General features: G+C 67.6%; 53 protein-coding genes and 1 pseudogene (2 of these 54 only partly in view). 39 read left to right on the top strand and 15 right to left on the bottom strand.

Annotated features, from left to right (window positions below):
• From AB663_RS13755 to AB663_RS17795, 4 genes and pseudogenes are all read left to right on the top strand, one after another.
• A protein-coding gene (locus AB663_RS13755; RefSeq protein WP_067200319.1) for a type I restriction-modification system subunit M crosses the window boundary here: on the top strand, window positions 1-1,457 show its 3' portion. The gene continues 112 nt to the left of window position 1, outside the view; only the last 1,457 of its 1,569 coding nucleotides appear in the window; the start codon falls outside the window, past its left edge; it ends in the stop codon at window positions 1,455-1,457.
• Window positions 1,454-2,641 carry a restriction endonuclease subunit S gene (locus tag AB663_RS13750; protein WP_067200316.1) on the top strand — a complete coding sequence of 396 codons (1,188 nt, stop codon included), beginning with the start codon at window positions 1,454-1,456 and terminating at the stop codon, window positions 2,639-2,641. The genes AB663_RS13755 and AB663_RS13750 overlap by 4 nt, the downstream gene beginning before the upstream one ends.
• On the top strand, window positions 2,638-5,694 hold the full coding sequence (locus AB663_RS13745) for a type I restriction endonuclease subunit R (protein ID WP_067200313.1): 3,057 nt from the start codon (window positions 2,638-2,640) through the stop codon (window positions 5,692-5,694). The genes AB663_RS13750 and AB663_RS13745 overlap by 4 nt, the downstream gene beginning before the upstream one ends.
• A pseudogene (locus AB663_RS17795) lies at window positions 5,681-6,121 on the top strand (YobI family P-loop NTPase); the annotation flags it as partial. The gene AB663_RS13745 and the pseudogene AB663_RS17795, both read left to right, overlap by 14 nt.
• 12 nt (window positions 6,122-6,133) lie before the next feature.
• Here the strand turns inward: AB663_RS17795 and AB663_RS13740 are convergent.
• Window positions 6,134-7,726 carry an MFS transporter gene (locus tag AB663_RS13740; RefSeq protein ID WP_067200310.1) on the bottom strand — a complete coding sequence of 531 codons (1,593 nt, stop codon included), beginning with the start codon at window positions 7,724-7,726 and terminating at the stop codon, window positions 6,134-6,136.
• Between the two features lie 99 nt (window positions 7,727-7,825).
• Here AB663_RS13740 and AB663_RS13735 point away from each other — a divergent pair, with 99 nt between their 5' ends.
• Window positions 7,826-8,404, top strand: a complete 579-nt coding sequence (locus AB663_RS13735) for a TetR/AcrR family transcriptional regulator (RefSeq protein ID WP_198147874.1) — start codon at window positions 7,826-7,828, stop codon at window positions 8,402-8,404.
• Between the two features lie 13 nt (window positions 8,405-8,417).
• On the opposite strand, the gene AB663_RS13730 is transcribed toward AB663_RS13735, so the two are convergent.
• Window positions 8,418-8,603, bottom strand: a complete 186-nt coding sequence (locus tag AB663_RS13730) for a hypothetical protein (protein ID WP_157541098.1) — start codon at window positions 8,601-8,603, stop codon at window positions 8,418-8,420.
• A 74-nt stretch (window positions 8,604-8,677) separates the two neighbouring features.
• Window positions 8,678-8,980: a hypothetical protein gene (locus AB663_RS13725; RefSeq protein ID WP_232304552.1), complete on the bottom strand. Its 303-nt coding sequence runs from the start codon at window positions 8,978-8,980 to the stop codon at window positions 8,678-8,680.
• Between the two features lie 85 nt (window positions 8,981-9,065).
• Here AB663_RS13725 and AB663_RS13720 point away from each other — a divergent pair, with 85 nt between their 5' ends.
• From AB663_RS13720 to AB663_RS13695, 6 genes are all read left to right on the top strand, one after another.
• Window positions 9,066-9,932, top strand: coding sequence for a LysR family transcriptional regulator (locus AB663_RS13720; RefSeq protein ID WP_067200299.1), 867 nt, complete (start codon window positions 9,066-9,068; stop codon window positions 9,930-9,932).
• Between the two features lie 102 nt (window positions 9,933-10,034).
• Entirely contained in the window at window positions 10,035-11,099 is a 1,065-nt protein-coding gene (locus AB663_RS13715; RefSeq protein ID WP_067200296.1) for an NAD(P)-binding domain-containing protein, read from the top strand.
• Window positions 11,100-11,123: 24 nt separating this feature from the next.
• The gene (locus AB663_RS13710) at window positions 11,124-11,915 is read left to right on the top strand and encodes a hypothetical protein (RefSeq protein WP_067200293.1); all 792 of its coding nucleotides are present in this window, start codon (window positions 11,124-11,126) and stop codon (window positions 11,913-11,915) included.
• Complete coding sequence (locus AB663_RS13705) at window positions 11,912-12,439, top strand: hypothetical protein (protein ID WP_067200288.1); 528 nt, start codon at window positions 11,912-11,914, stop codon at window positions 12,437-12,439. The genes AB663_RS13710 and AB663_RS13705 overlap by 4 nt, the downstream gene beginning before the upstream one ends.
• A 28-nt stretch (window positions 12,440-12,467) precedes the next feature.
• Window positions 12,468-13,124, top strand: coding sequence for an SDR family oxidoreductase (locus AB663_RS13700; RefSeq protein WP_067200284.1), 657 nt, complete (start codon window positions 12,468-12,470; stop codon window positions 13,122-13,124).
• Complete coding sequence (locus AB663_RS13695; protein WP_067200281.1) at window positions 13,124-14,347, top strand: glycoside hydrolase family 3 N-terminal domain-containing protein; 1,224 nt, start codon at window positions 13,124-13,126, stop codon at window positions 14,345-14,347. Before AB663_RS13700 ends, AB663_RS13695 begins: the two co-directional genes overlap by 1 nt.
• Before the next feature lie 107 nt (window positions 14,348-14,454).
• Here AB663_RS13695 and AB663_RS13690 read toward each other — a convergent pair whose 3' ends face one another.
• From AB663_RS13690 to AB663_RS13680, 3 genes are read right to left on the bottom strand one after another with little or no spacing between them, the layout of a single operon-like run.
• Window positions 14,455-15,294, bottom strand: a complete 840-nt coding sequence (locus AB663_RS13690; protein WP_067200277.1) for a 3-methyladenine DNA glycosylase — start codon at window positions 15,292-15,294, stop codon at window positions 14,455-14,457.
• Between the two features lies 1 nt (window position 15,295).
• Window positions 15,296-16,321: an App1 family protein gene (locus tag AB663_RS13685; protein ID WP_067200274.1), complete on the bottom strand. Its 1,026-nt coding sequence runs from the start codon at window positions 16,319-16,321 to the stop codon at window positions 15,296-15,298.
• 4 nt (window positions 16,322-16,325) lie between these two features.
• Window positions 16,326-16,997, bottom strand: coding sequence for a DedA family protein (locus AB663_RS13680; protein ID WP_067200270.1), 672 nt, complete (start codon window positions 16,995-16,997; stop codon window positions 16,326-16,328).
• Between the two features lie 42 nt (window positions 16,998-17,039).
• Between AB663_RS13680 and AB663_RS13675 the strand changes: the two genes are divergently transcribed.
• From AB663_RS13675 to holA, 5 genes are all read left to right on the top strand, one after another.
• Window positions 17,040-18,356, top strand: coding sequence for an anthranilate synthase component I family protein (locus tag AB663_RS13675; RefSeq protein WP_067200267.1), 1,317 nt, complete (start codon window positions 17,040-17,042; stop codon window positions 18,354-18,356).
• Between the two features lie 26 nt (window positions 18,357-18,382).
• Entirely contained in the window at window positions 18,383-20,965 is a 2,583-nt protein-coding gene (gene leuS, locus AB663_RS13670) for a leucine--tRNA ligase (RefSeq protein ID WP_198147873.1), read from the top strand.
• 93 nt (window positions 20,966-21,058) lie between these two features.
• The gene (locus tag AB663_RS13665) at window positions 21,059-21,658 is read left to right on the top strand and encodes a ComEA family DNA-binding protein (protein ID WP_067200264.1); all 600 of its coding nucleotides are present in this window, start codon (window positions 21,059-21,061) and stop codon (window positions 21,656-21,658) included.
• 14 nt (window positions 21,659-21,672) lie between these two features.
• On the top strand, window positions 21,673-23,985 hold the full coding sequence (locus AB663_RS13660) for a ComEC/Rec2 family competence protein (protein ID WP_067200260.1): 2,313 nt from the start codon (window positions 21,673-21,675) through the stop codon (window positions 23,983-23,985).
• A gap of 9 nt (window positions 23,986-23,994) precedes the next feature.
• The gene (gene holA / locus AB663_RS13655; protein WP_067200258.1) at window positions 23,995-25,032 is read left to right on the top strand and encodes a DNA polymerase III subunit delta; all 1,038 of its coding nucleotides are present in this window, start codon (window positions 23,995-23,997) and stop codon (window positions 25,030-25,032) included.
• A gap of 129 nt (window positions 25,033-25,161) precedes the next feature.
• On the opposite strand, the gene rpsT is transcribed toward holA, so the two are convergent.
• Entirely contained in the window at window positions 25,162-25,422 is a 261-nt protein-coding gene (gene rpsT, locus AB663_RS13650) for a 30S ribosomal protein S20 (protein WP_067200254.1), read from the bottom strand.
• A 372-nt stretch (window positions 25,423-25,794) separates the two neighbouring features.
• On the opposite strand from rpsT, the gene AB663_RS13645 reads away from it, so the two are divergent.
• Window positions 25,795-27,048 carry an MFS transporter gene (locus tag AB663_RS13645; RefSeq protein ID WP_067200251.1) on the top strand — a complete coding sequence of 418 codons (1,254 nt, stop codon included), beginning with the start codon at window positions 25,795-25,797 and terminating at the stop codon, window positions 27,046-27,048.
• Here the strand turns inward: AB663_RS13645 and AB663_RS13640 are convergent.
• The 5 genes from AB663_RS13640 to AB663_RS13620 form a co-directional block, all read right to left on the bottom strand.
• Entirely contained in the window at window positions 26,981-27,721 is a 741-nt protein-coding gene (locus AB663_RS13640; protein ID WP_157541095.1) for an alpha/beta fold hydrolase, read from the bottom strand. The genes AB663_RS13645 and AB663_RS13640 overlap by 68 nt on opposite strands.
• A gap of 72 nt (window positions 27,722-27,793) precedes the next feature.
• A complete protein-coding gene (locus tag AB663_RS13635; protein ID WP_067200245.1) occupies window positions 27,794-29,512 on the bottom strand; it encodes an ABC transporter family substrate-binding protein in 1,719 nt (572 codons plus the stop codon).
• Window positions 29,513-29,641: 129 nt separating this feature from the next.
• The gene (locus AB663_RS13630) at window positions 29,642-31,570 is read right to left on the bottom strand and encodes an ABC transporter ATP-binding protein (RefSeq protein ID WP_067200241.1); all 1,929 of its coding nucleotides are present in this window, start codon (window positions 31,568-31,570) and stop codon (window positions 29,642-29,644) included.
• The gene (locus AB663_RS13625; RefSeq protein ID WP_157541092.1) at window positions 31,567-32,505 is read right to left on the bottom strand and encodes an ABC transporter permease; all 939 of its coding nucleotides are present in this window, start codon (window positions 32,503-32,505) and stop codon (window positions 31,567-31,569) included. The genes AB663_RS13630 and AB663_RS13625 overlap by 4 nt, the downstream gene beginning before the upstream one ends.
• A 1-nt stretch (window position 32,506) precedes the next feature.
• Entirely contained in the window at window positions 32,507-33,490 is a 984-nt protein-coding gene (locus AB663_RS13620; RefSeq protein ID WP_067200238.1) for an ABC transporter permease, read from the bottom strand.
• Window positions 33,491-33,749: 259 nt separating this feature from the next.
• On the opposite strand from AB663_RS13620, the gene lepA reads away from it, so the two are divergent.
• From lepA to leuA, 16 genes are all read left to right on the top strand, one after another.
• Window positions 33,750-35,603 (top strand): translation elongation factor 4, encoded by a 1,854-nt coding sequence (gene lepA / locus AB663_RS13615; protein ID WP_067200235.1) that lies wholly within the window; start codon window positions 33,750-33,752, stop codon window positions 35,601-35,603.
• Window positions 35,604-35,690: 87 nt separating this feature from the next.
• Complete coding sequence (locus AB663_RS13610; RefSeq protein ID WP_067200232.1) at window positions 35,691-36,344, top strand: DUF1990 family protein; 654 nt, start codon at window positions 35,691-35,693, stop codon at window positions 36,342-36,344.
• Window positions 36,345-36,360: 16 nt separating this feature from the next.
• A complete protein-coding gene (gene hemW / locus AB663_RS13605) occupies window positions 36,361-37,578 on the top strand; it encodes a radical SAM family heme chaperone HemW (RefSeq protein ID WP_067200229.1) in 1,218 nt (405 codons plus the stop codon).
• Window positions 37,579-37,652: 74 nt separating this feature from the next.
• A complete protein-coding gene (gene hrcA, locus AB663_RS13600) occupies window positions 37,653-38,684 on the top strand; it encodes a heat-inducible transcriptional repressor HrcA (RefSeq protein ID WP_067202759.1) in 1,032 nt (343 codons plus the stop codon).
• 36 nt (window positions 38,685-38,720) lie between these two features.
• Window positions 38,721-39,836 carry a molecular chaperone DnaJ gene (gene dnaJ, locus AB663_RS13595; RefSeq protein ID WP_067200225.1) on the top strand — a complete coding sequence of 372 codons (1,116 nt, stop codon included), beginning with the start codon at window positions 38,721-38,723 and terminating at the stop codon, window positions 39,834-39,836.
• A 3-nt stretch (window positions 39,837-39,839) separates the two neighbouring features.
• On the top strand, window positions 39,840-40,568 hold the full coding sequence (locus AB663_RS13590) for a 16S rRNA (uracil(1498)-N(3))-methyltransferase (protein ID WP_067200221.1): 729 nt from the start codon (window positions 39,840-39,842) through the stop codon (window positions 40,566-40,568).
• Window positions 40,569-40,631: 63 nt separating this feature from the next.
• A complete protein-coding gene (locus tag AB663_RS13585) occupies window positions 40,632-40,979 on the top strand; it encodes an HIT domain-containing protein (RefSeq protein WP_067200218.1) in 348 nt (115 codons plus the stop codon).
• Window positions 40,980-41,025: 46 nt separating this feature from the next.
• Window positions 41,026-42,051: a PhoH family protein gene (locus AB663_RS13580; RefSeq protein WP_232304693.1), complete on the top strand. Its 1,026-nt coding sequence runs from the start codon at window positions 41,026-41,028 to the stop codon at window positions 42,049-42,051.
• Window positions 42,048-42,506, top strand: coding sequence for an rRNA maturation RNase YbeY (gene ybeY, locus AB663_RS13575; RefSeq protein WP_067200211.1), 459 nt, complete (start codon window positions 42,048-42,050; stop codon window positions 42,504-42,506). Before AB663_RS13580 ends, ybeY begins: the two co-directional genes overlap by 4 nt.
• Window positions 42,503-43,798, top strand: a complete 1,296-nt coding sequence (locus AB663_RS13570; protein WP_067200207.1) for a hemolysin family protein — start codon at window positions 42,503-42,505, stop codon at window positions 43,796-43,798. Before ybeY ends, AB663_RS13570 begins: the two co-directional genes overlap by 4 nt.
• Window positions 43,791-44,687 carry a GTPase Era gene (gene era, locus AB663_RS13565; RefSeq protein ID WP_067202756.1) on the top strand — a complete coding sequence of 299 codons (897 nt, stop codon included), beginning with the start codon at window positions 43,791-43,793 and terminating at the stop codon, window positions 44,685-44,687. Before AB663_RS13570 ends, era begins: the two co-directional genes overlap by 8 nt.
• 45 nt (window positions 44,688-44,732) lie before the next feature.
• Window positions 44,733-45,266: a sigma-70 family RNA polymerase sigma factor gene (locus tag AB663_RS13560; protein WP_067200205.1), complete on the top strand. Its 534-nt coding sequence runs from the start codon at window positions 44,733-44,735 to the stop codon at window positions 45,264-45,266.
• Window positions 45,247-46,233 (top strand): hypothetical protein, encoded by a 987-nt coding sequence (locus AB663_RS13555; protein ID WP_232304551.1) that lies wholly within the window; start codon window positions 45,247-45,249, stop codon window positions 46,231-46,233. Before AB663_RS13560 ends, AB663_RS13555 begins: the two co-directional genes overlap by 20 nt.
• 5 nt (window positions 46,234-46,238) lie before the next feature.
• The gene (locus AB663_RS13550) at window positions 46,239-46,703 is read left to right on the top strand and encodes a hypothetical protein (protein ID WP_157541087.1); all 465 of its coding nucleotides are present in this window, start codon (window positions 46,239-46,241) and stop codon (window positions 46,701-46,703) included.
• A 4-nt stretch (window positions 46,704-46,707) separates the two neighbouring features.
• A complete protein-coding gene (locus AB663_RS13545) occupies window positions 46,708-47,649 on the top strand; it encodes a quinone oxidoreductase family protein (protein WP_067200198.1) in 942 nt (313 codons plus the stop codon).
• Between the two features lie 204 nt (window positions 47,650-47,853).
• Window positions 47,854-49,608 carry a 2-isopropylmalate synthase gene (gene leuA / locus AB663_RS13540; RefSeq protein ID WP_067200194.1) on the top strand — a complete coding sequence of 585 codons (1,755 nt, stop codon included), beginning with the start codon at window positions 47,854-47,856 and terminating at the stop codon, window positions 49,606-49,608.
• Between the two features lie 115 nt (window positions 49,609-49,723).
• On the opposite strand, the gene AB663_RS13535 is transcribed toward leuA, so the two are convergent.
• Entirely contained in the window at window positions 49,724-50,422 is a 699-nt protein-coding gene (locus AB663_RS13535) for a trimeric intracellular cation channel family protein (RefSeq protein WP_067200191.1), read from the bottom strand.
• Window positions 50,423-50,456: 34 nt separating this feature from the next.
• On the opposite strand from AB663_RS13535, the gene recO reads away from it, so the two are divergent.
• Window positions 50,457-51,188, top strand: a complete 732-nt coding sequence (gene recO, locus AB663_RS13530) for a DNA repair protein RecO (protein ID WP_067200189.1) — start codon at window positions 50,457-50,459, stop codon at window positions 51,186-51,188.
• Window positions 51,189-51,195: 7 nt separating this feature from the next.
• Window positions 51,196-51,996 carry an isoprenyl transferase gene (locus tag AB663_RS13525; RefSeq protein ID WP_067200186.1) on the top strand — a complete coding sequence of 267 codons (801 nt, stop codon included), beginning with the start codon at window positions 51,196-51,198 and terminating at the stop codon, window positions 51,994-51,996.
• Here AB663_RS13525 and AB663_RS13520 read toward each other — a convergent pair.
• Entirely contained in the window at window positions 51,987-52,547 is a 561-nt protein-coding gene (locus AB663_RS13520) for an AAA family ATPase (protein ID WP_067200183.1), read from the bottom strand. The two genes, AB663_RS13525 and AB663_RS13520, sit on opposite strands and share 10 nt — an antisense overlap.
• A gap of 53 nt (window positions 52,548-52,600) precedes the next feature.
• Here AB663_RS13520 and AB663_RS13515 point away from each other — a divergent pair, with 53 nt between their 5' ends.
• Complete coding sequence (locus tag AB663_RS13515) at window positions 52,601-53,287, top strand: DsbA family oxidoreductase (protein WP_067200180.1); 687 nt, start codon at window positions 52,601-52,603, stop codon at window positions 53,285-53,287.
• Here the strand turns inward: AB663_RS13515 and AB663_RS13510 are convergent.
• Window positions 53,284-53,793, bottom strand: coding sequence for a glutathione peroxidase (locus AB663_RS13510; RefSeq protein ID WP_067200176.1), 510 nt, complete (start codon window positions 53,791-53,793; stop codon window positions 53,284-53,286). The genes AB663_RS13515 and AB663_RS13510 overlap by 4 nt on opposite strands.
• A 59-nt stretch (window positions 53,794-53,852) precedes the next feature.
• Here AB663_RS13510 and dusB point away from each other — a divergent pair, with 59 nt between their 5' ends.
• The 3 genes in view from dusB to dnaG are tightly spaced (each overlapping or abutting the next) and all read left to right on the top strand, a layout consistent with a single transcriptional unit that may run on beyond the window.
• The gene (gene dusB, locus AB663_RS13505; RefSeq protein WP_067200172.1) at window positions 53,853-55,007 is read left to right on the top strand and encodes a tRNA dihydrouridine synthase DusB; all 1,155 of its coding nucleotides are present in this window, start codon (window positions 53,853-53,855) and stop codon (window positions 55,005-55,007) included.
• On the top strand, window positions 54,997-56,370 hold the full coding sequence (locus AB663_RS13500) for a deoxyguanosinetriphosphate triphosphohydrolase (RefSeq protein WP_067200169.1): 1,374 nt from the start codon (window positions 54,997-54,999) through the stop codon (window positions 56,368-56,370). Before dusB ends, AB663_RS13500 begins: the two co-directional genes overlap by 11 nt.
• Window positions 56,370-57,117, top strand: the 5' portion of a protein-coding gene (gene dnaG / locus AB663_RS13495; RefSeq protein ID WP_067200166.1) for a DNA primase. Its footprint extends 1,112 nt past the window's final position; only the first 748 of its 1,860 coding nucleotides appear in the window; it begins with the start codon at window positions 56,370-56,372; its stop codon lies off the right edge, out of view. Before AB663_RS13500 ends, dnaG begins: the two co-directional genes overlap by 1 nt.

Below are 57,117 nucleotides of genomic sequence, written 5' to 3'. Positions count from 1 at the left end.
TCGGCATGCTGTTCTACCGGTTCATCTCCGAGAACCTCACCGCCTACATCAACAAGAGCGAACGCGAAGCAGGCGACCCGGGCTTCGACTATGCCCAACTCGGCGACGCCCAGGCAGAGTTCGGACGCAAGGAGACGGTCGAGGAGAAGGGTTTCTATATCCTCCCGTCCGAGCTGTTCCAGAACGTCCGAAGGCGTGCTGCCAACGACGCCAACCTCAACGAAACTCTCGCACGGGTCTTCAAGAACATCGAAGGCTCCGCCGTCGGCACCGACGCCGAAGACGACCTCAAAGGCCTGTTCGATGACCTCGATGTCAACAGCTCGAAGCTCGGCGGCACTGTCGCCAAGCGCAACGAGAAGCTGGTGAAGCTGCTGGATGCGATTGGTGCCCTGCCGCTGGGGAACTTCGAGGACAACTCGATCGACCTGTTCGGTGACGCGTACGAGTACCTCATGCAGATGTATGCCTCCAGCGCCGGGAAGTCTGGTGGCGAGTACTACACGCCGCAGGAAGTCTCCGAGCTGCTCGCCCGTATCACCGTGGTCGGCAAGACGCAGGTCAACAAGGTCTACGACCCCGCTGTTGGTTCAGGGTCGCTGCTGCTGAAGTTCGCGAAAGTCCTCGGCAAAGACAACGTGCGACAGGGCTTCTACGGCCAGGAGATCAACCTGACCACCTACAACCTCGCCAGGATCAACATGTTCCTGCACGACGTGAACTACGAGAAGTTCAACATCGCCCACGGTGACACCCTCATCGACCCCGCCCACTGGGACGACGAACCGTTCGAGGCGATCGTCTCCAACCCGCCGTACTCGATCAAGTGGGACGGCGACGCGAACCCGCTGCTGATCAACGACCCGCGCTTCGCACCAGCTGGTGTGCTCGCACCGAAGTCGAAGGCCGACCTCGCGTTCACGATGCACATCCTGTCGTGGCTCGCCGTGAACGGCACCGCGGCGATCGTCGAGTTCCCGGGTGTGCTGTATCGCGGCGGCGCGGAACGCAAGATCCGCAAGTACCTCATCGACAACAACTATGTGGATGCCGTCATCCAGCTGCCGCCGGACTTGTTCTTCGGTACGACGATCGCGACCTGCATCATCGTGCTCAAGAAATCCAAGACCGACAACGCAGTGCTCTTCATCGACGCATCCGCCGAATTCAAACGCGTCGGCAACAAGAACAAGCTCACCGAAGCCAACCAGCAGCACATCCTCGACACCTTCACCACCCGCGAAAGCGTCGACCATGTCGCGACGCTCGTGTCGAACGAAGACATCGCCGCCAACGACTACAACATCGCCGTGTCCAGCTACGTCGAGCAAGAAGACACCCGCGAAGTCATCGACATCACCGAACTGAACGCCGAGATCGCCCGCATCGTCGCCCGCCAGCAAGAACTCCGCACCTCCATCGACGAAATCGTCGCCGACCTGGAGGGCACGAAGTGAGCCGGATCGACGACCTGATCGCGGAACTCTGCCCGGAAGGGGTTGAGTTCGTGGAACTCGGGAAGCTGCTCGCGTATGAGCAGCCGACTAAGTACCTCGTCGACTCAACCGCATACAGCGACTCCTACGCCACGCCAGTTCTCACGGCAGGCCAGACGTTCGTCCTTGGCCGAACCGACGAAACGAACGGCATTTATCCGGCATCGACCGCAACTCCGGTGATTATCTTCGACGATTTCACGACCGCATTCAAATGGGTCGATTTTCCCTTTAAGGCCAAGTCCTCGGCCATGAAGATGCTAACGCCAAAAGAGGCGGGTCGCGCCAGTTTGCGGTACATCTATTACGTAATGCAGACGATTCGCTACGAGCCGCAAGACCACGCGCGGCAATGGATCGGTATCTATTCCGGATTTCAGGTTCCGGTGCCGCCTCTCGAGGTGCAGCGGGAGATCGTGCGAGTATTGGACCAGTTCACTCAGCTGGAAGCGGAGCTGGAAGCGGAGCTGGAAGCGGAGCTGGAAGCCCGACGCCGCCAGTACGAACACTACCGAGCAGAGCTGCTCGCTGACGCAGCAGCGCTTGGTCAGCAAGTAGAGCTAGGCGAGCTTGGTCGAATCGTGACTGGACGAACACCGAAGTCCTCCGACTCTTCCGCGTGGGGTAACCATCTCGATTTCGTCACGCCGTCTGACATCAAGAACGGTATGAAACGGGTTCAAAGCCCCGCCCGTCGACTCTCCAATGCGGGGGCAGAAGCACTTTCGAAAGCTATCGTCCCTGAAAATTCGTTGCTAGTGACCTGTATTGGTGCCGATATGGGTAAGACAGTGCTTAATGCGAATGCGTGCGTAACAAACCAACAGATCAACTCCCTTACTCTCAATCCCGGAGTCGATGCGGATTTTGTGTTCCACGTTCTTACCTCAATGCGCAGCAAGATTCGGGCGCAGGGAGAGCGGGCTGGCGGAACAATGCCGATCATTAACAAGAGCGACTTCTCAAAGATACAAATTACACTTCCATCCATTGAAGAGCAGCAGCGGATTGCCAGAATCCTTAACAAGTTCGATGCTCTTGTGAACGATCTGAGCTTTGGTCTCCCGGCCGAGCTTGCCGCGCGACGTAAGCAGTACGAGTACTACCGCGACACGCTGCTCACCTTCGAGGAGGCTGCCGCATGAGTGATGTGACTCCTCGTAAGTATGATCCGATCGCCGTGTCGTCTGAGAGCACGGTTGTTGCCGAGTACATCCCTGACGCGGTGGGTGCTGGTTCGTATCAGTCGGAGGCGGAGCTTGAGCGTGAGCTGATCCGGCTGCTTGAGTCGCAGGCGTACGAGTATCTGCCGATCACGTCGGAAACGCAGCTGGTGGCGAACCTGCGTGCTCAGCTTGAGGCGTTGAACTCGGTGACGTTCTCCGACGCTGAGTGGGAGCAGTTCTTTTCGGAGCGGATCGCTAGCAGCAACGACACCATCGTCGAGAAGACAGTACGGATCCAGGAGGATCACGTTCAGCTGTTGAAGCGTGACGACGGTTCGGTGAAGAACATCCTGCTGATCGATAAGCAGAACATTCACAACAATCGTCTGCAGGTGATCAACCAGTATGAGATCGGCCAGAGCGAAGGTGGCTCTGCTCGTTCGAACCGGTACGACGTGACGGTGCTGGTGAACGGCCTGCCGATTGTACACATCGAGCTGAAGCGTCGCGGCGTGGATATCCGTGAGGCGTTCAACCAGATCGACCGGTACCAGCGCGACAGCTTCTGGGCAGGCTCCGGGCTCTTCGAGTATGTGCAGTTGTTCGTGATCAGCAACGGCACGCTGACGAAGTACTATTCCAACACCACACGTCGCCAGCACTTGAGTGAGGCAGCCGGTTCGAAGCGGGTGCGGAAGACGTCGAATAGTTTCGAGTTCACGTCGTGGTGGGCGGATGCGCAGAACAAGCCGATCCAGGATCTGTCTGCGTTTGCGAAGACGTTCTTCGCCAAGCACGCGCTGCTGAACATCCTGACGAAGTACTGCGTGCTGACGGCTGATCGGATGCTGTTGGTGATGCGCCCGTACCAGATCGTGGCGACGGAGCGAATTCTGCAGAAGATCGACATCTCCACGAACTACAAGACCCTCGGCACCGTCGCCGCGGGCGGCTACGTGTGGCACACCACCGGCTCCGGTAAGACCCTGACATCGTTCAAGGCTGCGCAGCTCGCGTCGAAGCTGCCGAGCGTCGACAAGGTGCTGTTCGTCGTGGACCGCAAGGACCTCGACTATCAGACGATGCGCGAGTACGACCGTTTCGAGAAGGGGGCGGCGAACTCGAACGCCTCGACCGCGGTGCTGAAGAAACAACTTGAGGATCCGGGTGCGCGGATCATCATCACGACGATCCAGAAGCTCTCGACGTTCATCGCCGCGAACAAGGGGCATGCGATCTACGACGGGCACGTGGTGATCATCTTCGACGAGTGCCACCGGTCGCAGTTCGGTGACATGCATACTGCGATCACCAAGGCCTTCAAGCGGTACAACCTGTTCGGTTTCACAGGCACGCCTATCTTCGCGGCGAACTCTGGCAGTGGCGGGAACCCGCAGCTGAAGACCACCGAGCAGGCGTTCGGCGAGAAGCTGCACACCTACACGATCGTCGATGCGATCACTGACAAGAACGTGCTGCCCTTCCGGATCGACTACGTCAACACCATCAAGGTTGGCAATGTCGTCGACAAGCAGGTCTCGGCGATTGACACCGAGAAGGCGCTGCTGGCACCGGAGCGAATCAGCGAGATCGTGAAGTACACGCTGGAGCACTTCGATCAGAAGACCAAGCGTGCTGAGCACGACACGCTCGGGGAGCGCCGCGTGCGTGGCTTCAACGCGCTGTTCGCAACCGCGTCCATCGACGCCGCCCGAACGTACTACAACCACTTCCAACTACAGCAGGAAAGCCTGCCATCAGACAAGCGACTGAAGATCGGCCTGATCTACTCCTATGGTGCGAACGACGCCGTCGAAGATGGCGCGCTTGACGAAGAGGGCTTCGACACCGGTGCGCTGAGTATGGACGCGCGGTCGTTCCTGGAAGATGCGATCCAGGACTACAACGACATGTTTGGCACGTCGTTTGATACCTCCGCCGACCGGTTCCAGAACTACTACAAGGACCTCTCGCTCAGACTCAAGACCCGCGAGATCGACCTCGTCATCGTTGTGAACATGTTCCTCACCGGCTTCGACGCCACCACCCTGAACACCCTGTTCGTCGACAAGAACTTGCGCGCGCACGGGCTGATCCAGGCGTACTCACGCACGAACCGGATCTTGAACTCCGTCAAGACCTACGGCAACATCGTCAGCTTCCGCGACCTTGAAGAAGAGACGAACGACGCGATCGCGCTGTTCGGCAACAAGGACGCCCGCGGTGTCGTTCTCCTGAAGCCGTATGGCGAGTACTACAACGACTACGCCGAGAAGGTCACCGAACTACTCAGTACCTTCCCGCTCGGGCAGCCGATCATCGGCGAAGCCGCTCAGAAGGAGTTCATTGCGCTGTTCGGAGCGATCCTGCGCCTCCAGAACATCCTGACCTCGTTCGACGAGTTCACCGGCAGCGCCATCCTCACCGACCGGCAGGGTCAGGATTACCGCAGTGTCTACCTCGACCTGTACGCGGAGTTCCGCAAGGACAAGGACGCCGACAAGGAACAGATCAACGACGACGTCGTCTTCGAGATCGAGCTGATCAAGCAGGTCGAGATCAACGTCGACTACATCCTCATGCTCGTACAGAAGTACCGCGACGAACGCGGCGACGGCGACGATAAGGAGATCCGCGCTGAGATCTCCCGCGCCGTTGACGCCAGCCCGACCCTCCGCAACAAAAAAGACCTCATCGAGGACTTCGTTGACTCACTCTCCGTGGACGGTGAAATCGACCAGGAATGGCGCGCGTTCATCGCAGCCAAGCGCGGGGCCGAACTCGAGACGATCATCACCGACGAGAACCTTCGCCCCGACGAGACCCGCGTCTTCGTCGAGACCGCGTTCCGCGACGGACAGATCCGCACCAGCGGCACCGCAATCACAAAGGTGCTGCCACCAGTGTCGCGGTTCTCCGCTGACGGCGGCCACGGCGAGAAGAAGCAACGCGTGATCCAGAAGCTCGGCGCGTTCTTCGAAAGGTTCTTTGGGCTAAGCGCGGGGGGAGAGTCGGCTGATGGCCTCTCGTGATTCTTCAACGGCCGAGACACCCGGCGGGATGGCCCTGTCGCCGCTTCTAGCGCTGACTCCGAAGTACGAGGGAAACAGCCACAAGGTCTACGTGGACGCGATTGACGGTGGGCTCAATGGCCCAGGGTCTGGCGACATAAAGAACATCGCGCTCACCGGTGGCTACGGAGTCGGAAAAAGCAGCGTGCTCCAGAAGGTCGCCGAGAACCACAAGGACAAGGTCGTTCAGGTGTCGCTCTCCACCCTCGGGTTCGAGGGAGCCCCAGGCGAACCCGGCGGCGATTCCAAGACCAACCAGATTCAGAAGGAGATCGTCAAGCAACTCCTCTACCAGGAGGAGCCGGTCAAGATGCCTGGCTCTCGGTTCCGACGCATCGGCCGCTTCAAGAAGTTGCGCGCCATCAGCGCCTCTGCACTATTGGCGGTCGTCCTCGTTCTGTCACGGGCGGAATCGCTCATGTTGCGTCGCAGCCCCGCCGATCTGCGAATCGTCGGCGTGGGGTCGAGGCGGTGGCGTGAGGACGAGTGCGGCCAGGAGAGCGCCGAGGAGAGCGATCGCGGCACCGATGACCGAAGAGGCGTGAAATCCGGCGATGAACGCTTCGTCGGATGCCGCGGCAATCGCTGAGGCCTCGGGCAGCTGCCGGTCGACGCTTTCGAGAATGGCTTGGGTGGCCTGAATGGATGAGGCGGCCACATCGCGCAGCGCCGCAGGCACAGCGTCGAGGTGTCCGGCGATCTGTGCGCGGTAGACGCCGGTGAGCACGGCACCGAGTGCAGCGGTGCCGAGCGCTCCACCGACCTGCCGGAACGCGGTGCTGGTCGCGGATGCCGATCCGGCGCGTTCCTTCGGCACTGATGCCATGATCGCGGCGGAGGCCGAGGGCATGATGAACGCGATTCCGGTGCCGATGAGGAACAACGCGATGCCTGGTATCCACAGCGGAGTGTCGATGCCGAATGAGGCGAACAACAGCAGCGCGGTGGTCAGCAGCAGCATCCCGAGGCCTCCGGTGACGCGCGCGCCGAATCGCCTCGCCACCGCGGGAGTCCACGCCGAGAGCGTGAGCTGTGCCAGAGCCAGCGGCAGCAGGAGCAACCCGGTGTTCAACACACTCAGGCGGCGAAGGCTGAGCAGATAGAACGCGATGGTGAAGGTGACGCCGAGCATCGCGAAGAACGCCAGCGTCATCACCGCGATCGATCCGGTGAACGTACGGGACCGGAACCAGTCCAGTGGCAAGAGGGGTGCGGCCGCGCGACACTCCCAGGCCACGAACACGACGAGAATGAGCACCCCACCCAGCGCGACCAGCCAGACGCGCGGGTTCGCCCAGTCGCCGGTGTCCCCACCCTCGATGATGCCGTTCACCAGCAGCGCCAACCCGAGCAGCGACAGCAGCACGCCCGGAACGTCGAAGCGGCCAGGTCTCGGGTTGCGGGACTCGGGAACGATCACCGCCATGGCCGCGACGGCGACGGCGACCACGGGCACGTTGACGAGGAAGATCGAGCCCCACCACAGATGGTCCAGCAGCAGCCCGCCGACGATCGGCCCGACCGCGACGGCAACACCGACACCGCCGGACCAGATGCCGATGGCTCGCGGACGGTCCTCCTTGCTGAAGACCTGCGTGATGATGGCCAACGTAGTCGGGGTCACCAACGCCGCCGCGAGGCCCAGCACCGCGCGGCCCGCGATCAGCATCGGCCCGCTGGCGGAGAACGCGCACCAGAGTGAGGCGATGCCGAACAGCGCCAACCCGCCCAGCAGGACCCGCTTGCGCCCCAGCCGATCCGCCAACGCCCCCGTCGTGAGCAGCATCCCCGCCATCACCAGCGTGTAGGCATTGATCGCCCACAGCAACTCGCCCTGCGTGAGTCCGAGGCCATCCGGTGCGGGCTGTGAGAGCCGCTGCACGGCCACGCCCAGAATCGTGGTGTCGAGTTGCACCACGAGCAGACTCAGCACCAGCACCCCCAGCACCCACCAGCGTCGCGACGAGTTCTCGATATCACTCTTGCCCTGCATCACAGCCCCTAACGCGTCAGTTGACGCATTAAGAGTAGATGCTCGAAAGTGCTGATGCAACAGTTGGCGTGTTAAGGTGGCGATATGTACACGGATGCCGTGACGGAGCGCATAGGCGGCCGAAGCGCGCGTGTGCGCACGGCAGCTCTCGGCGCACTCTCCGAGCTGCTCGAAGAGCAGTCAGCCGAGTCGATCACGACATCCGAGGTCGCCCGCCGCTCCGGGGTGAACCGCTCCACACTCCATCGTCGATGGGGCGGGATGCCGGGCCTGCTGGCCGACCTCGCGATCGAAGAACTCAACGCCGCCAGTCCGATCCCCGACGAGGCCGATGACCTGCGCACGGAACTCTGCCGCTGGGCGGAGCAGGTCATCGACGTGCTCAACGCGCACCAACCCGGCCACTCACCATTCGTGGCAGCACTGCTGCGTGCCGTCCAGGACGGCCGCGCGCCGGGCGACCTCCTGCAAGGCCGCCTCGCCACGCTCGACGAGATGCTGTCGCGCGCCCGACGGCGCGGTGAACCCACTGTGCTGTCGGCACTCGATCTCGTGGAGATCGTCCTGCTGCCCATCTATGCGGCCAGGCTGCTGTCCTCCACCCCGCTTGAGCACGCGCTGGCTCACCGACTCGTCGACCGGTTCCTGGCGTTGAGTGCGCCGACGTCGCGGCGATGAGTTCCGGGCAGGTCTAGTCTTCCCGCAGCCAGCGCGAGAACAGCCTCGTCATCATCGGCATGATGACGAACGTGAGGAGGCAGACCAGGATCAGAGACAGCATGAGCGTCGTGACGTAGACGGGCACGCGCTCGATGAGCGGTTGGCCTATCCACAGCAGGAGCGTGATCAGCGGGTACGCCGAGATCCAGGTGATCACGGCCATCTTGTACCTCGGCGGCGGTGATTGCCCGGGCTCGGGTGAGATCCGCTTCCGGCCCTCCGCGCAGACTTTCACTCGTGAACCTCGTGATTGACCCACGCCACTTTGTACGGGTGATCGGCTTGCCACCTGTGGATCACCTCGATCGCGCCCGGCGCAGCGAACAGGGTTGCGAGGTCATCGCTCGTCTCCACCGTGAAGCTCATGACTGCGGTGGCGATGAACGCAGGGATCGCATCCTCACCGGGAACGGGTACGTGATGAGCGGACGTGAACCGCCGAACCACGCCCGTGTCCCGCATCGTCGCTTCGATGTCTGTGAGGAACTGGTCGAGGTCGCTGTCGGAGATCGGATCTGCGAAGGAGACAAGCATCGTATGTGTGAACATGCTTCAACTACAGCGGCGACAGGTCGAACCCGTCCAATACCTGAGCGGATGATACTGATAACCTCGGGGAATGGATGACGTGGAGATCCGGGAGTTGCGGTACTTCGTCACGGTGGCAGAAGAGCTGCATTTCGGCCGCGCGGCTGAAAGGTTGCACATCGCTCAGCCGGCGCTGTCCAAGGCCGTTCAGCGCCTCGAGATGCGCCTCGGGATCCGACTGTTCGCGAGAACGAGCCGGACGGTGGCGCTCACCCCCGCAGGCGAGGCTCTGCTCCAGCACGGCAGGCACGCGATCAGCGCGATGCGCATGGCCGTGCAGGCCGCTCGTCAGGCAGGGGGCGCCGAACCTCTCCGGCTGGCGATGAAGCCGGGCGGGGACGCGGGGTTGCTCTCGGACTTGCTGGGTGAGTACGCGACCCATCCTGGCGCCACAGAGGTCGACATCCTGTTCCATTCGGGTGCCCAGCGGGCGGAGCTCGTGCGATCGGGGCAAGCCGACGCGGCGCTGCTGTACACGCCGTTCGAAGCTGCGGAGGGGCTGAGGACCGTGGTTCTGCACGTGGAAGACCGTGTCGCCGTGCTCCGCTCGGACCATCGTCTCGCCACACGCGCCAGTCTCACCACCAGCGACCTCGACGGTGAGGCGTCCCCGCGGTGGGAGGGGGCGGGCGACGGCGCCGAGGGACCCGCGATCGCGACCGTCGCCGAGCTGGTCCCCTTGGTCCGGCTCGGCCGGGTCGTCGCGGTGCTCCCGCGGTCACTCGTCGGGCTGCCACCGGAGGGGATCGCATGTGTGCCGGTCAGCGATGCCGGGCGCAGTTCGATCGTCATCGGGTGCAGGCGAAACGACACGAGGGAGTCCGTCGCAGCCCTCATGCGCGCAGCAGAGGCGATGTCCGCACCCGCGTCATCGCGTCGTGCACGGCGATCTGCTTAGCGGAGGCTGACGCCACGACGGTTCCTGCGGCCCCGCGCCTTCGCGGAGGCCACGGGGCGACGACCGAGGAACAACACGAACGGGAGATGCGTTGACGGTGGGGTGAGCATCCTCGACAGCGTGGTGATCGGCGCCGGACAGGCCGGTCTTTCGTCGTCGTACCACCTGCGCCGTCTCGGCATCGACCATGTCGTGCTCGACGCGGATGACGAACCGGGAGGGGCGTGGCGCCATCGCTGGGACGCCCTCACGATGCGCGACGTGCACGGCGTGGCCGAGCTTCCCGGCGACGCGGCTCCTCCGCGTGATGATCGACGCGCAAACGTCGCGGTGCCCGCCCTGTTCAGCGCGTACGAACGGGCACACCGGCTCCCCGTCATCCGCCCCGTCACGGTCGAACGCGTCGAGGATGATGAGGGCATCCTGGTCGTGAAGGCCGGCGCGCGGGAGTGGCGCACACGGACCCTCGTCAATGCCACCGGCACATGGACGCACCCCTTCCTGCCGCACTACCCGGGCATGGAGATATTCCTCGGAGAACAGCTGCACACCGTGGACTATCCGGGCCCCGCGCACTTCGTGGGCAAGCGCGTGCTGGTGGTCGGCGGGGGTGCGTCGGCCGTGCAGTTCCTCGGCGCTCTCGCGCCGATCACCGACACGATCTGGGTGACGCGGCGAGAGCCCGTGTGGCGCACAGACGAGTTCACGCCGGAGGCGGGTGCCGCGGCCGTCGCCCTGGTCGAGCAGCGAGTCGCGCGGGGCCTGCCTCCCGAGAGCGTGGTCAGCGTGACCGGCCTCATGCTGCGACCTCAGGAGCGGGAGGCGGAGCGGCTGGGCGCGTACGCGGCACGGCGGCCGATGTTCGAGAGGATCGAGCCCGACGGGGTGCGCTGGGCAGACGGCTCCTTCGAGCGCGTCGACGTCATCCTGTGGGCCACGGGATTCCGTCCGGCGATCAGTCACCTCGCTCCGCTGCATCTGCGCAGCGCTGCCGGCGGGATCCAGCTCGACCGCAACGGTCGAGGCACGACGGCTGTGGCGGACCCGCGGATCCAGCTGGTCGGCTACGGGCCCTCCGCCAGCACCATCGGCGCCAACCGTGCCGGTCGGTCTGCCGCGAAGGGCGTACAGCGGATGCTGGTTCCGCAGGTCGCGACGAAGAGCTGAGACCCGTGCCGATAACCTGGGGGCATGCTCCGCATCGCCGTCCTCATCGTCTGGCTGCTGCTGTCGGCGTGGCTCCTCATCTGGACGGGGGAGGGCCTGTTCGGAGTCGACCAGAGGCAGTCGATCCTTCCGTTCTCGGGCGGGGACGGCCTCGGGGCTCCGATCCTCATCGGCGTCGCATGGGGGATGATCCTCACCTTCGGCGGCACGATGACCGGGCTCGGCAGACGCAAGAGGATCCGCGGAGCTGCCGAAACCGGCGTCGGTCGGATCGTCGAGATCTCGCGCACCGGGCTCGCCGTCAACGATGTCCCGCAGTACGACATCTTCATCAGGGTGACGCCGCGCGACGGCGAGGACTTCGTCGCGCAGCTGCGGATGCTCGTCGACGCCTCGGATTTCGCATCCCTGCAACCCGGCCTTCCCGTCCCCGTCCGCTACAGCACGTCGGATCAGGACGTGGTCGAGCTGGCGGACCTCGCCGACCCCGTCGTGCGTGAAGCCATGCTGCAGTGGCGCATCGACCGTGGGCTCATCGACCCACGGCAGGTCCGTGCACGCACGACCGGTGTTCAGGTGCCGGCGTCCGTGCTCGAGGTGCGTCCCACCGGTCGGCGTCTCGAAGGCCAGAGCGAGCTCGCTCTGAAGGTGCTCATGGCACCGGAGGGCGCCGCCACGTGGGAGGCGGAGACGACCGTGTTCGCCTATCCGCAGGCCATCGGTCGATTCCAGGTCGGCGCGCCCATCTGGGCGTTCTACCGCCGCGAGGATCCTCAGACCGTCGCCGTCACGATCGAGAAGGAGGAGGGACGATGACCGTGCTCGACACGCTTATCTGGCTCGTCAACTTCCCCGCGTCGCACGGTTACGCCATGGTCTTCATCGCGGGATTCTCGATTCTCGGGCTGTTCGCCCTGTCCGCAGCGCGCTCGACGCCGGGGGCCGCGCTCCGTCGCATCAGGGAGCGGGAAGGACTCCTTCGCGAGGATGCACCCTCCCGAGGAGCCACCGCAGGCAGAGCGATGCGCATCGTCTTCCGCGTGCTGGCCTACCTCATGCTGGCCAACCTGGTGATCGGCATCCTGAGCCTGACGGGCGTTCCCGTCACCCGCGCGTACATCTACGAGCACGGACAGCCGACGACCGGGACGCTCGACGGCGACTGGGTGACCTTCACAACGTCGACCGGCGTCGAGTACACCCTCGAGAGCAACTTCTTCACCCCGTCGGTGTACCCCGACCGCGACGCGTACCTGCCATCCGATTCGCCGATCGTCGTCCGGTATCTTCCCGACCACCCGCAGGCGTTCGTCATCGACAGCACACAGGGCCGGCCCTGAGGTCGGCGACCGCGCGTAGGGTGGGCGTATGTCCCGTGTCATCGTCTTCGGCGCCCACGGTCGCGTCGCTCTCCAGCTGATCCCGCTCCTCGCCGCCCGGGGCGATTCCGTCACCGGCGTGATCCGGAACCCTGCGCATGCCGCCGATGTCGAAGCGGCCGGCGCGCACGCCGTGGTGGCCGATGTGGAGACGCTCGACGTGACCGGCATCACGGAGCAGATCCGCGGCCACGACGCCGTCGTCTGGTCTGCCGGAGCGGGAGGCGGAGATCCGAGGCGCACGTACGCCGTCGATCGCGATGCAGCGATCCGGTCGATGGACGCGGCCGTCGACGCAGGAGTTCGGCGCTACATCATGGTGTCGTGGCTCGGATCGACGCAAGACCACGGCGTTCCGCACGGCTCCTCCTTCTTCCCATACGCCGACGCCAAGTGGGCCGCCGACGAGCACCTCCGCGGCGTGCCCCTCGACGGCACGGTGCTCGGGCCAGGAACGCTGACCTCGGATGCACCCACCGGGCGCATCCAGCTCGACCCGCCGGGGCGCGGTGAGGTGTCGAGGGGCGACGTCGCCGCCGTGATCGCCGAGGCCCTGGTCGCACCGTCGACGATCGGACGCACGATCCGATTCGGCAACGGCACGCCGGGGGAGTCCGTGCCGATCGTTGAAGCGCTGAACGCCTGATGCTCCGTCGCCCGGCCGCTCTCGCGCTGGCATGGGCCTGCGCCATCACGGCGACGGTGCTCCTCGCCACTGTGCCGTCGGCCGCGGCGGGCGGCACGCTCGGCGCCCCGGGGGCGTCTGCCGCGAAGCACGGCACGGCGCGTCTCGGAGCCGACGCCGCTGACATCGGCCCCGAGGCGGCTGCGGCCAGGCTCGTCGCAGGCATGACCACGGCCGAGCAGGCCGCGAGCGTGGTGATGGGGCATATCCCGAGCACAGACCCGTCGACGCTCCGCGACTACATGGCACAGGGGTGGGGCGGCTTCATCCTCATGGGGGCGAACATCCCGCCGGCGGGCATCGACGTGCGAGCCGTGACCGACGCACTCGTGATCGATGCGTCGTTCCCCCCGCTCATCGCGATCGATGAGGAAGGGGGAGTCGTCGCACGGCTCGCCGCCGACACGTACGCCTCGCCGAAGGCCCTGGCGTCGCAGCCGCCGAGCGCGACCGTCGCGGCGTTCGCGGCGCGGGCGTCTCTCGTCGCGCAGAACGGGATCACCGTGAACTTCGGCACGGTGGCCGACGTCACCGCCGATCCGGGTTCCTTCATCGCCGGTCGAGCGCTGGGGACAGACCCCCAGGGCGCCGCCGATCGCGTGGCGGCTGCGACGCGCGCGCAGGAGCCTTTCGTCGCATCGACGCTCAAGCACTTCCCGGGGCACGGGGCGGCGCCCGGCGATTCGCATCACGCCATCCCCACGACGTCGGAGACCATCGATCAGTGGCGCACCGCCGACGCGGTGCCTTTCGTCGCGGGGATCCGCGAGCATGCGTCCCTCCTGATGTTCGGACATCTCGCGTACACCGCGGTCGACGCGGCGCCGGCATCGCTCTCGGCACGCTGGCATGAGATCGCGCGGGACGAGCTGGGCTTCGAGGGCGTCATGGTCACCGACGACCTCGGCATGCTGCAGTCCTCCGGCATCCCCGCCTACGCGGATCCCGTGGCCAACGCCGTCGCGGCCATCGCGGCGGGGAACGACCTCGTGCTCATGATCGCCGGGTCGACACCCGACACCGTCGGGAGCATCGCCGCGGGCATCACCGCTGCCGTCGAGCAGGGGACACTGCAGGCTGATCGACTCGCCGAGGCGGCGACCCGCGTTGCTGCTCTGCGCCTGCGCTCGTCGGCCGGCCTCGCCCACTGGTCGCTGTGCCCGTCGTGTGAGCCGGCGGACTGACGAACGGGCGCGCGCCGGTCGGCCCGTCGCAGAGCCGTCTGCGTGGAGTCGGCCCCTGTCGAGTCGGCCCGTGTCGAATCCGCCCCTGTCGAGTCGGCGGAGTCCGTTCAGCCGCCCAGCCAGACGTCGAGCAGCGCCGCACGAAGCGCAGCGCCTCGCTCCGCGAACGCCCTCTGCCGTTGCACATACTCGGCTTTTCCTTCGGGCGTCTCGATCGGCACGGGTGCGACATCCCATTCCGAAAGGTCGTACGGCGCTGCCTGCATGTCGAGCAGCCGGATGTCCCGCGCGAGCTCGAACGCGTCGAGAAGCAGTTCGCCCGGCACCAGGGGGCCGAGTTTCATCGCCCACTTGTACAGGTCCATACCGGCGTGCAGGCAGCCTGGCTGCTCGAACAGCGGCTGGCTCTCGCGCGTCAGCGCGGTGCGGTTCCTGGGAACGGCATCCGGGGTGAAGAAGCGGAACGCGTCGAAGTGCGTACACCGGAGATCATGGGTCTCGACCACCCGATCGGTGCCCTCCTGCCCGAGACGCAGAGGCACCGGGTGCCGATGCTCATCCTGGCGGTAGACCATGGCCCACTCGTGCAGGCCGAAGCACCCGAACTGGCCCGGGCGTGAGGCGGTACGGCGGAGCATGCGCTCGACGAGGGCCGCGAGCTCCGGTTTGTCGGCCGCGAACGCCTCCGCGTCAGGGGCGACCGCGGACCCGACAGGGGAGTACCAGCGCCACGCACGCCGCTCCTCGGCATCTGCGAGGGCGACTCCGGCACCGGGGTGCCAGCGCCGCAGCTGCGCCGGCTTGTACGAGTAGTACGTGAAGAGGAAATCCCACACGGGGTGCGCCTCACGCCGCGCGGCGCGTGCGCGATGCCCGGCGGTGAGGGCGTCGGCCCGTTCACGGTGAGCCTCGGCACGGGCCGACCATTCGGAGCGGGTGAGGATCATGTCAGCGCAGGATGCCGGCTTCACTGAGGAGGTCACGGAGCCCAGCGCCGTCCTCGGCGCTGACCCACGGTGCGACGTGCTCCGAGTGCGGTTCCTTGCCCGCTCGCCCTCCGGCGAGGACAGCCTCGGCGGGGAGCAGCCGCCGGATGGCGACCCCGGCGACCGATGAGGGGTGCTCGTCCATGAACTCGGAGTAGATCGCCTCGTCATGCTGGCCGTCGTCGCCGATGAGCAGCCACTTCACATCGGGGAACTCGGTCGCCAGGCGGCGGAGGTTGGTGAGCTTGTGCTCGCGGCCGCTGCGGAACCAGCGGTCATGCGTGGGCCCCCAGTCGGTGAGGAGCATGGATCCCGCCGGGAACAGGTGGCGTCCGAGGAACCGGCGCAGCGTCGGTGCGACGTTCCAGGCGCCGGTGGACAGGTACACCATCGGCGCGCCCGGGTGTTCGCGAAGCAGCTGGTCGAGCAGCACCGCCATGCCGGGAACAGGCAGCCGCGCATGCTCATCGACGACGAACGAGTTCCATGCGGCGATGAAGGGGCGGGGGAGTGCCGTCACCATGACGGTGTCGTCGACGTCGGACACGACGCCGAACCGGGTGCCCTCGGCGACGATGAAGGCCGTCGCCTCGACGGGCTCCTGATCTTCGACGGTGATCGTGAACGTCTGCCAGCCCGGGGGCAGGGTCGCATCGATGACGGTGTCGATGACGCCGCCGCGATCGGCGACGACGTGGTGCACGGAGTCGCCGACGTGCACGATGACCTTCGCGAAGCTGACCGGGATGCCGACGAAGCTGCGCCAGCCGCGCACGCTCGCGAGCTCTCCGCTCTTGGTGCGCCGCTGCGGCGGCACGATGAGCACCCGCCCGACCACGCGCACCCAGCCAGGACCGCCGTACCCCGGGAACGGGACCACCGTGGCGCTGCGCCCCCGACGGCGCGCTCGGCCTTCCCGCCACACGTGGAAGCGGTGCTCGAGGCGGGCGAACCAGTGGATCCTGGGGGCCGGGGGTGCTGAGGCCATTGCCTCAGTCTTTCACGTCGGTGATGTCCCCCGTGTTCGTGGTGTCCAGATGACGCGCTTCCAGGCGGGTGAGCAGCTTCTTGCCGAGGACGATCAGCAGCAGGAAGACCGCGATCACTCCGACGAAGATGTACCCGGCGAAGTGCATGCGATCGACGAGCTCGCGGAAGCTCCCCGCGGCCAGCGAGGTGACGCTGACGTACGCGACGGCCCAGAGCAGGCACGCCGGCGCCGTCCAGGCCAGGAAACGGCGGTAGGAGTAGTGGCTCATCCCCACGGTCAGGGGCACGAGGGAGTGCAGCACGGGGAGGAAGCGCGACAGGAAGATCGCGATGCCTCCGCGGCGGGCGAGATACGTCTCCGCTCGCACCCAGTTGTGCTCGCCGATCCTGCGTCCGAGCCACGAGGAGCGGATGTGCGGACCGAGCCAGCGCCCCAGCCAGAAGCCGATGCTCTCGCCGATGAGGGCGCCGACGACGACGGAGCTCACCATGGCCACGCCCTCGAGCGGACTCGCGACGCCCATCGAGGCGATGATCACGACAGTGTCACCCGGCACGATCAGGCCGATGAGGATGCTCGTCTCCAGCATCACGGCGGCTCCCGCGATGAGCGTGCGCGCGACAGGATCGATCGACTGCACGGTGTCGAGAAGCCACAGCAGGAAGGCATCCACGCCACGAGGATACGGGCTCGGCCGGCATTCTAGGCTGAGAAGGTGCCCGAACGCCTGATCACCCGCCCGCTCACGCAGCCCGTGGATCCCGTCACGATCTTCACGACGCTCGCGGCTCGGGCGCACGAGGTGTTCTGGCTCGACGCCGGTGCGGACGCGGCAGAAGGCTGGAGTTTCATCGGAACCGGCACTCCGTCATCCGCACCGACCGATGTGCGCCTCGACGTCGCGCGAGGGCACGATGACGATGTGCGGATCCCGCCGTTCATCGGCGGCTGGGTCGGCTGGTTCGATTACGAGACGGGTGCCGCCGCCGCGGGTGCTCCTGCGGGGGAGTCCGAAGGCGGTGCGTGGATGCGTGTCACGCACGTCGTCGCCGTCGACCATGCATCCGGTGCGGCGTGGGCGATCGCCCGAGAGGACCAGATCGACGAGTGGTGTGCTTCCGTGGCCGCCGCAGCCGACGCACCGTCGCCTCCGGGCCTGCCCGCCGTCGACGCGGGGCTGCTCGCGGAGGCCCGGCACTCGCCAGAAGAGTATGCGGTGCTCATCGAGCGCTGCCGTGCGCTCATCAAGGCGGGCACCGCGTATCAGCTGTGTCTCACCACGCGCTTCACCGTCCCTGGAACGCACGATGCGATCGCGGCCTACCTCCGGCTCCGCATCGCCACGCCTGCGCACCACGGCGGGTTCGTCCGCATCGGATCGCGGTCTCTCCTGAGCGCGAGTCCCGAGCAGTTCCTGCATGCCGCCGGAGGGACCATCCGCACCCGCCCCATCAAGGGCACACGTCCGCGCTCGACCGATGCGACGACGGATGCCGCGCTCGCCGCAGAGCTTCGAGCCGACCCCAAGGAGCGGGCGGAGAACGTGATGATCGTCGACCTCATGCGCAACGATCTGTCGCGCGTCTGCGAGCCAGGATCGATCCGCGTTGACGGCCTCTGGGAGGTGGAGAGCTACCCCGCGGTGCATCAGCTCGTCAGCACGGTGAGCGGCCGCGCAGCCCCCGGCATCCGCGTGGGCGATCTCATCGTTGCCGCGTTCCCCGCCGGAAGCATGACCGGTGCGCCCAAGCTGTCGGCGATGACGCGGCTCCATGAGCTCGAGGGCGGGCCGCGCGGCATCTATGCCGGCTGCTTCGGCTACGTCGGCGAGAACGGCGTGCTCGACCTCGCCATGGTCATCCGGAGCATCGTCGTCGGACCGGATGCCGCGTACGTCGGAGCCGGGGGCGGCATCACCTGGGGTTCCGTCGCGGCATCCGAGGTCGCGGAGGTGGCAATGAAGGCACGCGCCCCGCTCGCCGCCCTCGGCGCCGGAATGCCCACGCGGTGGGCTTCCGATATCCTGAACTGACCCCGTTTTTCCTTTCGAGATTGGTCGTGCGTTCGTTGTCTGAGAACCTGTCCACCGCTCCCGTCGCCGAGGAGAGCTCGGCGCACGCCATCCAGGCCAAGTGGCAGAAGTACTGGGCGGAGAACGGCACGTTCCTCACGGGCGGCGACGAAGACACCCGCCCTCGTCGATACGTGCTGGCGATGTTCCCGTACCCGTCCGGCGACCTCCACATGGGGCACGCGGAGAACTACCTCTACTCCGACATCGTCGCGCGCTTCTGGCGCCACCGCGGACACAACGTGCTCAACCCCATCGGCTGGGACTCCTTCGGCCTGCCTGCCGAGAACGCGGCGATCCGCCGCGGGGCCGACCCGAAGGAGTGGACTTACCAGAACATCGCGCAGCAGAAGGCCGGGTTCGAGGCGTACGGCGTCTCGTTCGACTGGAGCCGGGTGCTGCACACCTCCGACCCCGAGTACTACCGGTGGAACCAGTGGCTGTTCCTGAAGCTCTACGAGCGGGGGCTGGCGTACCGCAAGAAGAGCCCGGTGAACTGGTGCCCCAACGACCAGACGGTCCTGGCGAACGAGCAGGTCGTCGACGGGCGCTGCGAGCGGTGCGGGGCCGAAGTCGTCAAGAAGAAGCTCACCCAGTGGTACTTCCGCATCACCGATTACGCCGACCGCCTGCTCGACGACCTGAACCAGCTGGAGGGCTTCTGGCCGTCGAAGGTGCTGCAGATGCAGCGCAACTGGATCGGCCGCTCGGTCGGTGCCGACGTCGATTTCCGCATCGAGGGACGCGACGAGCCGGTGACGGTGTTCACGACGCGCCCTGACACGCTGCACGGCGCCACGTTCTTCGTGGTCGCACCCGACGGCGACCTCGCCGCCGAGCTGGCTGCCGAGGCTCCCGCCGACGTGCGCGAGCGCTTCGAGGCGTACCTGAGCGAGGTGCAGAAGAGCTCCGACATCGATCGCCAGTCCACGGACCGCCCGAAGACGGGTGTGTTCCTGGAGCGCTACGCGATCAACCCGGTCAACGGTGAGAAGCTGCCGATCTGGGCGGCGGACTACGTGCTGGCCGACTATGGGCACGGTGCCGTCATGGCTGTGCCCGCGCACGACCAGCGCGACCTCGACTTCGCCCGCGAGTTCGGCCTGCCCATCAAGGTCGTGGTGGACACCACGGCTCCGATCACGGGCGCCATGCCGGTGATCGAGGTCGACGACGAGGGCGTCCCCATCGACACGGGCGCACCCACGCTCGACGAGCAGCACCCGTCGGTCACGGGCGTCGCGCTGTCGGGTGAGGGGCGCATGATCAACTCGGGCGACCTGAACGGTCTGTCCAAGCGCAACGCGATCGCGCGCGCGATCGAGCAGCTCGAGGCCAGCGGAACGGGCCGCGCGGCCAAGAACTACCGCCTGCGCGACTGGCTGATCTCGCGACAGCGCTTCTGGGGGACTCCGATCCCGATGCTGCACGCCGAGGATGGCCGCATCATCCCGGTTCCCGAGGACCAGCTGCCTGTGCGGCTGCCCAGCGTCGAGGGTCTCGACCTGTCGCCGAAGGGGACCTCGCCGCTCGGGGCGGCGGAGAACTGGGTGCGCACGATCGACCCGGAGACCGGCGACCCGGTGCTGCGCGACCCCGACACGATGGACACGTTCGTGGACAGCTCCTGGTACTTCTTGCGCTTCCTGTCACCGCAGAGCGAGACGGTGGCTTTCGACCCCGCGCAGGCCGCACGGTGGGCGCCCGTCGACTCGTACATCGGCGGCGTCGAGCACGCGATCCTGCACCTTCTGTACGCGCGCTTCATCACCAAGGTGCTGTTCGACATGGGGCTCATCGACTTCACCGAGCCGTTCTCGAACCTCATCAACCAGGGCATGGTCATCCTCAACGGCAACAAGATGTCGAAGAGCAAGGGCAACCTGGTGCTCTTCCAGGAGGAGCTCGAGGCGCACGGAGCCGACGCGCTGCGCGTCGGCCTGGCGTTCGCCGGCCCGGTGGAGGACGACAAGGACTGGGCTGACGTCTCGATGACAGGGGCGCAGAAGTTCCTCGCTCGCGCCCTGCGCATCGCGGGCGAGGTGTCGAGCCCCGTCGACGTGCTGTTCGACCGCGGTGACGCCGCACTGCGCCGCGCCACGCATCGGCTGCTGGCCGAGGCCCCTGGTCTGGTCGAGCAGACGAAGTTCAACGTGCTGGTCGCGCGTCTGATGGAACTCGTGAACCAGGTGCGCAAGACCATCGACGGCCCCGCAGGTGCGGGAGACCCCGCCGTACGCGAGGCTGCGGAGACGGTTGCCGTCATGCTGGACCTGGTAGCACCGCACACGGCGGAGGAGATGTGGGAGCTGCTCGGGCACGAGCCTTCCGTCGGCCTGGTCCCGTGGCGTTCGGCTGATCCTGCTCTGCTCGTCGAGGACACCGTGACGGCGGTCGTGCAGATCGGCGGGAAGGTTCGGGCCCAGCTCGAGGTTCCTGCCCGCATCGGCGAAGAGGAGCTGGAGGCCCTCGCCCGGGCGGACGAACGAGTGATCCGCTCGATCGGCGACCGTGAGATCGTCAAGGTCGTCGTCCGCGCGCCGAAGATCGTGAGCATCGTCGTCAAGTGACTGGCCCTGCACCGTCCGGGGACACGCACGAGTTGTCCCCGGACGGTGCGGATCGGACGTCCGGGCACCTCGTGATGCGCCTAACGTGGCGGGATGCCCGACCCGAATCCACCTGACGCCGCAGGCCGGCGCGTGCGGCTGAGCATCGGTGCTGCCGTCGTGCTGGGTCTCGTCGTGCTGTCGCTGGCCGTGGGACTGGGCATCCTGCGCGGACAGAGCGCTCCCCGTGAGGTCGTCGCACGCGCGACGTCGTCGGCCGAGGAGGTCTCGGCGGGCGAACTGTATGTGCATGTGCTGGGGGCGGTATCGAAGCCCGGACTCTATGTGCTCCGATCCCAAGCGCGGCTTGTCGATGCGGTCGCCGCAGCCGGCGGCACGACCGAAGACGCCGATCTGACCGCAGTCAACCTCGCACGTCCGCTGAGCGACGGGGAGCAGATCGTCGTGCCTGCAGTGGGGGACCAGGTCGCGCCCGACGCACCGGCGGCCCCTGGAGGTGATGGTCGTATCGACCTCAACACGGCAGACCAGGCGGCGCTCGAGAGCCTCCCTCGCATCGGACCCGCGCTCGCGGAGCGCATCATCGCATGGCGAGAGGAGAACGGCAGGTTCCGCTCCGTCGACGATCTGCTCGCCGTTCCCGGCATCGGGGAGAAGCTGCTCGACGGACTCCGCGACGGTGTGCGGGTGTGAGGCACGATCTGCGGATGCTCGTCGTGGCCGGGACCGCCTGGTCTGCGGCCTTGCCCTGTGTGCTCGCCCCGGAGGGCGCGTGGTGGGTCGCTGCTGCATGCGTCCTGTGCGCCGTGACGATGACGCTCGGTCTGGTGCGCCGGCAGCACGTGAGCCAGACGCGACCGCGAGGCGCCGTACTCGTCATCGCTCTGGTCGTCGGCGCGGCGGTCGCCACGGCGGTGGCCGTCGCGCAGCCCGGGCGTTCCGCTGCCGCGCGCTGGGACGGGCGTGCGGTCGAGGCGCTCGGCACCGTATCCTCATCGGCCGCTGTCGGGGACGACGGCCGGTTGTGGATGCAGGTGCAGCTCAGCGCCCTGGGGTCGCCCGGGCGGACCGAGCCGGTCGACGCCGCGGCGCGGGTCGGTGTCGAACCAGGCGAAGGGTACGACCTCGGGGCGGTCATCCGCGTGACCGGCGAGGCCGCGGTGACGGATCCGGGCGAACAGGCCGCACTGGTCGTCTTCGCGACGACGAGCGATTCCGTGCGGCCGGCGGAGGGGGTGTTCGCGATCGCCGCGCATGCGAAGTCCGATCTCGTCGCGCGCTCGCTGAGACTCCCCGAGCCGGGCGCGGGTCTTCTCCCCGGCCTCGCCGTCGGGGATACCCGCGCCGTGTCGTCGGAGCTCGACGACGACATGCGGGCGAGCGGACTCAGCCATCTCACGGCAGTATCCGGGGCGAACTGTGCCATCGTCGTCGGAGCGGCATTCGGTGTGACGGCATGGTGCGGGGGAGGGCGCCGCATGCGCATCGTGATGGCGGCGCTGGCACTCGGCGGCTTCGTCATCCTCGTCACCCCGGAACCGAGCGTCGTCAGAGCCGCGGTGATGGCGTCGGCCGCGATGGGCAGCATCCTCCTCGGGCGGCCGAGCGCCGGTGCCGGCCTGCTCGCTCTCAGCGCCGCGGGAATCCTCGTCTTCGACCCGTGGATGGCGACATCGGCGGGATTCGCCCTCTCGGTCGTGGCCTCCGGTGCTCTCATCCTGCTGGCGAGGCCCCTGGCGCGCGGGCTGGAGCGATGGATGCCTCGAACGCTGGCGCTGGCGCTCGGGGTGCCCCTCTCCGCTCAACTCGCATGCGGCCCGGTCATAGCGCTGTTCGCCGAGCAGCAGTCGCTGATCGGCGTCGCGGCGAACATGATCGCCGACCCTGCCGCACCGCTCGCCACCGTGATCGGTCTCCTCGCCTGCCTCGCAGGACCGGCTCCTCCCATCGCTGACGTGCTCACGGCAGCGGCGTGGCTGCCCGCGGCCTGGATCGCGACCACGGCATACGTCGCGGCCGATGTGCCGTGGGGGCAGATCGCCGTGGTGTCGGGTCTGTCCAGCGCACTCGTCGTCGCCCTCGTGAGCGCGGCGGTCGCCGTGGTCCTGCTCCCTGGCATGTCCCGCGATCGCACCGCCTCACACCGTTGGTGGCGGGCGGCGCGGGCCGCGGCGGCGATCCTTCTCGTCTCGATCGGGGCCATCGGTGCGGCGCAGCTGCTGCTCTCCGGCCCGCTCGCCACCGCAGCGACTCCCGAAGGCTGGTCTGTGGCGGCGTGCGACGTGGGGCAGGGCGACGCGCTGGTCGTGCGCTCCTCCGGATACATCGCTCTGATCGACACAGGACCTGATCCCGCAGCTCTGTCGTCGTGCCTCCGATCGCTCGGGGTCGGACGCATCTCGCTTCTCGTCCTCACGCATTTCGACCTGGACCACGCCGGTGGGGTCTCTTCCGTGATCGGCGCGGTCGACCGCGTCCTGCATGGGCCACCGGCCGATGCGGACGACCGCAGGACCATCGACGAGCTGGTGCGCGGGGGAGCGGCGGCAGCGCAGGCGGCGACGGGGATGCAGGGCACGCTCGGCGACGCACGGTGGCGGATCCTGTGGCCTGCACGCTCGTCTGCCGCGTTCCCGTCGGGCAACGACGCGAGCGTGGTGATCGAGTTCGAGGGTGGCGGCGTGCCGCGGTCCCTGTTCCTCGGTGACCTCTCCGCGGCACCGCAGTGCGCCCTCGCGCGTGCCGTCCACCTGAGCGGAGGATACGACGTCGTCAAGGTGGCACATCACGGCAGCGCCGACCAGGACCCGGATCTGTATCGGATGCTGCGCCCTTCGGTGGCCCTGATCAGCGTGGGCGAGGGCAACGATTACGGCCACCCCCGTGCCGACACGCTGGCCCTTCTCGAAGCGGTAGGCGCTCACATCGTGCGCACCGACCTTTCTGGGAGGGTCCTGCTCGGCGTCCGAGACGGCGATGTCGAGGTCTGGTCGGAGGAGAGCGTCGGAGCCCCCGGGTAGGCTGGTGTCATGGCAGCTCCGCGTTCCTCCGCTCGTGGCGGCGCGAAGCCCGCGAAGATCCCGCAGGTATCGTGGCGCGAGCCCCGACCGGCGCCCGTCGTCTTGGTGTCGGGCCCCGAGGAGGTCTGTGCGGAGCGGGCGATCGCCGGGGTTCGCGACTATCTTCGTGCCGAAGACCCTGCACTCGAGGTGAGCGACGTGCGTGCCGACGACTACGCCCCGGGCACTCTGCTCTCGCTGACGTCTCCCTCGCTGTTCGGCGAGCCGCGGCTCGTGCGGGTGTCGGGGGTCGAGAAGTGTTCCGATGCCTTCCTCCAGGAGGCCGTCGCGTACCTCGAGCATCCTCAGGAGGGCGCGACGGTCATCCTCAGGCACACCGGTGCGACCGTGCGCGGCAAGAAGCTCCTCGACGCCATACGCGCCGGTACCGGCGAAGGGATCGAGATCCCCTGTCCCGCCGTGAAGCGCGACAGCGATCGTGCTGACTTCGCTGCGGGGGAGTTCGCGGCCGCGAAGAAGCGCATCGCGCCGTCGGCCCTGCGTGCGCTCGTCTCGGCATTCGCCGACGATCTCACCGAACTCGCCGCGGCGTGCCAGCAGCTCATCGCCGACGTCGAGGGCGACATCACCGACGACGTCGTCACCAAGTACTACGGCGGCCGTGTCGAGGTGTCCGCCTTCGTCGTCGCCGACACCGCGATCGCCGGCCGCTACGGAGAGGCGCTCGTCGCCCTGCGGCACGCGCTCGCCTCGGGGGCGGACCCCGTGCCGATGGTCGCGGCGTTCGCGATGAAGCTGCGCACCATGGCTCGGGTGGCAGGCAACCGCGAACCCAGTCGCCAGCTCGCCCAGCGGCTCGGGATGAAGGACTGGCAGGTGGATCGGGCTCGCCGCGACCTCGCAGGCTGGAACGAGCGCTCCCTCGGAATGGCGATCCAGGCCACGGCCCGAGCGGATGCCGAGGTCAAGGGCGCGGCGCGTGATCCGATCTTCGCGCTCGAGCGCATGGTCACGGTGATCGCGACGCGCGAGCCGTTCGGCGCGTGATCGTCGGTTGAACGTCCGCGCCGCCGAGTCGGCCGGTCTGCGGGACCCACGTCTGTCGACGCGGGGAAGGGCTGTTCAGGGTACGAAAAAGACCCGCCCCGCATGCGGGACGGGCCTTCTCGCGTTGGCTCAGAGAGCGGCGACCTTCTTGGCGATGGCCGACTTGCGGTTCGCCGCCTGGTTCTTGTGCACGACGCCCTTGCTGACGGCCTTGTCGAGCTTGACGGATGCCTTCTTGAGGGCGGCCTCGGCAGCAGCCTTGTCGCCGGCGGCGACGGCCTCGCGGGTCTGGCGGACGAGGGTCTTGAGCTCGCTCTTCACGGCCTTGTTGCGCTCGTGAGCCTTCTCGTTGGTCTTGTTGCGCTTGATCTGCGACTTGATGTTTGCCACGTGTGGACGCTTTCTGTACAGGAGTTACTCGGAGTGCCGGCGGAAGAAGAGGGCTACCGCGCGGCGGTCGTGAGGGAAGAACCCACACGCAAGCCAAGAAAAGAGTCTACCAGCATCCGACGCGTTCACCCTAAACGTCGCCGCACCCGCGATACTCCATCGCGCGGATGGTGAAACCGGGTGCAGAATCGTCCTATCTCGACACCGACGTCAAGGATCCTCCATGAACGCTGCCTTCCTTCGCGGCATCCGCTTCCCGGCCTCGGCATGCGCCATCCTGAGGGGCGGCCTCTGCAGGCTCGGCGCTCCCGCGGATTCGGCCCGGCTTCCGAATGCCGCACGACGAGCCCGAACCGTGGGGGAGACGCCCCGATGAGCACACCGATCAGGGCGGGGGCGCGGTGGCTGACGCCGTTCACGGTCGCTTGGCTCGCGATCTGGACCGTGCAGCTCACCCCTGTGCAGCTTCTGCTTCCGCTGCAGCTCGATGCCGCGGAGGACGACTGGATCGCTGGTGTGGTCTCATCCGGTCTCGTACTCGGCGTCGGCGGGCTGGCGGGCATCATCGCCGGACCCGTTGCAGGTGCGCTGTCCGACCGTGCACCGGCAGGACGCCGCAGGCGCAGGCCGTGGGCATTGGCCGGAGCCTGGTTGACGGCGCTGTGCCTGCTGGCCACCGGTGTCTCGTCCGGGCCCTGGGCCGTGGGAGCGGCCTGGACCGGCGTCTCGGTGGGCGTCGCGGTCGCTTCCGCCGCGTTCACCGCGATGATCGCCGACCAGCTCCCGCCGACGCAGCGAGGAGCGGCGTCAGCGGCCATCGGGTCGAGTCAGGCGGTCGGCGTCGTCGTCGGGGTCGGTCTCGTGGTCCTGCTCGGCCTCGACGTCATACAGGGCTACCTGCTCCTCGCCGGGGCGATCGCCGTGATCGGAACCGGTGCGGCGGTGCTCCTTCCCGACCCGCCGGCCGCCGAACGGCAGCGCCCTGGCGCATCGAGAGACGCCCGAGCGATCTCGCTGCGCGACCGGGACTTCGCGTGGATGCTCGCGGGACGTCTCGTCACCAACATCGGGAACGCGCTGGGTACGGCGCTCTTCCTGTTCTTCCTTCTGCACGGTCTCGGGCAGTCCACGACCGAGGCGCAGGACAACCTGCTGCTGCTCATCGTCGTGTACACGGTGTTCGTCGTCATCGCCTCCGTCGTCACCGGCATCGTCTCCGACCGCACCGGCAACCGTCGCGGCCTGACCGTGCTGGCGGCCGTCGTACAGGCGGCATCCGGCGTGGTGATCGCGATCTCGCCCGCGCTCGAGACCACGTTGATCGCGGCGGCGCTCATGGGTCTCGGCTATGGCGCGTTCTCAACCGTGGGACTGGCGTTCGCGGCCGATCTGCTCCCGCACGAGCAGGACCACGCGCGCGACCTCGGCATCGTGAACGTCACCGCAGCACTCGGCCAGCTCATCGGACCCGTGCTCGGAGCCGGCCTGGTCGCACTCGTCGGCGGATTCTGGCTCGATTTCGCCGCCGCGGCCGTCCTCTCCCTCGCCGGAGCTCTTCTCACGGCGATGGCGCGGGGGAGTCGCCGCTCTCCAGCGTCGCGATCGCCAGCTGCAGCACGGCGTTGAAGACCGTCGGCCGCATGGCGGTGACGAGGTGCGTGGTGCGGGGGACCACGATGAGCTCCGCGTGCGGGGCGAGCCTCCGGAACAACGACTCGTTCACGCGCAGCTGATCGTACTGACCGTTCACGAACCACAAAGGCACGCGGATGCGAGCGACGGCGGTCGCGAGGTCGAGCCCCGAGAGGCTTCCGAGGGCGATGTCCTGCGTGTCGAGCGCGTACCCTCCCGCAGCGAAGTCGCCTCGGTTCTCGAGGGGGATCGTCGCGGCGAGGATGCGCTCTGTGAGCCACTGACCGCGGTCGGGCAGGGAGTCGACTGCGCGGGCCAGCATCCGGTAGGCCCTGAGCGCCGCTCCGCGCGGGAGTGCCGTGCACGAGGCGGCGATGAGGCCGGCGACCGGCGGCGTCTCGGCGCCTCCTGTGTACGCGAGCGAGAGCAACCCGCCCATCGAGTGGCCGACGAGGAGCACAGGTCCGGCATCGGCAGCGGCCCGGACGGCGGCGTCGATGGTGTGCAGCGCCTCGTGGAGCGTGAAGTCCTCGTCCATCCGCGTGCCGTGACCGGGCAGATCGACGGCCGTGGCCTGCACGCCCCGCTCGGCGAGGAACGCCAGCTGCGGTCGCCACATCGTGGCGGACGTGCGGATGCCGTGCACGAGCACGATCTGGACGTTCACATCAGCCAGCATAGGAAGGCGGGGCCGGTGGACGAACCACCGACCCCGCCTCAGACACGACGTGTCTCGGGATTACTTCTCCCAGCCGAGGTCCTCGACGGGGGTGACACCGAAGAGGTCGAGACCCACGTAGGGCTCCGGCGTGAGGTTCGCGAGACCCTCCTGGACCACGTAGATCGACGGGCCGTTGTAGAGCGGGATGACGCCCCAGGTCTCCTCGATGATCTTCGACTCGGCCTTCATGGCAGCGTCGGTCCAGCTCTTCGAGTCCTTCTGCGACTCGACGTCATCGGCGATCATCTTGTCGATCTCCGGCGTGCCGGTGCCCGACAGGTTCAGGCTGCTGTCCGAGCAGTAGAGCTGGCACATCCAGGCCGGTCCGAACGGGTCGGAGTCGGTGAAGCGGAGGCTGAAGATGTCCCAGTTCTTCGACGTGAAGTCGTTCGAGAAGTCGTTCGACGAACGCACCTCGATCTTCAGGTCGATGCCGAGCTCCTTCTCCTGAGCCTGCAGCGACTTGGCCAGGGCCTCCTGGACCGGGCTGTTGCTGAAGATCGGGTAGACGACCGAGAACTTCACGCCGTCCTTCTCGCGGATGCCGTCGGAGCCGACCTTCCAGCCGGCCTCGTCGAGGAGCTTCTTCGCCTCGTCCACGTCGTACTTCAGGCCGGCCTCGGCGAACGCGTCGACGTAGCCGTCCTGGAACGAGTACATGTTGAGGGAGCCCGCCGGCTCCTCCTTGTAGCCGAGGCCGTTCCACGCGATCTGCTTCTGCTGGTCGATGTTGACGCCCATGAAGAAGGCCTTGCGGACGTTGAGGTCCTCGAACTGCGGCTTGTCCGCGTCGACCATGAGCACGGTCTTGGCGGTCTGCTGTGCGCGACGCACGACGGCGCCGTCCACGTCCTCGACCTGCTTGAGGCGGTCCTCGCTACCAGCCTCGACCTGGTCGATCTCACCGTTCTTGAACGCGTTGATCGCCGCGTCGTCCTCGAGGGCCTGGAAGGTCACCTTGTCGAGGAGCGGAGCGTTGCCCCACCACTCGGGGTTCGGCTTGAACGAGACGAAGCCGCTGTTGGCGTCGAACTCGTCGACGGTGTAGGGGCCGGCACCCCACTCGGCGTGGAGGTTGCCGATGTAGGCGTTGTTGAACGTGTCGGCGTCAGCGTGCTTCGGGTTCAGCACACCGCCGGTGAGGAACGCCATGGACGGCCAGGCGTAGATGCCGTCGAACGTGACGACGGCGGTCTTGGCGGTGTCGCCCTGCTCGACGGACTTGATCTGCTTGTAGCCGTCGGTCGCGTTCGGGTTGAAGCCCTCTTCGGTCGAGCGGTTGGCCTTCCACGTGGCGTCGATGGCGGTCCAGTCCATGTCGGTGCCGTCGTTGAAGTGCGCCTTGTCGGTGAAGGTGAAGGTGACGGTGGTGTTGCCGTCCTTCTCGCCGATCTCGTACTTGTCGAGGTACGCGTCGTTCTTGTAGACCTCGCCCTCCGGCGAGACCAGGAGGATCTGGGGCATGAAGTAGTACCACAGACGTGCGGTGTCGGCGCTGGCGTCGCTGTTGAAGGCGTTCAGCTGCTCCGGGATCTCGTTGATCTCGAAGTGGACCTCGCCGCCCTCCTTGAGGTTCTCACGCGGCTGGGGGTTGTAGTCGGCCGCCTTGGTCTCGACCGTCTCGCCGCCGCCGTTGTCCCCGCCACCGGTGTTCCCGGAACCGCTCGCGCAACCCGCGAGGGCGAGGGCGAGGACGCCGCTGATCGCGACCGCCCCCGCCAGCTTCTTGTGCTTCATGGTGCTCCTTTCGCCTTTCGGCGTGTCATAAGGGGAAGAATAGTTCGCTGTTGACTGCGGCACAGCAGGTCACGGTGAATACCGGCTAACCGTTATCGGACGGTGACCCGCAGCGCGGATGCGCTCGGATCAGACGGAGACGGGCCTCGTGCTCATGGTCTGCGGATCGAACACCACGCGCGTGCGCGTGCGCTCGATGTCGGGGTCAGGGACCGGGATCGCCGAGAGCAGGGCCTGCGTATACGGGTGCTTCGGGTTGTCGAAGACCTCGTCGACGTCACCGTGCTCGACGAAGTCGCCGAGGTACATCACGGCGACGCGGTCGGCGATGTGGCGCACCACCGAGAGGTCGTGCGCGACGAAGAGGTACGACAGCCCCAGCTTGACCTTCAGATCGTCCAGGAGGTTGATCACGCCGGCCTGGATCGACACGTCGAGCGCGGACACCGGCTCGTCGAGCACGACGATCTTCGGGTTGGTCGATAGCGCCCTCGCGATGCCGATGCGCTGTCGCTGGCCTCCCGAGAACGCCTGCGGGAACCGGTCGCTGTGGGCGGGGTTGAGCCCGACGAGGTCCATGAGCTCGTCGACGCGGCGGTGGATCTCCGCCTTCGGCATCCCGATCGCGGCCATGGGCTCGGCGATGATGTCGGCCACGGTCATCCGCGGGTCGAGCGCACCCATGGGGTCCTGGAAGACGATCTGGATGTCACGGCGCAGCTGCCGCTCGACCTTGCGGCTGCGGATGTCGTTGACACTGGTGCCGGCGATCACGATGTCGCCGTCCTTCTGCTTGACCATGTCCATGATCTGCAGGAGGGTCGTGGTCTTGCCCGATCCGGACTCGCCGACGATCGCCATCGTCTCGCCCTCGCGCACGTCGAAGCTGATGCCCTTGATGGCGTGCACCTCGCCGACCTTGCGCTTGAGGAACGCGCCCTTCAGCAGGGGGAAGGTCTTCGTGAGGTTGCGCACCTCGAGGGTGACGGGGCGTTCTTCGCGGGGGAGGCGGGTGAGCGCGCTCTCCGCGATCTCGCGCACCGGGTAGACAGGGAGACCGCCGAGCAGACCGCCGTCCTCGATCTCGTCCGCTCGGATGCAGGCTGCGAGGTGCGTGGCACCAGAGCCCGTGGCGACCGGGAGCAGTTCCGGCTCCTTGGCGCGGCAGGCGTCGATCGCGATGGGGCAGCGGTCGGCGAAGGGGCACGCGTCAGGCAGGTTGATGAGGAGCGGCGGGTTGCCCTTGATCGGCGTCAGCGGTTCCTTCTCGGCCTTGTCCACGCGCGGGATCGCACCGAGCAGGCCGATGGAGTACGGCATCCGCGTGCGATGGAAGAGCTCCTGCGCCGATGCGTGCTCGACCGGCTTGCCCGCGTACATGACCATCACGTCGTCGGCGGTGCGCGCGACCACACCCATGTCGTGGGTGATCATGATCACGGCAGCGCCCGTCTCGTCCTGGGCCTTCTCGATGAGGTCGAGGATCTGCGCCTGGATGGTGACGTCGAGGGCCGTCGTCGGCTCGTCGCAGATGATGAGCTTCGGCTTGTTCGCCATGGCGATGGCGATCACAACGCGCTGGCGCATGCCGCCTGAGAACTCGTGCGGGAACGACTTCATGCGCCGCTCCGGCTCGGTGATCCCGACGAGACGCAGCAGCTCGACCGCACGGTCCCACGCCTCCTTCTTGGAGAGGCTGCGGTGCACGGTGAGGGCTTCGATGAGCTGGTCACCGATCGTGAAGACCGGCGTCAGCGACGTCAGCGGGTCCTGGAAGACCATCGACATGCCGTTGCCGCGGATGACAGACAGCTGCTTGTCGCTCTTGCCGATGAGCTCCTGACCGTCGTACACGATCGACCCGGTGACGCGTGCGTTCTCGTCGAGCAGGCCCATGATGGCGAGCGAGGTGACCGACTTTCCCGAGCCGGACTCGCCGACGATGCCGAGGGTCTTGCCGGCTTCGAGGTCGAAGGAGACGCCGCGCACGGCATCGACGCGCCCCGCCTCGGAGGCGAAGCTGACCCGGAGGTCGCGGACGGAGAGAACAATGCTCATGCGCGGCCTCCTGCCGCCGAGGTGGGATCGAGGGCGTCACGCAGGCCGTCGGCGACGAGCGCCATCGACACGGTGAGCAGGGTGAGCGCGGCGGCGGGGAAGTAGAACAGCCACGGCGCGGTGGTGAGGGAGCTGGAGCCGGTGCCGATCAGGGCTCCGAGGGAGACATCGGGGATCTTGACGCCGAATCCGAGGAACGACAGACCGGTCTCGGTGATGACGGCGTTGACGACGCCGAGGGTGAAGTTGATCACGAGCAGCGAGCCGATGTTCGGCAGCAGATGCCGGATCACGATCCTCATGCCTCCGACGCCCATGTAGCGCGCGGCGCTGACGTACTCGCGTTCGCGCAGCGAGAGCGCCATGGTCCAGATGACGCGCGCGGGGAAGTACCACCCGATCACGAAGATCATGATGAGCGCGATGACCCGCCAGTCGCCGCCCGACTTGTTGGAGATCATGGCGAGCAGGAGGAAGCTCGGGATCACCATCATGAAGTGGATGACGAGCAGCGCGATGCGCTCGGTCCAGCCGCCGAAGTACGCGGCGGCGGTGCCGACGAGCGCCGACACGATGGTCACGCCGATCGAGACCGTGAGGGCGATCATGAGCGACCGCTGGAGACCGACGGCGACCTGGGCGAAGACGTCGTTGCCGGCGCTGTTGGTGCCGAACCAGTGGTCGGCCGACGGACCCGTGCTCAGGTTGAGGAAGTCCATCTGGATGTGGTCGTACCGAGCGATGAGTGGTCCGAAGACCGCGAAGAGCACGAGCAGCGCGAAGATGACGAGGCCGGCCACTGCGCCCTTGTTGCGCATGTAGCGGCGGGTGTACAGCGTCCACTTGGAGAGCCGCTTCGTCGCCACCCGGGTCGTCTCGGGGCCGGGGGCGCCCGCTGGCGGCTGGATGGTGGGGTCGATCATGTCGGTCGTCATGTCAGCTCACTCTCACTCGCGGGTCGAGCACGACGACGGCGATGTCGGCGAGGATGGCGCCGATCGCCGTGAGCACGGCTCCGAAGGCCGCGATCGCGACCGTGCCGTGGATGTCGTTCTTCGTGATGGTCTCGATGAAGTAGCGGCCCATGCCGTTCCACGCGAAGATCGTCTCGGTCAGCACGGCCCCGGTGAAGACCGTGGGGATCGTGAAGGCCACCTGGGTGGCGACCGGGATGAGCGAGGTGCGCAGCGCGTGCTTGCGGATCGCCTGCTGCTTCGTGAGTCCCTTGGCGCGGGCGGTGCGGACGTAATCGGCGCTGATGTTGTCGAGGAGCAGCGAGCGCTGCAGGAAGTGGATGCTCGCGTATCCGGTGAGGACGAGGGCGATGGTCGGCAGCGTCAGATGCTGCAGCACGTCGACGAGTACCGGGAAGAAGCCCTCGACGCCTCTGCTGGCGTTGCCCGTCACGTAGAAGATGCGTACGCCGGTCGCGTTGTTGAGCCCGATGGCGAGGAGGACGACGGCGAACGCGGCGACCACGATCGGGATGTTCATCGTGATGATGCTCGTCGCCTGACCGATGCGGTCGGCGAGCTTGTACTGCCGCGACGCGGTGTAGACGCCCAGTGCGATGCCGAGGAGGGTGGTGATGATGGTCGCGCCGAGCACGAGCTCCGCACTCACCCACATCCGGTAGGCGACCTGTTCGTTCACGGAGCCGCCGGTGGGGCTGACACCCCAGTCCCACCGCAGCAGGATGCCGGTGAGCCAGGTCCACCAGCGCTCGATCAGCGGAACGGTGTCGCTGAGGTTGCGCGGGGCGAGGGTGTTGACGATCTGCTCCTCCGTCAGCGGAGGGCGCCGCCCCACGTAGTTGCTGCGCGGGTCGAGGAAGTTCCACGCCAGGAAGTACGTGAGGTTCGTGGCTACCACGATCATGAGCAGCCAGCCGAGTGATCGGCGCACAAGATACTTGATCAAGGTGATGAGTCTTTCTCTTTTACAGACGCGCGCGGGATCTGCCGACGCAACGCTGAGCCGGGTAGCCATTCAAGCACCATCCACGGAATCGCGCGACGCGACGCCCACATCGTCTGTGACGGAGTCGTATCGCCCGTGGGATCGGGTGTCACAAGACGTTCCCGGGCAACTTCGCGAGACTATCACCGGTTTGCGCGATTCGAGGCACCGGATGCCGGAATCGAGCAACCAGCACGCCTGACCGTAGAATCGTCGGGACATGTCCCCACGCGCACTCACACCACTTCAGCCTGCCGCGACGCCGGCGACGCAGATCCGCAACTTCTGCATCATCGCCCACATCGATCACGGCAAGTCGACCCTGGCCGACCGCATGCTCCAGATCACCGGTGTGGTCGCCGACCGCGACATGCGCGCGCAGTACCTCGACCGCATGGACATCGAGCGGGAGCGCGGGATCACGATCAAGAGCCAGGCCGTGCGGATGCCGTGGCAGGTGGGCGGCGAGACCTTCGCGCTCAACATGATCGACACGCCCGGCCACGTCGACTTCACCTATGAGGTGTCGCGCTCCCTCGCCGCGTGCGAGGGAGCCATCCTGCTCGTCGACGCGGCGCAGGGGATCGAGGCGCAGACGCTCGCCAACCTCTACCTCGCGCTCGAGAACGATCTGACGATCATCCCGGTGCTGAACAAGATCGACCTTCCCGCCGCGGAGCCGGAGAAGTACGCCAAGGAGCTCGCCGACCTCATCGGCGGCAGCCCCGACGACGTCCTGCGCGTGTCGGGCAAGACGGGCGTCGGCGTCGAGGAGCTCCTCGACCGTCTGGTGCAGGAGATCCCGTCGCCGACCGGCGATGCGGATGCTCCGGCTCGCGCGATGATCTTCGACTCCGTGTACGACGCCTACCGCGGAGTGGTGACCTACGTGCGCATGGTCGACGGTCAGCTGTCGCCCCGCGAGCGCATCCAGATGATGTCGACCAGGGCCAATCACGAGCTGCTCGAGATCGGCGTCTCCAGTCCGGAGCCCATCCCCACGAAGGGGCTGGGCGTCGGCGAGGTCGGTTACCTCATCACCGGCGTGAAGGACGTGCGGCAGTCGAAGGTCGGCGACACGATCACGAATGCCCGCAAGCCGGCGGCCGAGCCCCTGGCGGGCTACACGGACCCCAAGCCGATGGTGTTCTCGGGCATCTACCCGATCGACGGCAGCGACTACGCCGAGCTGCGTGAGGCGCTCGACAAGCTCAAGCTGTCGGACGCATCCCTGCAGTACGAGCCTGAGACGTCGGTCGCGCTCGGCTTCGGCTTCCGCTGCGGATTCCTCGGCCTGCTGCACCTCGAGATCGTCACGGAGCGGCTGTCCCGCGAGTTCGGGCTCGATCTCATCACCACGGCGCCCAGCGTGATCTACGAGGTCGTGACGAGCGACACGGGCGAGACGGTCACCGTGACGAACCCGAGCGAGTACCCGGACGGCCGCATCGGGTCGGTCTCGGAGCCGATGGTGAAGGCCGCGATCCTGCTGCCCAAGGACTACGTCGGCACCGTCATGGAGCTGTGCCAGTCGCGCCGCGGCTCGCTCCTCGGCATGGAGTACTTCTCGGAGGAGCGCGTCGAGCTGCGGTACAACATGCCGCTCGGCGAGATCGTGTTCGACTTCTTCGATCAGCTCAAGTCCAAGACGCAGGGCTACGCCTCGCTCGACTACGAGCCCTCCGGTTCGCAGGAGGCCGACCTCGTCAAGGTCGACATCCTGCTGCAGGGCGAGAAGGTCGACGCGTTCAGTTCGATCGTGCACCGCGACAAGGCCTACGCCTACGGCACGATGATGGCCGAGAGACTGCGCAAGCTCATCCCGAGGCAGCAGTTCGAGGTGCCGATCCAGGCGGCGATCGGCGCGCGGATCATCGCGCGCGAGACTATCCGGGCCATCCGCAAGGACGTGCTCGCCAAGTGCTACGGCGGTGACATCACCCGCAAGCGCAAGCTCCTCGAGAAGCAGAAGGAGGGCAAGAAGCGCATGAAGATGGTGGGCCGCGTCGAGGTGCCGCAGGAGGCGTTCATCGCAGCCCTGTCGGGTGACGTCGAGGGCAAGGACAAGAAGTAGCGCGACCGCCACGGCCGCGGCATCCGATGTGTCGGCGTGCGGCGCGTGGGGGTGTTCGCTCAGGCAAGCCCCAGTAGTCTGGAGATCATGCGGCGCGGGACATTCCGAGACGACACGGTGGACTATGCGGCCGTGGGGGCGACGCACGCGCCCGACCTGATGCAGTACCCGCCGGAGCGCAGCATCCCTGCTGAGGAGTCCTGGCGCATCGGCAGCGGGGCCGAACGGTTCCAGACGGCCGGCGAGGCCCTCCTGTCGTGGACGGCGCAACGCGCGGCCGGCCTATCGATCGACGATGTGCGACCAGCACCGGGGCCCGCGTACGCCGGCGTGAGCTTCGATGCCGAGGGCAACCCGATCGCTCCGAGCAAGCGCGAGGTCGAGCAGCGCTTCGATGCGGAGGGCACCCCGTTCGTGGGACCAGGCATGACCTTGCGCGTGCACGGCAGGGTCGCTGGCATGCGTGCAGACGCCCAGCTGCGCGTGATCTCTGTGACCGAGGAGAAGCGACGGATCGGCTTCGTGCTCGGGACCGTCGGCGGCTCGGTCGTCAGCGGCGAAGAGTCGTTCGATATCGAGTGGCGCGAGGACAACGACGAGGTGTGGTTCACGGTGCGCGCCTTCGACGCGCCGATCGCGGTGCTCTACCGGCTGCTCCCGACGCTCGTGAAGCGGCGCCGCAAGGAGCTCTTCGCGCGCTACCTGCGGGCGATCTCGCCGCTGTACGCGACGCCGCTGTGATGACGGCAGTGCGCTGATGGCAGGACCCCTTCCGCTGGGCGACCCGGCGCCGTCCGACGGACGTCTGCCCGCCGATCTGCCGGTCGACCCGACCGTGCCGCTCTCGGCGTATCTGCACGTGCCGTTCTGCCGGGTGCGCTGCGGTTACTGCGACTTCAACACCTATACGTCCGGTGAGCTGCGCGGCGCGCGGCAGGAGGACTATGCGAGCACCCTCGCGCAGGAGATCGCCCTGGCGGAGCGCGTGCTCGGCGAGGCGGGCGGCATCAGGCCGCTGCAGACCGTGTTCTTCGGCGGCGGAACGCCGACGCTGCTGCCGGCCGGCGACCTCGCTCGGATGCTGGATACCGCGGTGTCGGCCTTCGGGCTCGCACCAGGTGCGGAGGTGACGGTCGAGGCGAACCCCGACACGGTCACGCGAGAGGCGGCCCGCGTCCTCGCGGATGCCGGAGTCACCCGTCTCTCGGTGGGCATGCAGTCCGCCGTTCCCCACGTCCTCGCCGCGCTGGACCGCACGCACCGCCCGGAGAACGTCCGCACGGCCGTGGACGCCGCTCGGGATGCGGGACTCGCGGTGAGCGTCGACCTGATCTACGGCGCACCGGGGGAGACGCTGGCCGATTGGGAGGCGTCGCTCGACGCGGCCCTCGCTCTCGAGTCGGATCACGTCTCGGCCTACGCGCTCATCATCGAAGACGGCACGAAGCTCGCCAGGCAGATCCGCCGTGGCGAGGTGCCTGCGCCCGATGATGACCTGCAAGCCGACATGTACGAGCTCGCCGACGCGCGCCTCGCCGACGCGGGCTTCGACTGGTACGAGGTAAGCAACTGGGCGCGATCGCCCGAGCAGCGCTCGCGGCACAATCTGGCCTATTGGCGCGGACACGACTGGTGGGGCTTCGGGCCCGGTGCCCACAGCCACGTGGCGGGCCTGCGATGGTGGAACGTCAAGCACCCGGCCGCCTACGCGCAGCGCCTCGCGTCGCAGACCTCACCGGCCGCCGGGACCGAGCGGCCGGACGAGCAGTCGCGCGTGCTCGAGCGTGTGCTCCTGCAGAGTCGGCTCGCCGAGGGCATCCCCGTCGCAGACCTGCCTGAGACGGGCCGACCGCGCGTCGCCGGTCTCATCGCCGACGGGCTCGTCGACGCGGCGTCAGCCCTCCGCGGCCGCGTACGGCTCACGCTGCGAGGACGACTCCTGGCCGACGCCGTGGTGCGTGCACTGACCGATTGAGCAGGCCCCGAACCGGTGCCATGACGGGTAGGATTGGCACTCTGAAGGTTCGAGTGCCAGCGGGAGGGATGTCGATGGTCACAGAGCGAGGACTCCAAGTGCTCCGCGCCATCGTTCAGGACTACGTCGAGACGCGGGAGCCCGTCGGGAGCCGATCGATCGTCGACCGGTACTCGTTCGGCGTCTCCGCGGCCACGATCCGCAACGACATGGCGATGCTCGAGGATGAGGAGCTCATCACCGCGCCCCACACGTCGTCCGGCCGCGTTCCGACCGACAAGGGCTACCGCGTGTTCGTGAACCACCTGGCGCAGCTCCGCCCGCTGTCGGTCGCCCAGCGCAAGGCGATCGAGTCCTTCCTCGCGGATCCTGCCGACCTCGACGACCTCATGGCCCGCACGGTGCGGGTGCTCACCCAGCTGACCGGTCAGGTCGCGCTCGCCCAGTACCCGTCGTTCGCGCGCGCCCACCTGACGCACATCGAACTCGTCGCGCTCGCGCCCAAGCGTCTTCTGGTGGTGCTCGTCACCGATGCGGGAGGCGTGTCGCAGCGGATCGCGCCGCTTCCGGTCGACGTCGACGAGTCCGACATGGCGCTGCTGCGGGCACGGCTGTCGTCGCTCCTCACCGGAAAGGCGATCGGCGATGCGATCGACCGAGTGCAGGCGCTGCTCGCCGACGACGCCCGCCCAGGCGACGCGGCTCTGCGAACCCTGGCGGGCATCATCGCGGATGAGCTCGGCGAGTTCCGCCAGGAGAAGCTCGTCATGGCCGGAGCCGCGACGCTCGCGCGGCGCGAGCATGACTTCCGCGGCAGCATCCATCCGCTCCTCGAGGCCATCGAGGAGCAGGTGACCCTGCTCCGGCTGATGAGCGAGATGGAGGCGGACGCGCACGGGCTCGCGGCCAGCATCGGCACCGAGAACGCCTCATTCGGACTCGACGAGGCGTCGATCGTCGCGAGCAACTACGCCGCGCCGAGCGGCACGGCGAGGGTCGGGGTGATGGGCCCGACCCGCATGGACTACCCGAGCAATCTCGCGGCCGCGCGGGCCGTCGCCCGTTACCTGTCGCGGATGCTCGACGAAGATGAGGCGAGTCGCTGACGCGGCCCGCCGTGACGACAACGCAGAAGGGCCATTGTGGCGGACCATTACGAGGTTCTGGGCGTCTCCAGGGACGCCTCCACCGATGAGATCAAGAAGGCGTACCGACGCCTGGCGCGGCAGCTCCACCCGGATGTGAACCCGGGAGAGGAGGCGGCGGAGCGCTTCAAGCTCGTCACGCACGCGTACGACGTGCTCAGCGACGAGGAGTCGCGACGTCGCTACGACATGGGCGGCGATGACGGCGCGGCGGGAGGCTTCGGCGGCTTCGGGGGCTTCGGCGACATCTTCGAGACGTTCTTCGGGGCAGCCCAGGGCGGCGGTCGCGTCGGTCGTCCGCGTTCACGACGCGAGCGCGGGCAGGATGCGCTCGTGCGCGTCTCTCTCGAACTGGGCGACGTGGTGTTCGGCACGCATCGCGACATCGAGGTCGACACGGCCGTGCTGTGCGAGACCTGTCACGGATCCTGCTGCCAGGAGGGCACATCGCCGGTCACATGCGACATCTGCGGCGGCACCGGACACGTGCAGCGGCAGGTCCGCAGCCTGCTCGGCAACGTCGTGACCTCGCAGCCGTGCGGCACCTGCGAGGGGTACGGCACGACGATCCCGTACCCGTGCGGCACGTGCGGCGGCCAGGGGCGCGTGCGCTCGAGGCGCACCGTCTCTCTCGACATCCCCGCCGGCGTGGAGACCGGTCTGCGGCTGCAGCTGCCGGGATCGGGCGAGGTCGGAAAGGCCGGGGGCCCCAACGGCGACCTCTACGTCGAGATCACGGTCAACCCGCACCCAGCGTTCAGCCGTGACGGCGACGACCTCCTCGCCACGCTCGAGGTCTCCATGACCGACGCCATCCTCGGCACGGAGGCCACGATCCAGGGACTCGACGGCGAGGTCGACCTCGAGATCCGCCCCGGCGTGCAGTCGGGCGACGTCCTCACGATCAAGGGCCGCGGCATCACCCCGCTGCGCGGAACCCAGCGCGGCGACCTTCGCGTCGGCGTGCAGGTGCTCACCCCGACGAGGCTCGACTCCGCGCAGCGGAAGCTCATCGAGGACTTCGCGAAGAAGACGAAGGCCCCGGCCCCGCAGCTCGCGCAGTTCCAGCAGGGGCTGTTCTCGAAACTGCGCGATCGGTTCCGGTCGCACTGAGCCATGGTCCTGCACTTCCTGGTGGAGGCCGCCTCGGATGCCGTGAGCGGCGACATCGTCTCGCTCACGGGCGCCGAGGCGAAGCACGCTGCGGTGGTCCGTCGGCTGCGCGTCGGCGAAGAGGTCACCGTGGGCGACGGCGCAGGCGTGTGGCTCGCCGGCGTCGCGGAAGAGGTGTCGCCCTCCCAGGTCGACGTGCGAGTAGTGAGCAGGCGGGTCGAAGACGCGCCGTCTCCGCGCATCGTGCTCGTGCAGGCCCTCGCCAAGGGCGACCGGGACGAGCTGGCCGTGCAGGCGGCGTGCGAGCTCGGTGTAGACGAGATCGTGCCTTGGCAGGCGAGCCGCAGCGTCTCACGCTGGGAGGGGTCCAAGGCGGTCAAGGGCAGGGAACGGTGGGCGACCATCGTCAGAGAGGCGGCCAAGCAGGCGCATCGTGCCTGGGTGCCTCGAGTATCGGATGCCGTGACGACGGCCGATCTGGCGGCACGGGCGAGCGGCGCTCGCATGCTGCTCCTGGACCCCGCCGCCGAGAATCGTCTGACCGACGTGCGCCCAGACGGGCGTGATCTCGTGCTCGTGGTCGGCCCGGAGGGAGGCATCGCCCCCGAAGAGCTCGACCGGCTGCAGGCTGCGGGCGCGGAGCGGGTGCTCCTCGGCGCGACCGTGCTCCGCACGTCCACGGCTGGTCCCGCCGCCATCGCGGTGCTGAGCGCGGCTCTCGGTCGCTGGTAGGCGGGAGGCGGGGCCGCCGACCGTGCGGCGTCGCCGAAGATGGGCGACAGTAGACTGGAGCGCATGACCGAGCCCTCGATCTTCACGCGCATCCTCAACGGCGACATCCCGGGCGAGATCCTGCTCGACGAGGGGCGTGTCTTCGCCATCCGCGACATCAACCCGCAGGCGCCGCTGCATGCTCTGGTCATCCCGAAGACCGAGGAGTACCGCGACGTCACGGAGCTCGCGGCGGGCGATCCTGAGCTGCTCGCCGAGATCGTCGCGGCGGCGAAGACGATCGCCGACCGGCATGCGAACGGCGAGTACCGCCTCATCTTCAACAACGGCGCGAGTGCCGCGCAGTCCGTCTTCCACGTGCACGCCCATGTGCTCGGCAACATCGAGGAGAACAAGCTCGTTGGCTTCTGACGAAAACGACACCGTCACCGACCGCGTCTACGCCGACGGTGTGGCCATGGTGCAGCTGCTCGGTCCGCAGGACCGGCTTCTCCGGATGCTCGAGAAGGAGCATCCGCGAGTGCAGGTCCTCGTCCGGGGCAACGAGATCACGCTGACCGGGGCGCGGGACGACGTGGCGAACGCGCGAGCGCTCGTCGACGAGCTGCTGACCATGACACGCGAGGGCCACGATCTCGCGCCGAGCGACGTCTCCAGCTCCGCGCAGATGCTCCGGCGCGACGGAGGACCGCGCCCGAGCGAGGTGCTCGGCGAGGCGATCCTCTCGACCCGCGGCAAGGTCATCCGGCCCAAGACCCTCGGTCAGAAGGAGTACGTCGACGCGATCGAGGAGAACACGATCGTCTTCGGCATCGGTCCGGCGGGAACGGGGAAGACCTACCTGGCGATGGCCAAGGCCGTGCAGGCTCTTCAGCGCAAGGAGGTCACCCGCATCATCCTCACGCGCCCGGCCGTGGAAGCGGGGGAGCGCCTGGGGTTCCTGCCCGGGACACTGACCGACAAGATCGATCCGTACCTCCGCCCCCTGTACGACGCGCTCAACGAGATGATGGATCCCGAGATCGTGCCGCGGCTGATGGCGACGGGGACGATCGAGGTCGCGCCGTTGGCGTACATGCGCGGCCGGACCCTCAACGATTCGTTCGTGGTCCTCGACGAGGCGCAGAACACCACGCCCGAGCAGATGAAGATGTTCCTGACGCGTCTCGGCTTCGGGACGAAGATGGTGGTCACGGGTGACATCACGCAGGTCGATCTGCCTCAGGGGGCCTCGGGACTTCGTCTGGTCACGCGCGTGCTCGACGGGATCGACGACATCCACTTCGCGCGCCTCACCAGCGAGGATGTGGTGCGGCACTCGCTGGTCGGCCGGATCGTCGACGCCTACAGCGAGTACGACGAACGCCGCCTCGCGCAGCGGCACGAGCGGGAGCAGGCCGCCGAGTTCGCCAACAGGGCGGAGCGTCGCGCCGCTCAGCGACCAAGACCGCGCGACAGGATGCCGAAACGAGGACTCTCATGATCGAGATCAACAACGAGTCGGCGGTCGACGTCGACGAGACCGTGCTGCAGCGCCTCACCGACTTCAACCTCGCACAGCTGCACGTCAGCCCCGACGCCGAGGTCGCGATCGTGCTCGTCGACGAGGGCGCGATGGAGGCGCTCCACGTGCAGTGGATGGACGAGCCGGGGCCGACCGACGTCTTGAGCTTCCCCATGGACGAACTGCGCCCAGGCACCGAAGACCGACCGACTCCGCCCGGGCTGCTCGGCGACATCGTGCTGTGCCCGCAGGTCGCCGAGACGCAGGCGCAGGCAGCGGGGCACTCTCTGATGGACGAGCTGATCCTGCTCACGACGCACGGGCTGCTGCACCTGCTGGGCTTCGATCACGCGGAGCCCGAGGAGGAGCGTGAGATGTTCGGGCTGCAGAAGGAGCTCATCCAGGGCTTCGCGGCATCCGAACGCCGACGATGACGGCGGCGTTCCTCCTCGTCGGGGCCGTCCTGCTGGTCGCCTTCGGCGGCCTCATGGCGGCCATCGACGCGGCGTTCGGGGTGACATCGAGGGCCGACATCCAGGAGATGAGCGAAGAGGGTCGCAACGCGCGGCAGCTGGCTCGCATCGCGGCGGATCCCGATGCCCACGTGAACGCCGTCGCCTTCATCCGCGTGCTCGCCGAGACCACGGCCGCCGTGCTCGTCACCGTGGCGTTCACGCTTCTCTTCGGCAACATCTGGTGGGCGATGCTCGCCGCGGCCGTGCTCATGACGGGCATCACCTTCGTGCTCGTCGGAGCGAGCCCGCGTTCCTTCGGCCGGCACCACGCCGACGGGATGCTGCGGGCCAACGCCCCGACCGTGCGCGCACTGCGCATCATCCTCGGTCCTCTGGCCCAGGCGCTCGTCGTACTCGGCAACAGGGTGACGCCGGGCACCGGCCGCAGCTCCTTCACCTCGGAGGAGCAGCTGCTCAGCATGGTGGATGAGGCCGCATCGAACGACCTGATCGAGGAGGACGATCGGGATCTCATCCACTCGGTGTTCGACTTCACCGATCAGTTCGTGCGCGCCGTCATGGTGCCCCGCACCGAGATGGTGACCGTCGACGCCAATGCGACCACCAGTGAGGCGATGCGGCTGTTCCTGCAGCGCGGCGTGTCGCGGATGCCGGTGGTCGATGACGAGGCCGACGACGTGGTCGGCGTGCTCTACCTCAAGGACCTCGTGCAGTTCGCGTTCCGGGACGAGAGCGCGTGGCGGGCCGCGCCGATCCGACCGATCTCCCGACCGGCGACGTTCGTCCCGGAGTCGATGAGGGCGGAGACCCTGCTGCAGCAGATGAAGCGCGACGCTGTGCACGTGTGCCTCGTCATCGACGAGCACGGCGGGATCTCTGGACTCGTCACGCTCGAAGATCTCATCGAAGAGCTCGTCGGCGAGATCGCTGACGAGTACGATCATGTGACGGCGGAGGTCGTAGACCTCGGCGCCGGACGCTACCGCGTCAGCGCGCGGCTCTCCCTGGAGGACGTGGGCGACCTGTTCGGACTCGAGCTCGAAGACGACGACGTCGACTCGATCGGAGGCCTCCTGGGCAAGTCTCTGGGGCAGGTGCCGCAGCCGGGGGCGACGGCCACCGTCGGCGGGCTGGTGCTCACCGGCGGTGCGTCGCGCGGCCGAGGCCGCGGCATCGCGACGGTGTTCGTCGAACGAGCGGAGCAGGATGCCGACGCAGCACACCACGAGGGAGAACGAGACGATGACTGAGCAGACGCGAAGCGGCTTCGTGACGTTCGTCGGCCGTCCGAATGTGGGCAAGTCCACCCTCACCAACGCCCTCGTCGGCGAGAAGATCGCCATCATCAGCGACAAGCCCCAGACCACGCGCCGCGCGATCCGCGGCATCGTAAACCGTCCAGACGGACAGCTGGTGATCGTCGACACACCCGGCATCCACAAGCCGCGCACGCTGCTGGGCGAGCGCCTCAACGACCTCGTCGAGCAAGTGCTCGGAGACGTGGACGTCATCGGGTTCTGCGTGCCGGCGACGGAGAAGGTCGGGCCGGGCGATCGGCGGATCGCGGCCTCGCTCGACGGCTACCCCCGCGCGCGGAAGGTCGCGATCGTCACCAAGACGGATGCCGCGGCGCGCGACGAGATCACCGAGCGCCTCATCGAAGTCGATGCGCTGCGCGAGGACTGGGCCGCGGTGATCCCGTTGTCGGCGCTCACCCGTGACCAGCTCGACGTGCTGTCGGACGAGATCCTCGCTCTCATGCCGGAGGGCCCTGCGCTCTACCCCGAGGGCATCACCACCGATGAGTCCGAGGAGGACCGGATCGCGGAGATCATCCGTGAAGCCGCGCTCGACGGGGTGCGGGACGAGCTTCCCCACTCGATCGCCGTGCTCGTCGACGACGTGGCGCCGCGTGACGCCGGCGACCTCACCGACGTGCATGCGTCGATCGTCGTCGAACGAGACAGTCAGAAGGCCATCATCATCGGCAGGAAGGGTGCTCGTCTGCGTGATGTCGGCGCGCGCGCTCGCGCCGGGATCGAAGAGCTGCTCGGAACGAGGGTGTTCCTCGGCCTGCACGTGAAGGTGGCGAAGGAATGGCAGCGCGACCCCAAGCAGCTCGGCAGGCTGGGGTTCTGACGTGATCGTTCTCAGGACGGCGGCTGTTCCGCCACCCGCAGGGGCATGAATACGCGCAGCGACGACCCGAACTCGCTGCGCAACGAGGTCTTCGCCCGCGTCTTCGACGCGAATTGGGCAGCGGTTCGGCATCACATCGAGTGCGTCGTCGACGACGACGCAGAGGTGAACGAGCTGGTCTCAGAGGTGTTCCTGACGGCGTGGACCAAGCTCCGCGCGAGTCGACCCATGGGACGGCCATGGCTCTTGCGTGTGGCCGACCGCCGCCTGAAGGCCCGCGGCAGCCGCCCGTCGAACAGGACGACGGTCACCGCCGCAGTTCATGCCGGACTCGCAGGGGATGATCACCCGGACCGCGCGGCCACGCACGCTCAGATCGTGAACGCGCTCTCTGGCCTCTCGGCCAGGCAACGGCGTATCATCATGCTCACGTACTGGGACGGGCTCACCGTGGGGGAGACGGCGGAGTCGATCGGTTCTTCGCGTTCCAGGGTGGAGAGGGCATTGCGTCGGGCTCAGAGCAGGCTCAGACGCGAACTCGGACTGGAGGGGTCGGGGAATGACGCAGATGATCGATGACGAGCGGCTCGATGAGCTCCTGCATGCGGCGTCGCCTGCCCGCACGCCGCTCACGGCCAAGCCGGACGCCGACGCGCTGGCGATGCTCGAGCGCATCATGTCCACCGACCCCCGCCCGCACCGCACCCGCAACCGCCTCCTCGGCTTCGCCTCTGCTGCGGTCGCGGTCGTCATGGCCGCCGCGCTCGGGATCAGCGTGCTGACGCCGTCCGGACAGGCGATCGCCGGAACACCGCCGCCCCTGGCCTTCGAGGGTGAGGCGAGCGTGGAGAGCACGGTCGGCGCGGCCCAGAAGACGCTCGCGGACTCCCCGGGCCCCAGCGAGCCGCAGCGCTTCGTGCGCTCCGCAACGTGGTCCCTCAACATCGACGGAGACACGGGGGCGACGACGGTCGTTCCGCAGCTCGTCACGCTGCAGTGGGAAGCCGATCAGTCCGGTCGTGTGGTCGTCGTCGACGGCGACCAGTACGACCCGGCGGATGCGGCGGCGAACGCGTCGGCGCGGGTGAGCACGAGCGGCAAGGTCTCGATGGATCTCACGATGAAGCCGGGCGAGTTCACCACCCCGGTCGCGACACCGCCGGGATCGACGCGCGAATCGCTGGTTGGAGCGTTGCAGGCGCTCGGGATGCCGGCGCAGGCATCCGCCGCCGACGTGACCACGGCCATGGGTGCGTTGCTCGAGCAGTGGACCCTCACGAACCGACAGGAAGCGGAGCTTCTCGCTATCCTCGGTGAGTCGGAGGGCGTGACGGCGCTCGGTCGGACGACCGACCGTCTCGGCCGTCCGGTCGCCGGCATGAGGGTCGTCTCCGCAGACGGCGCCGCGAGCGACGTGATCCTGCTGTCTCTCGAGACGGGCAGGATCGTCGGAATCGAGCGCACGAATGTCACGGAGAACGAGTACATGCCCGCCGGCGCCGTGATCGGCTACCGCCTGCTCGACGTGGACGGGTTCGTCCGATGAGGCGCGTGCGAGCGGTCTCCGCTGCGGTCGGACTCATCCTCGCCGTCGTCGGTGTCGCGCCGGCGGCTGCAGCCGATGACGCATCCGATCCGCTGATCTCGGCTGTCATGGCCGAGGTGCCGGGCGGTGTGCTGCTCGACGAGCACCACGCCGTATGGCCCGAACTCGGCATGCAGATCGTCGCACCGCATGCAGCCGGACAGCGCTTGTCCCTCGCCGGTGCGGTCGGGAGCTGCGGATCCGGGCTCGTGTGCGTGTTCTCGTCGTCCTCGCTGGGCGGGGCGATGCTCAGCTGGAACACGTGCGGCTACCACGCGATCCCGAGCTCCTTCGTCGCCCGGTCCCTCGCCGACGCGCGCGCGAGTGGTACGGCGCACGCCCGCAACGGCACCGCGGTGGTCGCCAGCGCCCCTGCGGGAGGGTGGACCAACGTCTCGGCCTTCGTCAACAACGTCATGTGCTACTTCTGAACGCATGGCTCACCGGTGGATCGCTCCCGTGCCAGGACCCGTCGACTCCTGGTTGTTCGTCGACGAGCCGGTCCGCGACCCGGGGCCTGGCGAGGTCACGATCCGGGTGCGCGCCGCAGGCGTGAACCCCGCCGATGCGAAGCACGTCGCTGCGCCCCGTCCCGGAATCGAGTTCCCCGTGCCGATCGGCTACGAGGTCTCGGGCGAGTTGGCGGCGATCGGACCGGACACGGTGATCGGCTCCGGTGCGGCGAACGTCGGTGACGAGGTCATCGCCTTCCGTGTGCGCGGCGGATATGCGAGCGCGGTGACGGTGCCGGCGGAGAAGGTCTTCGCCAAGCCGACAACGCTCACGCATGCCCAGGCCGCCAACCTTCTTCTCGCCGGCACGACCGCGGCGGAGATGCTCTTCGTCACCGGGGCGGCGCCGGGCGAGACGGTGCTCCTGCATGGCGCCTCCGGCGCCGTGGGGGTCAGCGTGCTGCAGCAGGCGCGGCTACGCGGCATCCGCGTGATCGGCACCTGCAGCGAGGAGCGCGCCGACGAGGTCGCCCGATTCGGAGGCGTCCCCGTCCGGTACGGTCACGGGCTCGCCGGACGGGTGCGGGCCGCGAGCGGGGGACCCGTTGCGGCGGCGCTCGACGCGGTCGGCACCGACGAGGCCGTCGACGTCTCGCTCGAGCTCGTCGCCGATTGCGACCGGATCGTGTCGATCGCATCCGGGAGGGCAGGGGAGCTCGGCATCCGGTCGATCGCCGGGTCGCGCCCGGAGAGCGCACGGTTCCGCGATGAGGTGCGGCCCGAGCTCATCGCGCTGGCGCAGACCGGCGATCTCACCGTGCCGGTGGCACACGAGCTGCCTCTCTCCCAGGCTCCGGAGGCGCTGCGCATCATCGCGACCGGACACCCGGGCGGCAAGATCGCCCTGATCCCCGACGTGCCCTGATCCCCGACGTGCCCTGACCTCGGGCCCCTCTGCCGGGCGCCGATGTGAGGGTCGCTCTCGCGTGGCGGGTCTGCTACCATGGCGCCATGCCTTTCGGCGGTCTGCTTCTTCTTAGCTGCCGCGACGAGTCCTGAGAGTTAGGGCCTTCCTCGTCGCGGCGCTTGTGTTGGCCCGATCATCCTGACGAGAGAAGAAGCCCAGATCATGCAGAACACCCAGCGCCCGTCCTCGATGCCGATCCACAAGTACCGGCCGTTCCACGAGCAGATCGACGTCCACCTGCCCGACCGCACCTGGCCGGACTCCCGCATCACGAAGGCTCCGCGTTGGTGCGCGGTCGACCTCCGCGACGGCAACCAGGCGCTCATCGACCCGATGTCGCCCGAGCGCAAGCGCGTCATGTTCGAGCTGCTCGTGAACATGGGCTACAAGGAGATCGAGGTCGGCTTCCCGTCTGCGAGCCAGACCGACTTCGATTTCGTGCGCCAGCTCATCGAGGAGAACCTCATCCCCGACGACGTCACCATCCAGGTGCTGACGCAGGCTCGCGAGCATCTGATCGAGCGCACCTACGAAGCCATCGCCGGTGCCAAGCAGGCCATCGTGCACCTCTACAACTCGACGAGCGTGCTGCAGCGCGACGTCGTGTTCCGCACGGACAAGCAGGGCATCATCGACATCGCGCTCGAGGGCGCACGTCTGTGCCGCGAGTTCGAGAAGCGCATCCCCGAGACCCAGGTGTACTACGAGTACTCGCCCGAGTCGTACACCGGCACCGAGCTCGAGTTCGCCGCCGAGATCTGCAATCGCGTGCTCGAGGTGTTCGAGCCGACACCCGAGCGCAAGGTCATCATCAACCTGCCTGCCACGGTCGAGATGGCCACGCCCAATGTCTATGCGGACTCCATCGAGTGGATGAGCCGGCACCTGAACCACCGCGAGAACGTGATCCTGTCGCTGCACCCGCACAACGACCGCGGAACCGCGATCGCGGCTGCGGAGCTCGGGTACATGGCCGGCGCCGACCGCATCGAGGGGTGTCTGTTCGGCAACGGGGAGCGCACGGGCAACGTCGACCTGGTCGCTCTCGGCATCAACCTGTTCACGCAGGGCATCGACCCGCAGATCGACTTCAGCGATATCGACCAGATCAAGCGCACGGTCGAGTACTGCAACCAGCTTCCTGTGCCCGAGCGCAGCCCGTGGGCCGGAGACCTCGTCTTCACGGCGTTCAGCGGATCGCACCAGGATGCCATCAAGAAGGGCTTCGAGGCGATGGCCGCGAAGGCCGAGGAGCTCGGCGTCGGCGTCGATGAGATCGAGTGGGCGGTGCCGTACCTGCCGGTCGACCCGAAGGATCTGGGCCGCTCGTACGAGGCTGTGATCCGCGTGAACTCGCAGTCCGGCAAGGGCGGTGTCGCGTACCTGCTGAAGGCCGACCACGCGATCGACCTGCCGCGCAAGCTTCAGATCGAGTTCTCCGGGGTCGTCCAGGCGAAGACGGATGCCGAGGGCGGTGAGCTCACGAGTGAGCAGATCTGGGCGATCTTCTCCGACGAATACCTGCCGGCAGCCGACGCCGCCGAGAAGTGGGGCCGCTTCGAGCTGCTGGCCACCCAGACGCGCAGCGACATGTCAGGGGAGGTCGTGCTCGACGTGGTGCTGCGCGACGGCGATGAGTCGCACGCGATCACCGGTTCGGGCAACGGCCCCGTGGCGGCGTTCGTGGAGGTGCTGCGCGCTCAGGGCTTCGACATCACCGTCTACGACTACGTGGAGCACGCTCTCAGCGCCGGGGGCGACGCGCAGGCCGCGGCATACGTCGAGCTGCAGGTGGGCGACCAGCGTCTGTGGGGCGTCGGCATCGACGGCGACATCTCGACCGCGTCGCTCAAGGCGATCGTCTCCGGTGTGAACCGCTCGATCCGTTCGCGCGAGCGGGAGCTCGCGGCGGTCTGATCGCGAGGTCGTCGAGCGCGTGAGAGTGAGACGCGGCATCCGATGATCGACATCGGATGCCGCGTCTTGTGCGTCGTCGCGTTCGTCGGTCGACACGTGTCGTGGCGCTCCTCGGTCAGTCGTCCGCGCGCTTGATGATCGGGATCATCCCCGTCTCGGCCGCGACCTTGCGGCGGTAGAGCCTCCTCTGCTCTGGCAGGGAGACGTCGAAGCTCACCGCGAGGATGCGGATGACGGCCGTCACGACGATGCCGATGACGGCGGCGAGCGTGATCGGCATCCCGAACAGCAGGTGCGCGACGACGATGAACACGCAGCCGGCGCCGGCGGCGACCGCATAGAGCGACCCGACGTGCATGATCGCGGTCGGCAGACCCATCAGCATGTCTCGAAGCACGCCGCCGCCGACGGCCGAACACGCTCCGATGAACACGGCGGGAACGGGCGGAATGCCCAGTGCGATCGCCTTGCTCGTGCCGAAGGCCCCGAACATGCCGATGACCACGGCGTCGAGCACGACGATGACGGTGTTGAGCCGGTTGAAGACCCCTGCGAGCAGCATCCCGAACAGCGAGGCACCTGTCGCCGTGAGCAGATACCAGTTGCTGTGCAGGGTCGCCGGAGGCTGGCCGAGCAGGATGTCGCGGATGAGTCCGCCGCCCATGCCGATCATGATCCCGATGATGGCGACTCCGAGCCAATCGAGGCGACGCTGTCCCTGGAATCCGGAGGCGAACATCGCGCCCTGCACGCCGCCGAGGCCGACGCCGAGGAGGTCCGCCCAGAGCGGAATGGTGAAGAGCGGTTCGGTCACCCGTCCATTGTCGCCCAGAGAGGATAATCGAACGGTGCCGACGTACCGAGATGAAGCGGTGGTCCTGCGCACCCACAAGCTGGGTGAGGCGGACCGCATCGTCATCATGCTCTCTCGGCGGCACGGCAAGCTGCGGGCCGTCGCCAAGGGCGTGCGCCGCACGTCGTCGAAGTTCGGCTCGAGGCTCGAACCGTTCATGGTCGCCGACGTGCAGCTGTATCAGGGCCGTTCGCTCGATATCGTGCAGCAAGCCGAGACCCTCGGATCCTATGGCGCCGACATCGTGTCGCAGTACGAGCGGTTCACTGCGGCGAGCGCGATGGTCGAGACGGCCGACCGCCTCAGCGACGCGGAGGCGACTCCCGAGCAATACCTCCTGCTGGTCGGCGGGCTGCGCGCGCTCTCACGCGGAGAGCATGCGCCGCGCAGCATCCTCGACTCCTATCTGCTCCGCGTGATGGCGCTCTCGGGCTGGGCGCCGTCTCTCGGGGATTGCGCCCGGTGCGGGAAGCCCGGTCCGCATACGCACTTCGTCGGCCAACTCGGCGGACTCGTCTGCGCCGACGACGCGCCGGCCGGAAGCCCACGGATCGCCGAGCGCACTCTGTCGCTTCTGCGCTCGTTGATGGCGGGGGAGTGGGAGGTCATCGACGCGGCGTCTTCCGCAGACGCCTCCGCGGCATCCGGCCTCATCGCTGCGTACGCGCAGTGGCACCTCGAGCGCGGCATCCGCTCGCTCGCCCACGTGACCGACGTCTCTCGATAGGAGCCAGGTGAGTCCGAAGCCGTACACCCACAAGGATGCCGTCGCGTATCGTCCCCTCGACTGGACGGGCGTGCACCCGCCCGCGTTCCCCGCGGTGCCGGAGCACGTGGCGATCGTCATGGACGGCAACGGTCGGTGGGCGAACCGCCGCGGGCTCAACCGCATCGAAGGGCACAAGGCGGGCGAGGAGGTGCTCCTGGACGTCGTCGCCGGCGCCATCCAGGCCGGCGTCAAGCATCTCTCGGTGTACGCGTTCTCGACGGAGAACTGGGCGCGCTCCCCGGAGGAGGTGCGGTTCCTCATGGGCTACAACCGCGATGTGCTGCATCGTCGGCGCGATCAGCTCAACGAGTGGGGCGTGCGCGTGCGGTGGGCTGGGCGCAAACCGCGCCTGTGGGGCTCGGTGATCAAGGAACTCCAGTACGCCGAGCAGCTCACGCGCGGCAACGACGTGCTCACGCTGACCATGTGCGTGAACTACGGCGGTCGCGTCGAGATCGTCGACGCCATGCGTGCCATCGCCGCGGATGTCGCGGCGGGCCGGGTGAAGCCGAATGCGATCAGCGAGAAGATGATCAGGCGGCACCTGTACGTTCCGGACATGCCGGACGTCGACCTGTTCCTGCGCAGCTCGGGCGAGCAGCGCACGTCGAACTTCCTGCTGTGGGAGTCGGCGTACGCCGAGATGGTGTTCCTCGACACGCTGTGGCCCGACTTCTCACGTGAGGACCTCTGGCGTGCGATCGGCATCTACCTGTCGCGCGATCGGAGGTTCGGGGGCGCGGTGAACGCCCCTGATCAGGCCTGAGCGCGCAGCCAGCGCTCGGTCTTGCGCGGGTGCGTGAGACGGACGATCGTGAGATGCGGATGCCGGGTCTGGACCTCGGGCATGCGCTCGGTCCACTTGTGCAGGGTGCGGGTCTGCCACAGCAGGATGTTGTCCTCCGCATCGCGGCGGAACATGTTCTGGATCCCGCGCTCCCTGTTGCCGTTCCAGAGCTCGGTGCGCAGCACCTGGCGCGAGATCGTGCGGCGCACCAGCCGTGATCTGACGACGCGGTACGGGTAGTCGAGCCAGATCGCGAGCTGTGCACGGGGCGCGAGGATCCCATCGGTGCCCTTGCTCGTGTACTGCCACTCGGTCACCCAGCGCTCTTCGGAAGCGAAGGCCCGCACGTCGTCGAGGAACGTCGGACGTGGAGTCCAGTCCGGGCCGTGGAAGAGAGCGTCGATCTCGACGTGTCGCAGGTTCCACATCGCCCCGAGCCGCCGGGCGAGGGTGGTCTTCCCCGAGCCGGTGACGCCCGCGATCAACACTCGTGAGGGGCGGGACGGCAGCGGATCGTCGGCGGAGAGCATCCGAGAATCCTATCCACGGAATAGCGGACACCTCCATGCGGTTGGATGGAGGTGTGAGCGAACCCATCTCGATCGACATCTGGTCCGACATCGCCTGCCCGTGGTGCTACATCGGCAAGCGCAATCTCGAGAAGGGTCTGGAGGCCGTCGCAGGAGACGACGACGTTCCTCAGGTGAACATCACGTTCCACTCGTTCGAGCTCTCGCCGGACACGCCTGTCGACTTCGACGGGGACGAGGTCGACTTCCTCGCAGGCCACAAGGGCATGCCACGCGCCCAGGTCGAGCAGATGCTCTCCCACGTCACAGGGGTCGCCGCCGGCGCGGGCCTCGAATACCGGTTCGACCTGCTCCAGCACACCAACACCGTCAAGGCCCACGAGCTGCTGCATTTCGCGAAGGCGAAGGGACTGCAGCACGAGATGGAAGAGCGCCTCATGGCGGCGTACTTCACTGAGGGCAAGCACGTCGGACGCATCGACGACCTCGTCGAGCTGGCCACCGAGGTCGGCCTCGACCCAGGCGAGGCTCGCGAGGCGCTGGAGTCCGCCCGGTACCTGCCCGCGGTGCGGCAGGATCAGGCGCAGGCCCGCGCGTACGGCATCCAGGGCGTGCCGTTCTTCGTGATCGACGGGCAGTACGGCATCTCGGGTGCGCAGCCGCCGGCAGCGTTCGAGAACGTGCTTCGCGACCTGTGGGCCAAGCGCGCGGAGAGCGCGCCCGAGGCGGCCGCCGGCTAGCGGGTGAGCGCGGCTTCGATGGCGTCGACGATCTCCGGCGAGTCGGGCTTCTGCGCCGGACGGAACCGCTGAACGGATCCGTCGCGCAGCACCAGGAACTTCTCGAAGTTCCACTCCACCCGCCCAGCCTTTCCCGAGGAATCGGGGGTCTGGCGCAGGGCCTTGTAGAGCTCCGCGGCGTTCCTGCCGTTGACCTTGATCTTCTCGTTGATGGGGAACGTCACGCCGTACGTGGTGGAGCAGAACTCGAGGATCTTCTCCAACGAGCCGGGTTCCTGACCCAGGAACTGGTTGCACGGGAACCCGACGACGCTGAAACCGCGGTCGCCGTACTGTCGCTGCAACTGCTCGAGCTGCTCGTACTGGGGTGTGAGGCCGCACTTCGAGGCGACGTTGACGACGAGGACGACGTCGGCGCCGAGATCGTCGAGCGTCTTCTCGGCTCCTGTGGCGTCGATGAACGGAATGGAGCGCACGGAGGTCTCCGCAGCGGGGGAATCACTCATGTCCACAGCTTAAGTCGGCGCACCCGTCGGGGCTCCGCGTCTGGGAGAATGGAGGGGTCATGACTGTTGCCACCGCCCCCGCGCGCCCTCTCCGCATCGGACCGATCGCCCTCGACGTGCCGGTGGTCCTCGCACCCATGGCGGGGATCACGAACACCGCCTTCCGGCGGCTGTGCCGCGAATACGGAGCGGGGCTCTACGTCAGCGAGATGATCACGTCTCGCGCGCTCGTCGAACGCAACCAGACCACCATGCGGCTCATCCGGCACCACGAGTCGGAGACGCCGCGCTCGATCCAGCTGTACGGCGTCGACCCGAAGACCATCGCCGAAGCGGTCCGCATCATCGTGGCCGAGGACTACGCCGACCATGTCGACCTGAACTTCGGATGTCCTGTGCCGAAGGTCACGCGCAAGGGCGGGGGAGCGGCTCTGCCGTGGAAGACTTCCCTCTTCGCCGACATCGTCGAGCAGGCGGTTGCCGCCGCCGAACACCTGCCGCTCACGGTGAAGATGCGCAAGGGAATCGACGCCGACCACCTCACGTTCCTCGACGCCGGTCGGGCGGCGGAGGAGGCCGGAGCGGCCGCCGTCGCCCTGCACGCGCGCACGGCGAGCGAGTTCTACTCGGGGAACGCCGACTGGAACGCGATCGGCGAGCTGAAGCAGGCGGTCACGAGCATCCCCGTCCTCGGCAATGGCGACATCTGGTCGTCCGACGACGCCGTGCGCATGATGGAGCAGACCGACTGCGACGGTGTCGTGGTCGGGCGCGGATGCCTCGGACGCCCTTGGCTCTTCGGCGACCTGGCCGTGGCATTCGGCGCCGACACGCCGGCCGTCGATGCGACCTTGGGCTTCGTCGCCGACGCCTTCCGGCGCCACGCCGAGCTCCTCGTCGAGTTCTTCGAGGACGAGGACCACGGATGCCGCGACGTCCGCAAGCACGTCGCCTGGTACTTCAAGGGGTACCCCGTCGGCGGCGACATCCGCACCGGCCTCGCCACCGCCTCGAGCCTTGCGGAGATCGACGATCTGCTGGGCCGTCTCGACCGCGACGCGCCGTATCCTGGCAAGGACGCGGAGGGGCAGCGTGGGCGCGCGGGCCGTCCGAAGCGCCCGGCCCTGCCGGACAAGTGGCTCGAGTCGCGCGAGATCGGCGATTCGACCTCGGAGATGATGCGAGGAGCGGAGATCGAGAACAGTGGCGGCTGACCCTCGGCGCGACGGCTACGGCGACCGCGACGCCGAGCGCTACTTCGCCGAGACGCACCGTTCGGAGCGCGATGACTTCGCGCGTGACCGTGCGCGGGTGCTGCACTCGGCTGCGCTCCGGCGGCTCGCAGCGAAGACGCAGGTGCTGAGCCCCGCCAGCACCGCCGACTTCGCCCGCAACCGCCTCACGCACTCGCTCGAGGTCGCGCAGGTGGGTCGTGAGCTCGCCGCCGCCCTCGGCGTCTCCGCCGACGTCGTTGACACGGCGTGCCTGAGCCACGACCTCGGCCACCCTCCCTTCGGGCACAACGGCGAGCGCGCGCTCAACGAGTGGGCGGAGCACATCGGCGGCTTCGAGGGCAACGCGCAGTCGTTGCGCATCCTCACTCGCCTCGAGGCGAAGGTGCTCGACGACGATGACCGCTCGGTCGGCCTCAACCTCACGAGGGCGAGCCTCGACGCGACCTGCAAGTACCCCTGGACGGTGGACAGCCCCGTTCCCGACCCCGGCGGGCGGCTCAAGTTCGGGGTGTACCCCGAGGACGAGACCGTGTTCCGCTGGATGCGTGACGGGGCTCCCGGCCGCCTGCGCTGCATCGAAGCCGAGATCATGGATCTGTCCGACGACATCGGCTACTCCGTGCACGACTTCGAAGACGCCATCGTCAACGGCTATGTGGATGTCGCGCAGCTGTCCGACCCGCTCGAGCACGAGGCGCTCATCGATCGGATCCAGCAGTGGGTCGGATACGACTTCACGCGCGACGAGCTCGCGGACGCGCTGTACCGCCTTGCGTCGCAGCCCATGTGGCTGCGGTCGTTCGACCGCTCGCGGCGCGATCTCGCTCGGTTGAAGAACCTCACCAGCGACTTCATCGGCCGATTCGCCCGAGCCGCCGTGGCTGCGACGCGCGAGGCGTACCCCGGGGCGGTGCTCGTGCGGTACAACGCACACGTCGTCGTGCCGCGGGTGGTCGAGGCGGAGATCGCGGTGCTGAAGGGCATCATGGGTCAGGCCATTGTGACGATCGATGCTCGCAAGGGCGTGTACAAGGAGCAGCGTCGGGTGCTGAAGCGTCTCGCCGACGCGCTGTGGTCGACCGACGCGCTGTGGTCTGCGGGCGCCGATGTGCTCGAACCCGCGTTCGCGGCGGACTTCCTCGCCGCGACGAACGATGCCGAGCGTGCGCGCGTCGTCGTCGACCAGGTCGCGAGCCTGACCGATCAGAGCGCGATCGACTGGCACAACCGTCTCGTGGGCGAGATCGATCCCGCCGAGGTCGGCATCTGGACGCCGCGTCATGCGCGGCCTGGCGCGCGCGTCGCGCGGACGGAACGACACACACCAGCCGAGGTCGGCTGATGCCCCGCATCCGCCAGGCCGACGTCGATGAGGTCAAGGCGCGCACGAACATCGCCGACATCGTCGGCGAGCGTGTCGCGCTCAAGTCCGCCGGCGTCGGGTCGCTCAAGGGGCTGTGCCCGTTCCACGACGAGAAGAGCCCCAGCTTCCACGTACGCCCCCAGGTCGGGTACTATCACTGCTTCGGCTGCGGAGCCTCGGGCGACGTCTACTCGTTCCTTCGCGAGATCGATCACGTGAGCTTCACCGAGGCCGTCGAGCGTCTTGCCAGCCGCATCGGATACACGCTGCACTACGAGGACGGGGGCGCAGCGCCGGAGACGAGCGGACGGGCGCGTCTGTATGCCGCGAACACCGCGGCTGCCGAGTTCTTCCGCTCGCAGCTGCTCACACCGGATGCCGAGGCCGCACGTCGCTTCCTGGGGGAGCGCGGGTTCGACGCCGGTGCTGCGGCCCACTTCGGCGTGGGGTTCGCGCCGCGCGGATGGGACGGGATGCTGAAGGCGCTGTCCGCCCAGGGCTTCACGCGCGAGGAGCTGGCGACGGCCGGTCTCGTGTCGACGGGGCAGCGCGGCGTGTACGACCGGTTCCGAGGGCGGCTCGTCTGGCCGATCCGTGATGTCTCGGGCCAGACCATCGGCTTCGGCGCGCGAAAGCTCTTCGACGACGACCAGGGGCCGAAGTACCTGAACACGCCGGAGACGCCGATCTACAAGAAGGCACAGGTGCTCTACGGGCTCGACCTGG

Origin of the sequence: Microbacterium sp. XT11 (genome assembly GCF_001513675.1) — a bacterium.
Lineage (GTDB): Bacteria > Actinomycetota > Actinomycetes > Actinomycetales > Microbacteriaceae > Microbacterium.
Note: the sequence above shows the minus strand (reverse complement) of the source record. Positions and strands in the feature narration are given on the sequence as shown.

Excerpts from the sequence above, each read along its gene's own strand:
- AB663_RS13610 (WP_067200232.1), top strand. The coding sequence starts at position 35,691 with ATGCGGCGCGGGACATTCCGAGACGACACGGTGGACTATGCGGCCGTG.
- lepA (WP_067200235.1), top strand. The coding sequence starts at position 33,750 with ATGTCCCCACGCGCACTCACACCACTTCAGCCTGCCGCGACGCCGGCG.
- AB663_RS13740 (WP_067200310.1), bottom strand. The coding sequence starts at position 7,726 with ATGCAGGGCAAGAGTGATATCGAGAACTCGTCGCGACGCTGGTGGGTG.
- AB663_RS13520 (WP_067200183.1), bottom strand. The coding sequence starts at position 52,547 with ATGCTCTCCGCCGACGATCCGCTGCCGTCCCGCCCCTCACGAGTGTTG.
- hrcA (WP_067202759.1), top strand. The coding sequence starts at position 37,653 with ATGGTCACAGAGCGAGGACTCCAAGTGCTCCGCGCCATCGTTCAGGAC.
- AB663_RS13720 (WP_067200299.1), top strand. The coding sequence starts at position 9,066 with ATGGATGACGTGGAGATCCGGGAGTTGCGGTACTTCGTCACGGTGGCA.
- AB663_RS13555 (WP_232304551.1), top strand. The coding sequence starts at position 45,247 with ATGACGCAGATGATCGATGACGAGCGGCTCGATGAGCTCCTGCATGCG.
- holA (WP_067200258.1), top strand. The coding sequence starts at position 23,995 with ATGGCAGCTCCGCGTTCCTCCGCTCGTGGCGGCGCGAAGCCCGCGAAG.
- AB663_RS13700 (WP_067200284.1), top strand. The coding sequence starts at position 12,468 with ATGTCCCGTGTCATCGTCTTCGGCGCCCACGGTCGCGTCGCTCTCCAG.
- AB663_RS13560 (WP_067200205.1), top strand. The coding sequence starts at position 44,733 with ATGAATACGCGCAGCGACGACCCGAACTCGCTGCGCAACGAGGTCTTC.
- AB663_RS13710 (WP_067200293.1), top strand. The coding sequence starts at position 11,124 with ATGCTCCGCATCGCCGTCCTCATCGTCTGGCTGCTGCTGTCGGCGTGG.
- AB663_RS13690 (WP_067200277.1), bottom strand. The coding sequence starts at position 15,294 with ATGATCCTCACCCGCTCCGAATGGTCGGCCCGTGCCGAGGCTCACCGT.
- AB663_RS13580 (WP_232304693.1), top strand. The coding sequence starts at position 41,026 with ATGGTGCAGCTGCTCGGTCCGCAGGACCGGCTTCTCCGGATGCTCGAG.
- AB663_RS13685 (WP_067200274.1), bottom strand. The coding sequence starts at position 16,321 with ATGGCCTCAGCACCCCCGGCCCCCAGGATCCACTGGTTCGCCCGCCTC.
- AB663_RS13705 (WP_067200288.1), top strand. The coding sequence starts at position 11,912 with ATGACCGTGCTCGACACGCTTATCTGGCTCGTCAACTTCCCCGCGTCG.
- AB663_RS13725 (WP_232304552.1), bottom strand. The coding sequence starts at position 8,980 with ATGCTTGTCTCCTTCGCAGATCCGATCTCCGACAGCGACCTCGACCAG.
- AB663_RS13660 (WP_067200260.1), top strand. The coding sequence starts at position 21,673 with ATGCTCGTCGTGGCCGGGACCGCCTGGTCTGCGGCCTTGCCCTGTGTG.
- AB663_RS13665 (WP_067200264.1), top strand. The coding sequence starts at position 21,059 with ATGCCCGACCCGAATCCACCTGACGCCGCAGGCCGGCGCGTGCGGCTG.
- ybeY (WP_067200211.1), top strand. The coding sequence starts at position 42,048 with ATGATCGAGATCAACAACGAGTCGGCGGTCGACGTCGACGAGACCGTG.
- hemW (WP_067200229.1), top strand. The coding sequence starts at position 36,361 with ATGGCAGGACCCCTTCCGCTGGGCGACCCGGCGCCGTCCGACGGACGT.
- AB663_RS13585 (WP_067200218.1), top strand. The coding sequence starts at position 40,632 with ATGACCGAGCCCTCGATCTTCACGCGCATCCTCAACGGCGACATCCCG.
- AB663_RS13630 (WP_067200241.1), bottom strand. The coding sequence starts at position 31,570 with ATGAGCATTGTTCTCTCCGTCCGCGACCTCCGGGTCAGCTTCGCCTCC.
- AB663_RS13545 (WP_067200198.1), top strand. The coding sequence starts at position 46,708 with ATGGCTCACCGGTGGATCGCTCCCGTGCCAGGACCCGTCGACTCCTGG.
- leuA (WP_067200194.1), top strand. The coding sequence starts at position 47,854 with ATGCAGAACACCCAGCGCCCGTCCTCGATGCCGATCCACAAGTACCGG.
- dusB (WP_067200172.1), top strand. The coding sequence starts at position 53,853 with ATGACTGTTGCCACCGCCCCCGCGCGCCCTCTCCGCATCGGACCGATC.
- AB663_RS13635 (WP_067200245.1), bottom strand. The coding sequence starts at position 29,512 with ATGAAGCACAAGAAGCTGGCGGGGGCGGTCGCGATCAGCGGCGTCCTC.
- AB663_RS13590 (WP_067200221.1), top strand. The coding sequence starts at position 39,840 with ATGGTCCTGCACTTCCTGGTGGAGGCCGCCTCGGATGCCGTGAGCGGC.
- AB663_RS13570 (WP_067200207.1), top strand. The coding sequence starts at position 42,503 with ATGACGGCGGCGTTCCTCCTCGTCGGGGCCGTCCTGCTGGTCGCCTTC.
- AB663_RS13745 (WP_067200313.1), top strand. The coding sequence starts at position 2,638 with ATGAGTGATGTGACTCCTCGTAAGTATGATCCGATCGCCGTGTCGTCT.
- AB663_RS13645 (WP_067200251.1), top strand. The coding sequence starts at position 25,795 with ATGAGCACACCGATCAGGGCGGGGGCGCGGTGGCTGACGCCGTTCACG.
- AB663_RS13695 (WP_067200281.1), top strand. The coding sequence starts at position 13,124 with ATGCTCCGTCGCCCGGCCGCTCTCGCGCTGGCATGGGCCTGCGCCATC.
- AB663_RS13510 (WP_067200176.1), bottom strand. The coding sequence starts at position 53,793 with ATGAGTGATTCCCCCGCTGCGGAGACCTCCGTGCGCTCCATTCCGTTC.
- era (WP_067202756.1), top strand. The coding sequence starts at position 43,791 with ATGACTGAGCAGACGCGAAGCGGCTTCGTGACGTTCGTCGGCCGTCCG.
- AB663_RS13625 (WP_157541092.1), bottom strand. The coding sequence starts at position 32,505 with ATGACGACCGACATGATCGACCCCACCATCCAGCCGCCAGCGGGCGCC.